Raw genomic sequence first — 57671 nt, 5'->3', positions numbered from 1 at the left:
AAAACGAGTGATTGGTAGCGTTTCGGCGGCAATTATTGCTGCAATGAAAGGCGCTAGGGTTATTCGTGTTCATGATTTTGAAGAAACGATTCAAGCATTCAAAGTAATGCATACTTTGCTGTAAATAAATTTTAGGTAGTTGCAATGTCGCAAACAAAAAAATATTTCGGAACCGATGGTATTCGCAATGAGGTGGGTAAGGGACTAATTTGTCCCGATCAAATCTTAAAACTTGGCTGGGCTACAGGCAAGGTGATGCGAGATTACGGTGAGAAGACTGTAATGATTGGCAAAGATACTCGTATTTCGGGCTATATGTTTGAGTCGGCGTTGGAAGCGGGATTTATTGCTGCGGGTATTGATGTTCTTTTGTTGGGACCAATGCCTACACCTGCAGTAGCTTACCTGACTAGAACCTTTCATGCTGATGCAGGTATTGTTATCAGCGCCTCTCATAACCCACATCATGATAATGGCATCAAGTTTTTTTCCGCTAAAGGTCAAAAAATTTCCGATCAAGTTGAGTTGGAAGTAGAGGCAGCATTTGACCAAGCTTTGGAAACGGTTGATTCACTTCATTTGGGAAGAGCAAGACGTATTGATGACGCCGCCGGTAGATATACCGAGTTCTGTAAGAGTACTTACGAATCGAGCAAAAAGCTCGATGGCATCAAAGTGGTCTTGGACTGTGCAAACGGTGCTACCTATCATATCGCGCCGGCTGTTTTCAAAGAGCTGGGTGCGGATGTTGTAACGATTGGTGTTGACCCAGATGGGATTAATATTAACTTGAAGTGTGGGGCCACAGATTTGGATGCCCTTAAGCAGAAGGTGATTGCAGAATCTGCAAATGTTGGGATTGCTTTTGATGGTGACGGCGATAGAGTAATGATGATTGATCATACCGGTGAGGTCGTAGACGGAGATCAGATTCTCTATATCTTGGCAGCTAATTCAGAAAAGCCTGTTTCTGGTGTGGTTGGAACCCTGATGAGTAATTTAGGGTTGGAGGTTGCACTAAAAGAATTGGGCATAGACTTTATTCGCACAAAAGTTGGCGACCGCTATGTTATGGAAGCGCTGAAAGAAAACGGCTGGGATTATGGTGCGGAATCTTCCGGTCATGTGTTGTGTTTGGATAAGACTTCAACCGGTGATGGTATTGTTGCTGCACTGCAAATTATGTCAATTATGACAAGAACAGGAAAGTCGCTTCAAGAGTTAGCATCTGGAATGCAGAAGATGCCTCAACTACTGAAAAACGTACGTGTACCAGATAAAGTGGATGTTTCTTCAAACGCGATATTGCAATCAGCTATTAGTGATTCTGAAGCAAGAATGGCAGGGAAAGGAAGAGTTTTGATTAGAGCATCAGGCACAGAGCCTCTTATCCGCGTGATGGTTGAGGGACAGGACATGATAATGATTGAGTCCGAAGTAAATGCGCTGTTACAGGTGGTTGAAAGCGAATTTTCATAAGATTGTCAAGATTGTAATTCAAAAAAGAAATCGCTAACATAGGCGGAATTTTGTGTCGGAGACTAAGAAATGAGACAAATGTTTGTCGCAGGTAATTGGAAAATGCATGGCAATAAGGCTGATATTAAGAGCCTTATAACGGGGCTTAATGCAATGTCTGACCGTGCAGGAAACGCTAAAGTAGCCATATGTCCACCAGCATTGTATGTGGATTATGTAAATCGTTCTTTGTCAGCATCAAATATCGAGTTGGGTGTCCAGAATATCGCGGAAGAACCTGTTCAGGGAGCGTATACTGGAGAGATTTCTGCGGACATGGTCAAAGATCTTGGATGTCAGTACGTTATTTTAGGACATTCGGAAAGACGTGCTATTTATAAAGAAACGGACGCAGAGATTGCTAATAAAGTCGATACTGCGATTCGATCAGGTTTGACGCCAATATTGTGTGTCGGAGAAACTTTGGAAGAACGTGAAGCAGGTCAGTTGGAAGAGGTTATCTCCACACAGATTAATGCAGTCGTAGCCAAAGTTGGTATTAATGCTTTTAAAAACGTAGTGATTGCTTATGAGCCAGTTTGGGCAATCGGTACTGGTAAAACGGCAACTGCGGAGCAAGCACAAGAAGTTCACGCATTTATTCGCAATCTATTGGCGGGCTATGATGAAGGTGTCGCAAGTGGCATCATTATTCAGTACGGTGGTAGTGTGAAACCGGATAATGCAAAGGAATTGTTCAGTCAGCCTGATATTGATGGCGGTTTGATTGGTGGTGCTTCATTGGTTGCTGAAGATTTTATGGCCATTTGTGAGGCTGCAGGAGAGTAATCATGTTTTCATTTGTACTAACCATTCATTTGGTAGTGGCATTTATTTTAATCGTGCTTGTGCTATTACAGCACGGTAAAGGTGCTGACGCTGGTGCGAATTTCGGAGGTGGGTCTTCCCAGTCTGTATTCGGTGGTGGCGGTTCAAGTAGTTTTTTGTTGAAAGTAACTGCAGTTGTGGCGGCGATTTTCTTTATGACAAGTTTGACGCTAGCCTATTTGGGCGCCAAACAGGTAAAAGGATATCAAAGTGTTGTTCAAAAGCCTGTAGTGACAACAGAGAAAAAGAATAATAACGATACAAAAGCTCCGGTGGTACCAGAGTAAAAACATAGCCGATGTGGTGGAATTGGTAGACACGCTATCTTGAGGGGGTAGTGGCGCAAGCTGTGCCGGTTCAAATCCGGCCATCGGCACCATTTTTTTGAATGACCATAAGCTTAGTTTACTAAGTTAGAAGGGTTTAATATGCTTGAAAATTATTTACCTATCATAGTGTTTGTTGTGCTAGGCATATTATTTGGTGTAGGGCCGATCCTGATGGGATATCTGCTTGGACCAAACCGTCCTGATGCCGAGAAGCTTTCTCCATATGAGTGTGGATTTGAAGCCTTTGAAGATTCTCGTATGAAATTTGATGTTCGCTTCTATCTTGTTGCGATCCTTTTCATTATTTTTGATTTGGAAATCGCATTTCTGTTCCCTTGGGCAATTGTGTTGCAAGAAGTGGGTACATTTGGATTGTTGGCGATGGCAGGGTTTTTATCACTACTGGTAGTCGGCTTTGTTTATGAGTGGAAAAAGGGAGCGCTTGAATGGGAATAGAAGGCGTTTTGAAGGAAGGGGTAGTTACCACTTCCGCAGATAAGCTGATTAACTGGGCAAGAACGGGTTCTTTGTGGCCGATGACTTTTGGGCTGGCTTGTTGTGCAGTTGAAATGATGCATGCAGGTGCATCACGTTATGACTTGGATCGCTTTGGAATTATTTTCAGACCTAGTCCGCGTCAATCGGATGTGATGATTGTTGCTGGAACTCTGGTAAATAAGATGGCGCCAGCTTTGCGTAAAGTTTATGACCAAATGGCAGAGCCTCGTTGGGTAATCTCTATGGGTTCATGTGCTAACGGCGGCGGTTATTACCACTATTCTTATTCAGTTGTTCGCGGCTGTGACAGGATTGTTCCTGTAGATGTCTACGTTCCTGGATGCCCTCCAACAGCAGAAGCTTTGTTATATGGGATTATCCAGCTTCAAGCGAAAATTAAACGAACAAATACCATTGCTCGTTAATTTCTCCCGAGTTTAAAGAGTGAAATTTCTATGAAACAGTCGGTACTGGATTTACAAACTCAGGTCAGCAAATTGCTGGCAGGAGCTGTTGTTGACTCAAAAGTTCAATTTAATGAATTGACGATAGAGTTGACGCCAGAAAAAGCGTTAGATGCTTTTTTGACTTTAAGAGACCAATTCGGCTTTGACGAGTTGATTGATGTCACAGCAGTTGACTATCTACACTATGGTGAAGCTAACTGGGAAACGATGGCTGCACCAAATAAAGGTTTTAGCCGTGGTGTGTTTGACTTTGATGAAGAAGACTCTTCAGACGAAGGACAGTTTATGTCTAGACGTTTTGCTGTTGTTTATCACTTCTTGTCTGTTGAACACAATTATCGAATTCGAGTGAAGGTGTTCCCAGAAGATACTCAAATGCCGATCGTTGATTCTATCGTTCAAGTTTGGAACTCAGCTAACTGGTTTGAAAGAGAAGTCTTTGATATGTTTGGGATCGTTTTTAAAGGTCATCCAGATTTAAGAAGAATTTTGACTGACTATGGTTTTGTGGGACATCCTTTGAGAAAAGACTTCCCTCTTACGGGTTATGTTGAAATGCGCTATGACTCTGAAAAAGGGCGTGTTGTTTATGAACCAGTCGAAATTGAAAACCGTGTTAATGTTCCACGCGTAATTCGCGAAGATAAGACGGCTTAGAGGAAATTAGGAAAGCATTATGTCTGAAATTCGAAACTATACGCTTAACTTCGGTCCACAGCATCCATCTGCGCACGGTGTACTGCGCTTGGTCCTTGAGCTGGATGGTGAAACGATTGTGCGTTCTGATCCTCATATCGGTTTACTACACCGAGGCACTGAGAAGTTAGCGGAATATAAACCTTACAATCAGTCGATTGGATATATGGATCGTTTGGATTACGTTTCTATGATGTCCAATGAGCATGCGTATGTGATGGCGATTGAAAAAATGATCGGCGTTGAAGTGCCTGAGCGCGCTCAGTATATTCGTGTGATGTTCGATGAAATTACTCGTATATTGAACCACCTTATGTGGCTAGGTGCACATGCACTGGATATTGGTGCGATGACCGTTTTCCTTTATGCCTTCCGTGAGCGTGAAGATTTAATGGATTGTTATGAAGCGGTCTCAGGTGCGCGTATGCACGCAACCTATTATCGTCCTGGCGGTGTATATCGCGATTTGCCAGATACCATGGCTAAATATGAAGCTTCAAAATGGCACTCTGGTAAAAAACTGGATAAGTTGAATGAAACTCGAGAAGGCTCGTTGCTGGATTTTATTGAGGCTTTTACACAACGTTTCCCTGGTTATGTTGATGAGTATGAAACACTATTGACTGATAACCGTATCTGGAAACAAAGAACGGTAGATATCGGTATTGTTTCACCAGAAAGAGCGTTGCAACTAGGGTTTACAGGCCCTATGCTACGCGGTTCTGGTATTGCTTGGGATTTGCGTAAGAAACAGCCATATGAAGTCTATGACAAAATGGATTTTGACATCCCAGTCGGTGCTACTGGAGATTGTTATGATCGCTATTTGGTTCGCGTTGCAGAAATGCGCGAATCTAACAAAATTATTAAGCAATGTGTTGACTGGTTGAAGAAAAATCCTGGCTCGGTTATGACTAGCGACCATAAAGTTGCACCACCTTCTCGTGAAGAAGCCAAGTCCAATATGGAAGCATTGATTCACCACTTTAAGTTGTTTACCGAAGGTTATGCGGTACCAGCTGGTGAAAGTTATACCGCTGTAGAACACCCAAAAGGTGAATTCGGTATTTACATGGTGTCCGATGGTGCGAACAAACCTTACCGACTAAAAGTTAAGGCACCTGGGTTTGCTCACTTGGCTTCGCTTGATGAAATGGCAAAAGGCCACATGATTGCCGATGTCGTTTCTATTATCGGAACGCAAGATATCGTATTTGGGGAGATTGACCGATGAGCGCAACAGCGAATGTTATTCAAGGTGAAGTGAAAGAGCGTATTGATCGCTGGGTTTCACATTACCCGGAAGATCAAAAACAGTCTGCGGTTATGCCTGCGCTGAGAATCGTTCAAGAAGTTAGTGGTGGTAGTTTGACTACTGAACTAATGGATCAAGTTGCAGACTATCTTGAAATGACGCCAATTGCCGTTTATGAAGTCGCAACTTTTTACTCTATGTATGAACATAAGCCTGTTGGTAAACACAAGATTTGTTTGTGTACCAACATTTCGTGCATGTTGCGCGGCAGTGATGAGATTCTAGAACACCTAGAGAAAAAGTTAGGTGTCGGTGTGGGTGAAGTGACGCCTGATGGAAAATTCTCAATTAAAAAAGTTGAGTGTTTAGGTGCCTGTGGAGGCGCTCCAATGATGATGCTCGGGAAAGAATATTATGAAAATCTTACCGAAGAATCACTTGATGAAATTTTAGACGGATTGGAGTAAGTGATGATTCCACAGAATGAAAATTGTTACCGTTTAAATCATTTAGAAAACTCATGGGATATCGATACTTACGTTGCCAATGGTGGTTACGAGGTATGGAAAAAAGTCTTAGCAGGTGAAATTACACCTCAAGAGATTATTGATGAAGTGAAAACTTCCGGTATTCGTGGGCGTGGTGGTGCTGGTTTCCCAACTGGTTTGAAGTGGAGTTTCATGAACCGCAATGCACCGGGTCCAAAGTACATCTTATGTAACTCAGATGAAGGTGAACCAGGCACTTTTAAAGACCGCGATATTATGCGTTACAACCCACACCAATTGGTTGAAGGGATGATGATTGCTGGTTATGTGATTGGCGCTTGTGCTGGGTATAACTATATTCGTGGTGAGTTCTGGGAGCCATACAAGCGTTTCGACAATGCTGTAAACCAAGCAAGAGAAGCAGGATTGCTTGGTAAGAATATTCTTGGCTCAGGTTTTGATTTCGATCTTTACACGCACTTGGGGGCAGGCGCTTATATTTGTGGTGAAGAAACGGCTCTGATTGAGTCTGTTGAAGGTAAGAAAGGTCAGCCACGCTTTAAACCGCCGTTCCCTGCAAGCTACGGTTTGTATGGTAAGCCAACCACTATCAACAATACTGAGACACTGGCTTCAATCCCAATGATCTTAGCGAAAGGTGGTGACTGGTTTGCAGATATCGGTGCACCTAATGCAGGTGGAACTAAGTGTTATTCAGTTTCTGGGCATATCAGTAACCCAGGAAACTTTGAAGTTCGAATGGGAACGCCATTTAAGGACTTGTTAGAGTTGGCTGGTGGTGTTTGGAAAGGACGCAAACTGAAAGCAGTGATTCCTGGTGGTTCTTCAACCGCTGTGCTTCCTGCTGAGAAGGCGCTCGAAATGAATATGGATTATGACTCTATTGCGAAAGCGGGTTCCTTTCTAGGAGCTGGTTCTGTGATCATTATGGATGATCAAACAGATATGGTTCGCGCATTAGAGCGTTTGACATGGTTCTACTATGAAGAATCATGCGGACAATGTACGCCATGTCGTGAAGGTACTGGATGGATGTATCGAGTCGTTCACCGTATCAGACAAGGTAAAGGTAGACCAGAGGACATCGAATTATTAAAAGATGTTTCAGGAAAAATTATGGGACGCGTAATTTGTGGTTTGGGTGATGCTGCGGCGATACCAGTCGGTAGCTTCTTAGATCATTACGAACACGAGTTCCGTCATTACATTGAGCACGGTTGCAGCATCTTTGATAGAGCTTAAGCCAACCAGTGACAGGACTCCTTATACAGGTTCCAAATTTAGGTTTTAATTATGGTTAAAATTGAGATAAACGGACAAGTTGTTGAAGCTCGTGAAGGTGACATGCTTATTGATGTTGCTGACGATGCTCAAATTTCTATTCCGCGTTTTTGTTACCACAAGAAGCTATCCATCGCGGCAAACTGCCGTATGTGTTTGGTTGAAGTTGAAGGTGCGCCTAAAGCTTTGCCAGCTTGTGCAACCCCTGTAACGGATGGGATGAAGGTCTTTACTAAATCCTCTAAAGCAGTTGCGGCACAAAAATCAGTCATGGAATTCTTGTTGATCAACCACCCACTGGATTGTCCAATCTGTGACCAAGGTGGCGAGTGTGAGCTGCAAGATGTGGCAATGGAGTATGGTGATGATGTTTCCAAATATACGGAAGCCAAGCGTATTCTAGGTGATAAAAATATTGGTTCGCTTATCCATACCGATATGACGCGTTGTATTCACTGTACCCGTTGTGTCCGTTTCGGCCAAGAGATTGGCGGGATTATGGAGCTAGGTGCTACTGGTCGTAGTGAATGGATGGAAATCGGTACGTATATCGAGAAGTCGGTTTCTTCTGAAATGTCCGGGAACATGATTGATTTGTGTCCAGTAGGTGCATTGACCTCTAAGCCGTTCCGTTATTCAGCTAGACCATGGGAGTTGAAATCTCATAAGTCTATTGCGCCTCACGACAGTATCGGCTCTAACATCATTATCCATTCTAAAAACAATAAAGTACTTCGTGTTGTTCCAGATGAAAACGAAGCCATCAACGAAGTTTGGATTTCTGACCGTGATCGCTTCTCTTATGAAGGGATTAACAGTGAAGATCGTCTAACGGCTCCAATGATTAAGAAGAATGGTCAATGGAAAAAAGTTGACTGGGAAACGGCATTGGAATTTGTTGTTGATTCTCTAAAATCACGTTTGGCTGAACCAAATGATATCGGTGTATTGGCTTCACCGTCTTCTACATTAGAAGAATTGCACTTGTTGCAAAAATTGGCGAGAGGATTAGGTGTTCGCAATCTAGACCACAGATTGAGACAAGTAGATTTCTCAATGGATAAAATCTGCCAGGTTGGGTCTAAGCTAAATCATTCTCTGGATGAAGTAGAGTCTTTGAAATCGGTGCTTCTGGTTGGTAGCTTCTTAAGAAAAGAATTGCCAATGCTGAATCACCGTGTTCGTAAAGCACAGTTGTCTGGTGCTAGGGTATTTGCGGTGAATCCTCAAGACTTTAAGTTCAACTATGATGTTGAAACTTTGGCTAACGAAGACCTTCTAGCCGAGTTGAAAGCTGTTGCAAAAGCTGCGACGTCAATGGCTGGAAATGTTCCGAATTACCTATCTTCAGTTGAAGTAACTGATGCACATAAAGACATTGCAACACATTTGCACAACAACCCATCAGCAATCATGTTGGGACAAATTGCGCAAATGGATGCACGTTATTCACAAATCGTTAAGTTGTGTGACGACATCGCTAAAGTGACTCAAGCAACCTTCAGTATTTTGCCAATGGCAGGAAACGAAGTAGGGGCACAGCTAACTGGTTTTGTGCCAAAAGAAGGTGGTTTGAATACCGTAGAAATGTTGTCAAACAATTTGAAGACTTTCATCAACTTGGGTATTGAACCTGAACATGATGTTCAAGATGGGAACATGGCACTTCAAGCGATGCAGTCTGCGGACTTTGTTGTGTCATTGACTGCCTTCGATACGGAAGCGCAACGTAGTTATGCAGACGTCATGTTGCCAATCGCAACATTCGCTGAAACTGCAGGGACTTTTGTTAATGCTACGGGTGTGAAGCAGTCATTCAAAATGGCAGTTGAACCTCAAGGCGAAGCAAAGCCTGCTTGGAAAATCTTCCGCGTGTTGGGCAACATGTTCGAGTTGGAAGGCTTTGAGCAAACCCATTCTAATCAAGTGTTGGCTGAAGTTTTGGATTCAGAAATTCCGAGTGCTGATTATGCTGCATTGTCGTTGGCCAATGATGAAGCAAGCTTAATTCCTACACCACTTGTTTCAATTTATTCGGTAGATGCACTGGTGCGCCGTTCAGCATCTTTGCAAGCAACCCCTGATGCGTCAGCATCTAATTAAGGAGATTTGTCATTATGTTTGATTCATTACAAGCTTGGCTATCTTCTTTCATGTATGACTGGCTGGCTGTGCTGATTACGTTATTAATCCAGGCAGTGGTTGTTATCATGCCGGTCATGATTACGGTTGCATGGTTGACTTACGCTGAGCGTAAAGTCATCGGCTATATGCAAGTTCGTATGGGGCCTAACCGAGTCGGTCCAGGTGGTTGGTTGCAACCGATTGCAGATGCGGTTAAAGCCTTGACCAAAGAAGTGGTTATCCCTAGCCAATCTAACAAGTACCTGTTTATTATCGCGCCAGTATTGGCAATCGCGCCTGCAGTAGCGGCTTGGGCGGTTATCCCGTTTGATGCGAATGGTGTCGTGGTTGCTAACATCAACGCAGGCGTGCTTTATGTATTGGCTGTGGCTTCGATTGGTGTTTACGGTATCGTTATTTCTGGTTGGGCATCCAACTCTAAGTATGCATTCCTTGGTGCACTTCGTGCATCTGCACAGAAGATTTCCTATGAAATCGCGATGGGCTTCGCGTTGGTAACGGTATTGATGGTTGCTGACAGCATGAACCTGACCGACATCGTTAATGGGCAGAAGGGGGGTATTTGGCATTGGTACTGGATTCCATTGCTACCAATGTTCTTCGTTTACTTCATTTCCGGTTTAGCAGAAACCAACCGTGCGCCGTTTGACGTTGCGGAAGGGGAGTCTGAAATTGTTGCCGGTTTCCATGTTGAATATTCTGGTATGGCATTCGCCGTATTCTTCCTAGCAGAATATTCGATGATGATTCTGATCTCCTTTATGACAGCGATTATGTTCCTTGGTGGTTGGTTATCGCCGTTTGACGGTATTCCTGGGGTGGAAGCAGTTTTTGGTTGGATTCCTGGATTTATCTGGTTGTTTGCTAAGGTTGCCTTCTTATTATTCTTGTTCTTGTGGTTCCGTGCGACTTTCCCACGTTATCGCTACGACCAAATCATGCGTCTGGGCTGGAAAGTTTTGATTCCAGTGACAATCGTATGGGTGTTCGTTGTGATGATCATGGAATATGTCAAACTTGGCCCTTGGTTCAATTAATAGAGGTTCATCATGATTGCATTTTTAAAACATCAAGTTAAAACCTTTGGATTGATTGAACTATTCAAAGGCTTGGCAGTAACAGGTAAATACCTTTTCAAAAAGAAGATTACCGTTCGTTACCCAGAAGAAAAAACACCACTTTCTCCTCGTTTCAGAGGCCACCATGCGCTTCGACGTTATGAGAATGGTGAAGAGCGTTGCATTGCGTGTAAATTGTGTGAAGCAGTATGTCCAGCAAATGCCATTACCATTGAATCAGAAGAGAGAGAAGATGGTTCTCGTCGTACAACGCAATACGACATCGATATGTTCAAGTGTATTTACTGTGGTTTCTGCGAAGAAGCCTGCCCAGTAGATGCGATTGTAGAAACGCGTGTTTTTGAATATGAGTTCCACGAGAGAGGACCTCATATTATGACAAAAGAAAAGCTGTTGGCTTTTGGTGATAAGCACGAAGCGCAAATTGCTGCTGATAGAGCAGCAGACGCTAAGTACCGTTAATGTAGACCAAGAGAGACATTAGATGACATTTTTACAATTTATTTTTTACGTGTTGGCCGGTATAGCGGCGATTTCAGGGTTGATGATGATTAGTGTCAAAAACCCTGTTAAAGCAGCGTTATGGCTGGTATTGGCATTCATCTCAACAGCAGGTGTTTGGTTGACGGCGCAAGCAGAGTTTCTAGGTTTGGTCCTGATTCTCGTTTATGTCGGTGCGGTGATGGTTTTGTTCCTATTTGTGGTAATGATGTTAGATATCAACGTAGCCCAAATTAAAGAAGGGTTTACGCGTTACCTGCCTTTAGGTGTATTGGTATCTATCGCCATTTTTGCTTTGATGTATTTGGTTTTAGGGCCTGACAGATTTGGTTTGTCGCATTACCCTTCACCACAAGAGTTTGGCGCGAATTACAGCAACACAAAAGCTATCGCGGTGCCTTTGTATACAACGCATGCTTATGCATTCATTCTTGCGGCTGTTTTGCTTTTGGTCGGTATTATTGCGGCAATTACATTAACGCTTCGCCGTCGTCCTACAACAGAAGTCTTGTATCAAGATATTGATAAGCAGGTTAAAGTGCGTGCTGAAGATCGTTTCCGTATGGTCAAAATGGATGCGGTTGTTGAAGCAGACGTGAAAAAAGAAGAAGGAAAAGACGAATGATAGCGCTTTCAGATTACTTAATTTTTGGAGCTGTCTTGTTCATGATTAGCATGGCAGGTATTTTCCTTAACCGCAAAAACATCATTATTCTTTTGATGTCGATTGAGTTGCTGTTGTTAGCTGTAAACACCAACTTGGTTGCCTTTTCTCATTATTTAAATGATGTCACTGGACAAATTTTTGTATTTTTCATTATGACGGTAGCAGCAGCAGAAGCGGCCATTGGCCTTGCCATTATCGTGCTAGTTTTCCGTAATCGTAAGAGCATCAACGTTGATGATCTTGGTTCAATGAAGGGATAATTTTAAAGATGGCATTAAAATTCATTTTAACTCTTATTCTTTTGTCACCGCTGTTTGGTGGCTTGATGGCCGGTTTGTTCGGTCGTCGAATCGGCCGACGTGGGGCGCATACCATTACGATTTTCGGTGTAGCAGTCTCGACGATTCTATCGTTTTATGTGTTCTATCTATTTGTTTGGCAAGGGCATGCTCCATATAACGATTCACTCTATACGTGGCTGGTTTCAGACGGTATTCGCTTTGAAATCGGCTATATGATTGATAGCCTATCGGCAACCATGATGCTGGTTGTTACGTTTGTATCTCTGATGGTTCACGTGTATACAATTGGTTATATGGATCACGATGAAGACTATGATCATCATAATCCTTACTATCAGCGTTTCTTCAGTTACATTTCACTATTTACCTTCTCAATGTTGTCATTGGTTATGGCAAACAACTTCTTGCAGTTGTTCTTCGGTTGGGAAGCAGTAGGTTTGGTTTCTTACCTTTTGATCGGTTTCTATATGAAGCGCGAGTCTGCGATTCAAGCAAACCTGAAGGCATTTCTTGTGAACCGTGTTGGTGACTTCGGTTTTATTTTAGGTATTGCTGTCGTTGTTATGTATTTCAATACCTTGGATTACACTGAATTCTTCAACGGCCTTGCTGCGCACAAAGATACAACTATGAGCCTATTCCCTGGTACAGAATGGTCAATGATTACTGTCATGACGATTTTGTTGTTCATCGGCGCCATGGGTAAATCTGCACAGATGCCTTTGCATGTGTGGCTGCCAGAGTCGATGGAAGGCCCAACCCCTATTTCCGCTTTGATTCACGCGGCAACGATGGTAACAGCCGGTATTTTCATGGTGGCACGTTTGTCTCCAGCTTATGAGCTGTCTGAAGTGGCGTTGAGCTTTGTATTGATTGTGGGTGCCACAACAGCCTTTATGATGGGGCTATTGGGTATGGTTCAAAATGACATTAAACGTGTCGTTGCCTATTCAACACTTTCTCAGTTGGGGTATATGACGGCAGCATTGGGTGTGTCTGCGTATGCGGCAGGGATGTTCCATGTATTGACGCATGCCTTCTTTAAAGCCTTGTTGTTCTTGGCTGCGGGTTCCGTCATTATCGCGATGCACCATATTCAAGATATCCGTCAGATGGGTGGTCTGCGCAAGTATATGCCAATCACTTATGTATCGCTTTTGATAGGTAACTTGGCGCTAATTGGTTTCCCTGGTTTTTCAGGCTTCTTCTCGAAAGACAGTATTTTGATGGCAGTGGGTGGTTCTCATCTGTTCGGTGCCGGCTATGCGCAAGTGCTGCTTTATATCGGTGTGTTCGTAACGGCGTTCTACAGTTTCAGAATGTTCTTTATCGTCTTCCACGGAGAAGAGTCGGAGTATGTCAAGACCCATCAAATCAAGGAGTCTCCTTGGGTGGTGACGCTACCATTGATTATGTTGGCTATCCCTTCAGTGTTGATCGGGTTCCCGTTGATTGGTGGTGTACTGTCTGGTAGCTATTTTGCAGATGCAATCCATGTATTGCCGCAGCATGATGTACTAGGTGAAATCTATGCACATCATTACAACGGCCCATTTGACATGATTGTTCATGCATTGACGACGCTACCTGTGATCCTAGCCTTGTCTGGTGTTGTTTTAGCTTGGTTCTTATACCTAAGAGCGCCTGGGTTGACTGACAAGCTGAAAGTAACCTGTTTCCGTAGTGCCTATGTTTTACGACATGCGTATGGGTTTGACCGCTTCAATGAAATCGTATTCGTTGGCGGCGCACGTAAATTAGGTGAGTTCTTCTGGAAAGGAATTGATGTTAAGACAATTGATACCGGTATTGTTACCAATACATTTACGTCAATTGCTGGGATGGCAGCTTCATTAAGAACTGCACAAACTGGATATATGTACCATTACGCGTTTGTAATGATTTTTGGCCTACTAGGCATGCTCGTTTGGGTATTGTGGTAAGAATAAGAAGATAAGGGAATTTTTTAGATGATATTTGGTTTTCCTATTTTAAGTACCCTGATTTGGTTACCTATTATTGGCGGGTTGATTGTTTTGTTTGTTGGTCGAGATAGAGACCAACTTGCAAAATGGATTGCATTAATCGTTTCGGTACTGACTTTTCTTGCTTCACTACCACTTTGGATGGAATTTGATAAAACAACTGCTGCGATGCAGTTCGTTGAAAGATCAAGCTGGATTCCGCAATTCAACATCCAGTACTACCTGGGGGTTGATGGTCTTTCGATGCCATTGGTATTGTTGACAACGTTTACTCAAATCTTGGTCATTGCTTCTGCATGGGAAGTGATTAAAGAGCGTGTAGAGCAATACATGGGTGCTTTCATGATCATGCAAGGTCTGATGATCGGTGTTTTCGTTGCGCTTGACGGTATCTTGTTCTATGTGTTCTGGGAAGCATTGTTGATCCCAATGTTTATCGTTATCGGTAAGTGGGGTGGACCAAATCGTGTTTACGCGACTATCAAGTTCTTCCTGTATACCTTCTTCGGTTCAGTATTCATGCTGGTTGGCTTTTTATACATGTATTTCCAGTCAGGGAGCTTCTCTATTCTGGATTTCCAAGCCATGCACCTAGGCATGACAGCACAGATTTTGATCTTCTTGGCATTCTTGATTGCATTCGCCGTTAAAGTACCAATGTTCCCAGTGCATACTTGGTTGCCTGATGCTCACGTACAGGCACCTACTGCTGGTTCTGTTGTACTGGCTGCCATTATGTTGAAAATGGGTGGCTATGGCTTCGTTCGTTTCAGCCTACCGATTACGCCAGATGCATCTATGGAGCTTGACTGGTTAGTGATTGCACTTTCATTGATTGCTATTTTCTATATCGGTTTGGTAGCGATGGTTCAATCAGACATGAAGAAACTGGTTGCTTACTCCTCAATCTCACACATGGGCTTCGTTACGCTAGGGATGTTCCTTGTATTCGATATCCTGCAAAACACTCAGTCCACGCAAGGTTCTATGATCGGTATGGAAGGGGCGATGATTCAGATGATTTCGCATGGTTTCATTTCCGGCGCAATGTTCTTGATGATTGGTGTGCTGTATGACCGTATGCATACACGTGAAATCAGTGCTTATGGTGGTGTGGTCAACACCATGCCATGGTTTGGTTTCTTTGCGGTATTGTTTGCAATGGCTAATGCCGGCCTTCCAGGTACATCAGGTTTCGTGGGTGAGTTCATGGTTATCCTTTCATCCTTCAAGGCGAACCCTTGGTACGGTATTGTTGCAGCGTCCACTTTGATTATCGGAGCAGCCTATACGCTATGGATGGTGAAACGCGTTTTCTTTGGTCCGGTTTCAAACGACAATGTTGCCCAGCTAAAAGACTTAAATGCACGTGAATTTACAATCATGGCAACCTTGGCTGTTGCAGTTATTTTGCTAGGTATCTACCCTGCGCCAGTCATTGATGTGATGCATACTTCTGTCGAGAATCTTCTGATTCAAGCGACAACGTCAAAATTATAAAGATAGGTGAATGAATCATATGAATTTCGTAATCCCAAGTTTCGCACCCGCAATGCCGGAAATCGTATTACTGGTTTTGGCGTCATTGCTTCTCGTTGCTGATACGATTTGGTCAAAGCGTTATGAGTTCGCAACCTACTATGCAACTCAAGTTATTTTGGTGGTTGTCGGCTATCTCATCTTCGAGAGCTTTGCAACAGAACAAGTCATTACCTTTAGCGGTAGTTTTGTAAGAGACACTTTTGGTGATGTCTTAAAACTGTTCATTGTTTTAATCTCACTAGGTATCTTCTTGTTCTCAAAAGAATATCTGTTACAGAAGAAATTCTATAAAGGTGAGTACTTCACGCTAGGGCTTTTCGGTGTGCTAGGTATGTTCGTCATGGTTTCTGCCTACAACCTAATCACAATGTACCTAGGTTTGGAAATCATGTCTCTGGCTATCTATGCATTAGTTGCCATGCGTAAAGACAATCAGTTTGCCCTTGAAGCTGCGATGAAATATTTTGTACTAGGTGCTTTGGCAACCGGTATGTTGTTGTATGGTTTCTCAATGCTTTACGGTGCAACTGGCGAAATCCAATTCTCGAAAATGGCACAAGTTATTGCTTCAGGAAAAGCTGATGATGTTGTTCTTTCTTTCGGTGTTGTATTTGTTGTCATCGGTTTGGCCTTTAAGCTAGGCGCCGTACCGTTTCATATGTGGGTGCCTGACGTTTATCATGGTGCACCAACTGCCGTAACCCTGTTTATGGGAACCGCACCAAAGCTTGCGGCATTTGCAATGCTTTACCGTATTTTGATTGAAGGTCTTCCAGGCTTGGTTCAAGACTGGCAGACGTTGATTATCATCATCACCGTACTATCTTTGGCAGTTGGCGCAATCGTCACACTTGTTCAAGACAATTTAAAACGGCTTCTGGCATACTCTGGTATCGGGCATGTGGGATTCATGTTGTTAGGTATCGTGGCAGCGACACCAGATGGTTATTCAGCCGCGATGTTCTACATCATTGTTTATTCGATCACCGGTGTTGCCGGGTTTGGTATGATCGTCGCACTTGCGAGAACAGGCAATGCCTTTGATAAGGTCTCAGACTTCAAAGGTATGAACAAGCGCAATCCTTGGTTAGCGCTTATGATGTTGTTTGTTATGTTCTCTATGGCAGGTATCCCACCATTCATTGGCTTCTATGCAAAAGTAACGGTTATTCAAGAAGCCGTTCGTTCAGGTTTTGTATGGTTAGCGGTTTATGCTGTTGTAACAGCCGTTATCAGCGCATTCTATTATTTGAAAGTCGTCAAAACTATGTACTTTGATGAGCCGGATGACAATAGTAAGGCAGAGCCTGTCAGTAGACAGTTGAACTGGGCAGTGAGTTTCGTATCAGTCGCATTACTGATACTTGGTTTGATGCCATCATCGTTGATCACACTTTGCTATAACAGCTTATAAGATTTCAAAAGCCCTAACTAATCCTTAGGGCTTTTTGTTAAAAGGGTAGAAATATGACATTAGATGCTGCTGTTTGGATATTGCTTTCTACAGCTATCGTATTAGCAAACGTCCCTTGGATTTTGCAAAACAAGTTATTTGTGTTTATCACAGTGCCAACGAAAAGTATTTGGATTAATTTGGCCGAATGGTTCTTATATTTTCTGATTATGGGTGGCTTTAGTTACTTGTTACAGAACAAGGTAATGGGACACGTCAAAGAGCAAGGTTGGGAGTTCTATGTCGTTACCTTGTTCATGTTTGCGATTTTCGCATTCCCAGGGTTTATCTACAGATATAACCTAAAGCAGTTCATACATTCTGCTAAAAAGAGTGCCTGATTTTAAGCGTTCAGGACTCTTTTCGAATAAATCCCAAATTCGACTTGCAATAATTCTGTAACACCCTATAATACGCACATCATTAACGCGGGGTGGAGCAGCTTGGTAGCTCGTCGGGCTCATAACCCGAAGGTCGTTGGTTCAAATCCAGCCCCCGCTACCAAAATTCAAAAACCAGACTTTTGTCTGGTTTTTTTATGTCTGAAATTTCTATACATTAATCAAATTAGTTTGATAAGCCGACTAACACTACTCCAATCCCTCGACCGTTTCGGAAGACTTGTAGAAGTTCCAGGTCAATGCTGCGCCAAAGGTTTCTGCGCGTGTAGTTTCAACCAAAGGGCTGTGTCTGAAAACGGCTTCGGACAAGTCCGTCAATTTATAAAATGCTCCCAGCCAAAAGTTGCCAAAGTGCCAGTTCACGCTGGCGCCATAGCTGTAACCGCCAAATCCACCTTCGGTTCTATAGTCAGGTCGCCAGCTAGTCGCTTCATAAGCCTTAACTTCATAGAAATAATTATTGTTTTTTGCCGTTGCAAAATTGGCATTGGTATAAAGCGTGATTTTGATGCGTTGATCAGAAGAAAAGCTTTTGCGGAAGTAGTAGTAAAGTCCGGGTGTGGTTTTGACGCCTTCATCATGCAGTGAACGGAAATTGGTAGCGATTGCCCAGTAAACTGGCATTTCAAGCTTCAGCTCATTAAGGTGGCGATGAATCAGGCGGTACTTTAGCACGGGACCAAACCCAACCGTGGTATCTAGGTCATCCATACCTTGTCGCATTTTATTGTCTTTGCTTGAAACCGGAACACTTCCCGTCAGACTTAGGTCCAGCTCCCATTCTCCAAAAACATAGAGCGGTTTTTTTGCTTCGCGCTGGTCAATCTCAAAATCTTTGCCGCGATAAGTGACATAAGGAAAAGGAATGATTAAGTTGTTCTGTTCTTTAGAACCGGGGTAGTCAGGGTAAGAAATGATCCCAGGCCCCAAACCTAGTTCCCATTTGGGTAAGGTTTGCTGTGCAAAGGCATTGAAAGGCAATGTTGTTGCACAAACCATTGCTATTCCCAATTGTATTTGCCATTTTTTAAGTAGCACTGAAAAAGCTTTCATAACCCTCTACTATAAGAAAGTTGTCTGTTGAGGCAGACTGATTTCATTATTCTAAATAATCATTTTGCTGAAGTGTAACTCTTTACCCAACCTGGCAGATTTTCAGCATTTGCAGATGCATGTTTGTCGCTAATTGATATATACTTCATAAGAGGTTTTATGTAAGAACAGGCAGGCATGCAAAACTACTCCATAAATGAAGCTTTATCCAGAGAGCAGATTGATGAGAAATTAGCTCAAGCTGGCTGGCACGTTCAAGACAAACATAGAATGAATCTTTATGCAGGTCTTGGGGTTGCCATTCGTGAAATGGATACAAATACAGGTCCTGCAGACTACATGCTCTTTATTGATGGCAAGGCCTGCGGGATTATAGAGGCTAAGCGAGAAGGTACTTCGCTTGGTAGTGTCGCCGAGCAATCCGGCCGCTATAGCACATCCAATACCAGCTATATAAAACGTTGGTCTGAAGACGGTCAACCGCTGCCGTTTTTGTATGAAGCCACCAATGTTGAAATCCGCTTTCGCGATGAAAGAGATCCTATTCCTCGTTCCCGTTTTGTCTTTCATTTTCACAAACCTGAAACCCTGCATGAATGGCTACAAGAAGAACAAACCTTCCGAGCCAGGCTCCAAAACCTACCAGAACTTGACCCAGCCGGGTTGCGAGACTGCCAGATTGATGCCATCAACGGCATAGAAAATAGCCTTAAGCAAGCCAAGCCCCGCGCTTTATTGCAAATGGCAACCGGAGCCGGTAAAACCTTTACCGCCGTGACCCAAGTGTATCGCCTCGCCAAGTTTGCCAAAGCCAAACGCATTTTGTTTTTGGTCGATAGAGGTAACCTTGGTCGTCAAGCCAAAGCCGAGTTCGAAAACTACACCGTGCCGAATGACGGCCGTAAGTTCACCAGTCTCTATAACGTTAAGCAGCTCGGTGCCGCAGGCGTGGGGGATGACATCAAAGTCACTATTTCAACCATTCAACGCTTGTATTCACAGTTGTCCGGCAAAGAGATGGATGACGAAACCGAAGAACACTCCACTTACGAGATTGAAAGCGCGCCCAATCAAAAAGTTAGAGAGGTCTCCTATAATCCTGCCATTCCCATTGAGCAGTTTGACCTCATTATCATTGACGAATGCCACCGTTCTATTTACAACCTTTGGCGACAAGTGATTGATTACTTCGATGCCTTTCTCATCGGCCTAACCGCCACGCCTACCAAAAAGACCATTGGGTTCTTTGGGCAAAACCTTGTGTCGGAATACACCCATGAAGACGCCATTATCGACAAGGTCAATGTCGGTTATGACATCTACCGCATCAAAACCAAAAAGTCAGAAGAGGGTGACACCATAGAGGCCGGCACCACCGTGCAAGTGCGTGACAAACTCACCAAAGCCAAACGACTGCAAAAGCTTGATGAAGACGAAACCTACCAAGCCACCCAAATAGACCGCAGTGTGATTGCCCCCAACCAAATCAGAACCATTATTCAAGGCTTTAAAGACCGCTGCCTTCCGGAGTGTTTTCCTGAAAGACACTGGCAAGGCCAAGGCACAGATAAACACATGGAATGGGTGCCCAAAACTTTGATTTTCGCCAAAGATGACGATCATGCAGACCGTATTATGGATGCCGTGAGAGAAGTCTTTAACCAAGGCAATGACTTCTGCAAAAAAGTCACCTACAAAGTCGGCAAAAAAACCGCTGATGAAACCATTGGCGAGTTTCGCACCAGCCCCATATTTCGCATTGCCATTACGGTTGATATGATTGCCACCGGCACAGACATCAAACCGCTTGAATGCGTTATCTTTATGCGAGATGTCAAAAGCCAAGCCTACTATGAGCAAATGAAAGGCCGTGGTACGAGAGTGATTGATGCCGACGCCCTGCAAAAAGTCACACCGGACGCCGTTGCCAAAACACGCTTTGTATTGGTCGATGCCGTCGGCGTCACCGAAACAGACAAAACCGAATCCAAGTCTTTAGAAAGCAAACCCTCGGTTTCTACTTTTAAACTCATGGAACAAGTCGCTCGCGGAGATCGCCACTTAGATACGCTGCGTAGTTTGGGCAATCGCCTCATGCGGTTGGACATAAAACTCAGTGACAAACAACGCCAAAGAGTCAGCCAAGTCGCAGGTAAACCACTGGCCTTGCTGGCAGGCGAGTTGATTCACGCCACGAATGAAGACACCCTTATTCAAAACGCCGTGATTGCCACCGGCAAAATAGAAGATGATCTGTCTGATAAAGACATTCAATGCACATTTGAACCCACCGCAGACTCGCTGGTAAAACCCTTCCACAACCCAGACTTACGAGAGTTGCTAGAAGAGCTACGCAAAGACACCGAACAAATCATAGACGACAGTGCGGACGAGCTCATTGAAGGCACAGGTTACGATAGTGAAAAAGCCGAACAGCTTATTCAAAACTGGCAACAGTTTATACAAGACCACAAAAACGAATTGGACGCCATTACCCTTATTTACCAAAAGCCCTACCAGCAGCGTCATCTAAGCTATGACTTGATAGAACAACTCGCCGATGAAATCAAACAGCCGCCGTATCATATCGCTCCGTTAGAAGTCTGGAAGGCGTATGAACAGCTTGAAAAAGCGAAAGTCAAAGGCGTACCCGCTAAAGAATTGCTGACTAACTTGGTTAGTTTGATTCGCTTTGCCACGCAAAATGTCAATGAGTTAGAACCCTTTGAAAACACCGTCAACAAAAACTACCAAGTTTGGCTAAACCAAATGCAACAAACCGGCACCGCCTTTAATGCCGAGCAACTTGACTGGCTCAATAAAATCAAAGACCAAATTGCCCAAAACGCAGAGATGACCTTAGATGACTTTGAATACACGCCCTTTAATCAAGACGGTGGTCTTATCAAAGCAAGGCAACTTTTCGGGCAAGACCTAAATAAAATTATTCAAGAACTTAACGGCTACTTAATCGCCTAAAATCTGCCAGGCTGGGGTAGAAGGAAAACAAAATAAAAATGACAGAACAACAAATGCAATTGCCAGAAGGGTGGCGATGGAAACACTATGGAGATATAGCAGAACTCATTAGAGGAGTAAGCTATAAGAAAACGGATGCTTCCTCAAAGTCTTTTTCAGGTTTAATGCCAATCTTACGTGCAAATAATATTGGTCAGAATCTAATTTTTGATGATTTGGTTTATGTTCCAAAAAAGCTTGTTAAGAGTTCCCAACAGATTTTAGAAAATGACATCATTGTAGCTATGTCTAGTGGAAGCAAGCATTTAGTGGGGAAGGCAGCTCAAGCTAATGCTGATCTTTCAATGGGGTTTGGGGCATTTTGTGCAAATTTACGAGTTAATAAATCTGAGCAAATTGATGCTAGATATGTCTTTTATTTTTATTCCTCAAAGGAAAACATAAATCGTATTTCTAGCTCTTCAAGTGGTTCAAATATCAACAATTTAAAGCGAGAGCATATTCTTAACGCTCCAATACCTATAGCCCCAATTCAACAACAAAAACAAATCGTAGCGAAAATTGAAGAGCTGTTTTCGCATATTGATGCTGGCGTTGAAAGTCTAAAAGTCGCCAAAGAAAAACTCAAGCAATACCGCCAATCCGTGCTTAAAGCCGCTGTCACCGGCGAACTCACCAAAGACTGGCGACAAGCCAACCAACACAAAATAGAACCCGCAGACCAACTCCTACAACGCATCCTCACCGAACGCCGCCAACGCTGGGAGCAACAACAACTCGACCAATTCGTCGCCAAAGGCCAAATACCTAAAAATGATAAGTGGAAAGAGAAGTATAAAGCACCTTGTAGTCCCAATCTGGATGGTTTGAATAAGTTACCAAAGGAGTGGCAATGGGCCACTTTTGAGCAGGTAGGGGAAAGAGTTACCGTTGGTCACGTGGGCTCAATGAAAAACGAGTATGTAGAAAAAGGAATACCTTTTTTAAGATCACAAAATGTTAGAGAAAATAGGTTTGATCCGAAAGGTTTAATGTACATATCTGAGGAGTTTCATTCTAGACTTCAAAAGTCTGTATTAGAACCAGGTGATTTAGTGACAGTTCGTTCTGGAAGTGTTGGAGTTACTTGTGTAATTCCAGATTCTCTTCAAGTTGCTAATTGCTCGGATTTAATTATTGTTAAGCAACCAAAAGGCGTTGTTCAACAATTTGCGTCGTTCTATATGAATACGATTACTCAAACCAAAGTGGCTGCACAAAAAGTGGGGGTAGCACTTACTCATTTCAATACAAAATCTATGGCAGAAATGGCTTTGCCTTTACCACCAATGGAAGAACAAAAAGAAATCGTCCGAATTGTTGAAGAAAAACTCACCGCCGCTGATCGACTAATGACAGAAATCGACACCAAACTCACCCAAGCCCAACAACAAAAACAAACCATCCTCACCTCGGCGTTTAAAGGAGAGTTAGTGAATGCTACCCAATACTTCTGCTGCAAAATTTGAAATTCATTACTTCCTTGAAAATAACCAACATTATTTTGATGCGCTCAGTCGGCTTGAGTGTGAAGCAGAGTTTTTAGCGATTTTAAAAGAGGTCGCAAAGCACTTAGATATAGAAGTTTTAATTGATGCGGAAGCTTTATCAGAAGGTGGGTTGCGTAATCGTTGGGTGATTACTACCAGTAATCAAGTTATAGCGGTTACGGGAATAATGACACTAATTTTATTAGGTATACAAACTTATAACTCCTTCCCATCTGAACAAGATAAAAAAATTAAAGAACTTAAAATCAAGGAATTGGAAGCCAAGCTCAAATCAATGGGCGTTGACGATGAAAAGACCTCGGAAACTGTAACAAAAGTCCTTGAACTTGATAAAAGTAATAAAGTCAGAAAACGCAGATCAAACTTTTACAAATCAATACAACAAGTGCCAAAAGTAAGTCATATAGGTTTTTTAAACCTAGATCTTGAAAATAAGCCTATTCAAGATGAAGCAATTATCCATAGAGAGCAATTCAATAACTTTATCCTTCACACAGATAATTTGCCAGATGAAACATTTGAAGATGCCCGCATTGAGATAGTTGCGCCTGTTTTAAAGGAAGGTAATGCCAAATGGAGAGGAATTTTCAAGGGAGAAATGATCTCTTTTAATATGAAAGACCTCAAGTTCAAAAGAGATGTGCTTGCGGGTAAATATTCATTTCAACATGGAACGGTAATTGAAGCAGTTTTGGTGAACTATAAAGAATTGGATGAAGTTGGAGAAGAGAAGGTCGTAGATCGTTCTGTGATTATGGTCATTAAGAAAGTAGATGGTGCTTCTACAGTTGAAACAAATCAAGGCCGAAGTTATAAGCACATGAAAAAAACGAAGTTAGCTCAGCAAGAACTTCCTTTAAAGGATTGAACTCTGACTTAAAAAACATACGCTAAAGCGTATGGATTGATTTTTATACGATTAAGCGTATAATTTGGTTTCAATACGGGTTAGCGTATAAAGGTTTTGACTATGAGAGTAAATTCAGCAAAAGAGTTATCGGTTTATCTTCAAGATAAACGCGTGTCCAATAACTTATCACAAACCACGGTTGCAGATTTGGCGAGTATGCGTCAAGCAACAGTGTCTGCATTTGAGTCTAAGCCTGACTCTGCAAAATTAGAAACACTTTTTAAGTTGTTATCCGCCTTGGATTTAGAGTTGGAGGTTCGACCAAAAGGCAGTGCTTTTGATCAAAATACCTCATCAAAACTTGATTGGTAATGAAAATGGCAAAGCAGGCTTCTAATCACCTATTTATTTCCATGAATGGCTTATTGGTAGGCGAGTTGTGGAAATTGAAAAATGGTGCTTTGCAGTTTCGTTATGCGGATGAGTGGTTGGATTCACCCTATGCGCGTTCTTTGTCTTTTTCTTTGCCCTTGTCTAAAAAGGTCTATGAAGGTGATGTGATTTATAACTTTCTGGACAACTTGTTGCCGGATAATGATGCTATTCGTGCAAAGATGCAAGCACGTTTCCATACCACAACAACTCAGCCATTTGATTTGTTAGCCGCAGTGGGAAGTGACTGTGTGGGGGCGATACAACTTTCAAGCGAACGCTTGGCAAATGATGAAAACCTTCATGCGAAGCCACTTAGTGATGCTGAAATAGCGGAAATCCTTAAGGGCTATGCTTCTAATCCACTGGGTATGCAGGATGAGGATGAAGATTTTCGTATTTCCATTGCTGGTGCTCAGGAAAAAACGGCGCTATTAAAAATGGAAGGCGAGTGGTTTTTACCAAAAGGCACCACACCCACAACGCATATATTGAAACTCCCAATAGGGAAGCTGGCTTATAACAACCTAGATTTGTCTCAAAGCTGTGAAAACGAGTGGTTATGTATGCAGATTGCCAAAGCATATGGTTTACCCGTCGCTGAAGCTGATGTAGTGATGTTTGAAGACCAAAAAGTACTGGCGGTTGAGCGTTTTGATCGTAAATGGGTAAATGCTTCTAAACTGGTGAGATTGCCTCAGGAAGATATGTGTCAGGCCATGGGCGTTGCACCAGCGATTAAATACGAAGCTGATGGTGGCCCGGGCATTAAAGACATGATGGATATGCTGAGAGGTTCACAAAATGCTCAGGCTGATAGAGAAGTGGTGTTTAAGTCTCAGGTTTTGTTTTGGATGCTGGCGGCACCGGATGGACATGGTAAGAATTTTAGTTTGTTTATAGAGCAGAATAACGGTTTTCATTTAACGCCTTTGTATGACATTTTATCGGCTTATCCATTAATTGGTGGAACGGGGTTGCAAAAGCAGAAGATTAAAATGGCTATGGCAGTGCAAGGCAAAAAGCGGCATTACAATTGGCACTCTATTTTACCGAGGCATTTTTTAACCACCGCAAAGGCGGTTGGTTACTCTGAAAAGTTGGCACTAAGCCACTTAAAAGAGATGTTTTCCAAAACGCCTCAAGTAATAGAAGAAGTGAAGAAGAAACTGCCGGAAGATTTCCCTAAAGAAATTGCTAAGCCCATTTTTGAAGGGTTGGCAAAGCAGGCTGAAGCAGGCAAGCGTTATTTAGCTGCCATTGAGAAAGAATAAAAGGAATACAAAAAATATGTCAAATCAAGCAGCCTCAGAAGTTGTCAATAAAGTTTGGAACTATGCCCATGTGTTACGTGATGATGGCGTGGGCTATGGCGATTATGTTGAGCAGATTACCTATTTAATTTTTCTAAAAATGGCAGCTGAACGCGCTCAAGCAAATATGGATGATACTGGCGTGCCAGCAGAATATGACTGGGCACATTTGGTGAAGTTGGATGGAGATGATTTAGAAAACCAGTATCGCCACACTTTGGAAAACCTGGGTAAGATGAGCGGAATGTTGGGCACCATCTTCCGTAAGGCGCAAAATAAAATCCAAGATCCTGCGAAGCTGGAGCGTTTGATTAAGATGATTGATAAAGAGTCTTGGTCAACCTTACCGGCGGATGTAAAAGGTGAAATTTACGAAGGTTTATTGGAGCGTAATGCTCAGGATGTAAAAGGCGGTGCAGGGCAATACTTTACGCCTCGTGCGCTGATTCAGGCCATGGTTGAAGTAATGCAACCTAAACCAACGGATGTAGTGGCTGACCCGGCTTGTGGAACAGGCGGATTTTTACTGGCGGCACATGATTACATGGCACCGCAAGCGGCTTCTAAACCTGAGAAAAAGTTTTTAAGGAATGATGCCTTTAGAGGCAATGATATTGTAGACTCGGTGGTGCGTTTGTGTGCGATGAATTTATACCTGCATGGCATAGGGGGTGCTGATTGCCCAATTTTAAATCAAGATGCTTTGGCAAAATCGGTGGGTGAGGACAAGGTTGATATAGTGCTGGCGAACCCGCCATTTGGTAAGAAAAGTTCTATTACGGTGGTGAACGAAAAGTCGGGTAAAGCGGAAGCAGAAAAACTGACTTACGAGCGTGAAGATTTTTGGGCAACTACCTCTAACAAACAACTCAACTTTGTGCAGCACATTGCCAATATGTTGAAGGTAAATGGTAAAGCTGCTGTGGTATTGCCGGACAATGTGTTATTTGAAGGTGGCGCGGGTGAAACCATTCGTAAGACCTTGCTAGAACGTACCAATGTCCATACTTTGTTGCGCTTGCCGACAGGGATTTTTTACGCCAATGGCGTGAAGGCAAATGTAATCTTTTTTGATGCGAAGCCTGCGAGTAAAACAGCATGGACAACGAAGCTTTGGGTGTATGATTTTAGAACCAATGTGCATAAAACCTTGAAGCAAAATCCACTAAAGAAATCTGACTTTGATGAGTTTATTGCATTGTACAAAGCAGGTGACATTAGCAAGCGTCAAGTGACCTGGTGCGAAGAGAACCCGGATGGTCGTTGGCGCAGTTATGATTATGCTGAACTGATTGCTAGAGACAAAACCAACTTGGATATTTTTTGGTTAAAAGACAAATCACTTGAAGACTCTGAAAACTTACCTCCTCCTGAAGTACTGGCTGCTGAAATTGTTGATCAACTTGAAGCTGCTCTGGATGAGTTCAGACAAGTAGAGACACTTTTAGAAACCTGAACACCCCAACCTGGCAGATTTTGGCCAACATATTGTCAGCGTTGCCCATAAAGTGTCCGTAATTCCTCTTTCACGGTTTCTAATATTTCTCTTTGTTCAGCACTTAAATTTTTGCCAGCACGGTTGATATAGAAAGTGAGCATAGACATGGCAGAGTGGTAAGGGCTGGATTTTCGTCTCGTGCTTGTGTCAGCTGAGTTTTTGAGTGAGCGGGCAATGGCTTTTGGATCTTGCCAAGTGAATACGCCGGGTTCGAGATCAAGTGCGTTGCTATGCTCAGTAACATCTTGAGATCACTGCTTTGTACTGTCTTCATTTTGCTGTTTGCTTGTCATATGATTATTTCTTATGTTTGCCCAACCTGGCAGATTTTATTGTTTCAGAAAGGCTTCTACATGAGCGACAGCTGAGGCGGCAAGTGCGTCAAGATGATAGCCACCTTCAAGGGTGGAAACAATTTTGCCTTCACACATCTCATCCGCAATTTTTACCAACTGTTGTGTCCAGCGATAAAAGTCGTCTTCTGTCAGATTCAGGCTGGCGAGCGGGTCAAGTCGATGGGCATCGAAGCCGGCGGACACCAATATCAATTCAGGTTTGAAGTTTCTGACGAATGCAAAGCCTTCTTGCCAAGCCTCCATGAAAACATCACCATCACTATGCGCTTTCAGCGGTAACTTTAGGATATTGTCTGAATCAGAAAAGGGCGATGCAAAAGGAAAGATATTTTCCTGATAGCTGGAGACAAAACCGATGCGCGCTTCGCTCTCCACGAAATCCTCGGTGCCGTTGCCATGATGAACGTCAAAATCGACAATGGCGATGCGTTGTAGTTGGTATTTTTCAAGCGCATAAGCCGCACCGATGGCGATATGATTGATGAGGCAAAACCCCATTGGTCGTTTGATTTCGGCATGGTGTCCTGGTGGGCGGATATTGCAAAACGCGGTTTTGGCTTGGTTGTTCATCACACCGTCAATGGCGGCGAGCATCGCACCAGTTGCCATTAGTGCGGCATCAAGGCTGTAGGGATTCATGCCCGTGTCTTCATCTATTTTTACGAAGCCAGTTTGGGGAAGATTGTCTTTGAGTGTTTGCCAGGTTCTTGGGTGATGAACTCGAAGCACATCTTCCTCTGTAGCAGGAGAAAAGGGATGGATAATGGCATGTTGCATCAGTCCGGCATCTTTGAGTGCTTGCTCAATACGGATAATGCGTTCACCGCTTTCGGGATGCCCCCAGCTGTTGCTGTGCTTTTCGCAAATAGGGGCGCTGAAATAAAGAAACATGCTAAGCCTCGCATCGCAGACATGCTATCAATGCATCTATCTTAGCAGAATAGAAGTCGTTACTGATAGCATGGCGAGGAGCGGTTACTGTAGCAGTGGAGCAGTAGCCGGTACATCCAAATTGTGAGCAATGGCAAGATCAAGTGCTTTTAACGCTTCATCAAGCTGATCGGATACGTCAACAAAGTTATCCAACAGACCATCTTTTTGTTTGAGGATGGCGGCATCATTGTTATCGGCTTTCATCAGCTCAAGGACATCAAGTACCAGCTTGTGTTGGCGTATGTGCAACTCGTTCATCGCTTTGTACTCAGACATATGTTCTATGCTTGGGTGCGCTTGTAGCAGGTGCGAGATGGCTTTACCGACGCCACAGGCGTGATGGTCGCCAACATGATCCAAGTCGATAGGCACATTAACCCCATTGAGGTAAGCCTGGGTATTGGCTTTCCATATACGCATGGACTGGCGCACGTCTGATAATCGAATGCCTGAAATATCCGGTGTAGTTTGGATAAAGGATTTCGCTCTGCTTTCATCAATGGTGAATTTGTCTGTTTCACGTCTGAGTAGAACGGCTTGGTCTTTCAAAGATTCGGAAGCAGCGGAAGTTTCTTCTACCAGTGCAGCATTACTCTGTAAGTTGTCGTCCAAGGAGTTAATGGATTCCGCAATGCGAGAAACGGCAACCTGTTGCTGCTCAATCGAAGACACCACTTCGGATAATGAGTTGCCGATGTGGGAAACGCTTTGGTTAACCTCATCGAATGCCTGATTGGTTTCTTGAACCTTGCTGACCCCTTGGTGTACTTTCGTGATGGACTCTTCAATCAACTTGCGAATCTCTGCCGACGCGCCAGCAGATTTCTGTGCGAGACTTCTGACTTCTCCCGCGACCACGGCAAAACCACGGCCATGCTCTCCGGCACGGGCAGCTTCTACTGCGGCGTTTAGAGCAAGCAGGTTAGTCTGGAAGGAGATGCCATCAATCATACCGATGATGTTGGCGATTTTTTCTGAGGTGGTTTGCATTTCATCAATGGCAATAACCGTTGCTTCCAGCGCGGATTTCGCAGCCAGGTTTTTCTCAACGGTCTTGCTGGCAAGTTGGTTGATTTGCATCAGTTCTTGCGTGTTTTCCGTTTGGCGGCTGTGTACCGATTGCATGGTGGTGTTGATTTGTTCCAGGGTTGCCGCGGCTCTTTGTGTTCTATCTGAAAGATCCATTGCGGTACTTGCGGATTCACTCGCGGCAGTACTTACCATTTCCGCGGACTGTTTGATGTAGTAAACAATGGCACTTAAGTTGTCCAAAGATACGTGGGTGGAGCCTTTCATTGCTGCCAAAGAACCTTGTAGACTCTTTTCGATACGACCTTGCAAATCGCCGGTGGCGAGCTTGGTCATGACAAATACCATGTTTTCGATAATCTGGTTCAGCTCACTCAGCAAAGCATTGATGTTATTGGAGGTATCCAAGAAGAAACCGGATAGATTATTGGTGTCGATTTTCAACGCAGTATGACCCATAGAAGCCATCTCAAGCGTGAACTTGAGGTTTTCTTCTATCTTGCGTTGCTGCGTTAGATCATCCCACTGCACCACAGAGCCGATCACGTGCTGTTGCGCATCAAACACCGGTTTGATCTTAAGGTTAATCAATAGGTCAGCAAAGGGTTCTTCTACATCAATTTCCTGTTTGTTTTCTTGAAGATTGTTGAACTTATCGGTATGGAAAATCTCTGCCAAAGGCTGACCGATGAGTGAGGTGATGTCGAATTTCGGGTAGGCCTGTTTCAAGCTGCTTTCGTGTTTGATGAAAAACTGCTTCAACTCGTCGTTGAAATACATAATCCGGCCTTTGTTGCTGACCATCATGATGTTGGCAGAGGCACTGTCCAATGCAGACTTGAGCCGAGTACTACGGTTGATTTGCGCTTTGGTATCTTCCACCATTGCGCCCAGTTGTACCTGCATCATTTTCACGGCAGAGACCAAACGGCTTAGCGAGTGGTCACCGTAGAAATCCACTTGGCCGTTAAAGTCTGCCTGGCGCATCTTGTCGATCAGGACTTTTGCTTTGCCTAAGCGTTGGAAGGCGTATTTTCGTCCAGCAAGCGCGTAGAGGAAAAGAAAGGCACTGATTGCCGGGATACCCCAACCTGGCAGATTTGTGATATGAAATTGCTGTAGAGTTGCTAGAACGCCAATTACCGCAATACTTGAAACCATCAGATTGATCGGGTGGATTTTGTGAAACAGGCATAGGTTCTGCGCAGGTGTCAGCAGAATGCCGTTGCGAATAGCACTGTGGCGTATCTTTTTATAGAGCGTTGCGGCGTCTTCTGCTGAGCTAACCAGAGTTTGATTGGTTAGGGGTTTAAGTACGGCGAGCGCTGCGATGACTTTATTGTTTTCCAGTACCGGCGCCATATTGGCTTCCGCCCAAAGATACTTGCCGTGGTTGCATTTGATTTTCAGGATTTGAACCCAAGGTTTCCCGGATTTCAGCGTTTGCCATAAATCCTTTGTCAGCTTGGCTGGCGTGTCTTCATGAAGCAATTGGGAGAAGTTTTCTCCTGCAAGTTCGGTTCTGGTGAATTCGCTGGCTTCAACGAATGCATCGTTTATTTCCAGAAAGGAACCGGAAAAGTCCATTTTTATAACAAGTGTGCCGAGATGTTTGAAATCTTTTTCTTGTTCGTGTTTATCCATAACGCTTGAATCCTTGTTCTATCAACTCTCTTTGATGATTTATTTCACAATCAGTGTGCAAATGAACGACCATAAAAAACGCCCACAAAAATCGACACTGACCATTGAAGTTTCGCTGGAACAGGGGGGCTTTTTGTGAGCGTCTTTACTCAAACATAGGCTATATAAAGAAATTTCCAAACCATAGATAGGTAACGTTATATAAATCAAACGTTTAGTAGGTTTTGGGGTAAAAAATAAGCAGTTTCTTATCTTATAAATAGCGTGCTGGTTGCACCAAAATGAAACTTAAGCCCTCGAAAACAGGCATTTTTTATGGTGTTTAAAAAGTAAACAAATGTACATAATTGTTTGTTTTTGAAACATAATTTCATGGTTGGTTTGGTTGTTTCTACTTTGAATGTAATTTAGTGGAGATGCTCATGCCGTTTTCTTTATGATGGAGGAAATGGGTGGGCTTTTTTTATTGGTGGAAAGCACACGATAAAACCTGACTGGAAATGAATAACGTGAAAAAAGATTTAAGCAGACGACGAGAAGATGCCTAAGACTAAGTTTGAAACCATCAAAGTGATGCTCGTGGATAACGACTCAGGGCGTTCTGCAATTTTGTCGCAGGCGTTGCTGGATCATGGCTATGAGGTGATTGCTCGTGTCGAGCCTGGCCCGAACCTGCTGGCGAAGGTCGCGCAGATCATGCCGGATATGATTGTGATTGATACCGAGTCCCCAGATCGGGATATTCTCGAAAGCATGTATCTACTCAACGAGCACAACCCGTTGCCAGTGGTGATGTTCGCCGATGAAGACAATGAAACCGTCATTCTAGAAGCGATTAAATCCGGGGTAAGTGGTTACATCGTCAAAGGTGTGGATATGGAGCGTGTGAAGCCGATCATGAGTGTGGCGATTGCGCGCTTCAGAGAATATCAGGCGTTGAAGGACGAGTTGAAACAGACTAAGTCTGAGTTAGAGCAGAACAAGTTGATCGACAAGGCGAAACGCCTGTTGATGCAACAAAAAGGTGTGACCGAACAAGAGGCTTATGAAGCGATACGCAAACGCTCGATGGACAGTAATCAGAAATTATATGAAGTGGCTGAAACGATTATCAGTGTGCTGGAATAGGGAATGAGGAAGAAGAATGGATAAGATAAAAATCGGATTTATACCACTGAATGATTGCGCCTCATTGATTGTTGCCAAGGAACAAGGTTTTTTTGAAGAACAAGGGTTGAACGTCGAATTACACCGGGAAGTGTCTTGGTCGAACATCCGTGACAAGCTGGTGTTTGGTGAGTATGAGGCTGCACACATGTTGGCACCCATGCTCATGTCTTCCACACTTGGGTTGGGCGGTATTAAGCGCCCGTTGGTGACGGCCTATTCTTTTGCGGTGAATGGTAATGCCATCAGCGTTTCCAACGCGCTCTATGATGAAATGAGTGAATATGAATCCCAGTTGGTGTTAAAACCGGAGAAGAGTGTTTGTGTGCTGAAAAAGGTGATCGATGCCAGAGCGAAGAAAGGACTGCCTAAACTGCGTTTTGCGGTAGTGTTCCCGTTTTCCATGCATCAATACCTATTGCGTTATTGGCTTGCGGAAGGTGGCATTGATGCCGATAAGGATGTTCACCTTACTGTTGTGCCGCCGCCAAGCATGGTGCAAGCGTTGGAAGAGAATCTGATAGACGCCTATTGTGTTGGCGAGCCTTGGAATACCCATGCCGTGAAGCGTAAAGTGGGTGTGACCTTGATTACCGGTTATGAGATTTGGAACAACGCACCGGACAAAGTGCTAGGGGTTCGTAAAGACTGGGCAGAGCAAAATGCCGACACCCATGAAAAAATTATTTTGGCGTTGTATCGTGCCAGTGAGTGGTTGGATCAGGTTGAGAATCGCGAAACGCTGAGTGATTATCTGTCGTCGCCGCAATATGTTGGCGCACCGAGAGAGTCGATCAAAAGTGCGTTTTATGGTGAAGTGTGCAACCCGAGTTGTTCTACTTGCCGCAATATTCCGGATTTCTTTTCGCCCTTTAAACACCTTGCCAACTTTCCTTGGCAGTCGCACGCCGAGTGGATACTGACCCAGATGAAACGTTGGCATCAGATTCCTGAAGAGGTCGATATCCAAGGCATGGCGGAAGAAGTTTATCTCACGGATGTCTATCGTTCGGTAGTCTCCAAGCTAGGCGTGGCGCTGCCTTCGGTGAATCGCAAGGAAGAAGGGGTACATGCCGAGCCGTGGTTGTTGGACGGCGTTGAGATTGGCGAAGACCGATTTATTTTGGTGCAGAACTGAAAGTCTTTGCCCGACAAAGGCGCAAAAAATCTGCTAGGTTGGGGGTGGTTAAGACTACTAAGTAGATGAAATGTATAGCTAAATTTCCATTGGCTTAATAGTTTCTTAATACTTTGAAATTAGTTTAGAGTGTAGACGCTCACAGAATGCCTCGGGTTTTCCGTGGCGACTCTGTGGGCGTTTTTTTTTGGATTTTGTACAACATCCATCACTCGAACTGGTTCTCTAGTCATGTTTGGGGAAAGCAAGGACGTCAACACCAGCAGACTGAGGTGTATTTCATGATTACATAGTTTTATTGAGGAGTTCTCTATGTCTTACTTAGAACCGAGTGAATTTGTGACAAAAATGGTTGATTCCGGTGAGTCAAAGATTTTCATGTCCACAAAAGATACATTGATCCGTGCGTTTATGGCGGGTGCAATTTTGGCATTGGCGGCGATGTTCGCCATTACGGTTGCCACTAAAACAGGCTCACCATTAATCGGTGCGCTGCTATTCCCGGTAGGGTTCATCATGCTTTATCTGATGAAGTTCGACCTGTTGACCGGGGTGTTTATGTTAGTGCCGCTTGCGGTTATCGACAAACGTCCGGGGGCAGATATGACGCAACTGTTGCGCAACTGGGGATTGGTTTTCCTTGGTAACTTAGGGGGCGCGTTGACGGTGGCATTTATCATGTCGTTTGTTCTGACTTTTGGTTATTCCGTTGACCCAGGTGTCATTGGACAAAAAGTTGGACATATCGGTGAAGCCAGAACCTTGGGTTACAAAGAGCACGGGCTTGAAGGTTGGTTGACTATCTTCATGCGCGGCATGCTATGTAACTGGATGGTTTCCATGGGAGTGGTTGCCGCGATGATTTCTACATCTGCGACCAGTAAGATCATTGCGATGTGGATGCCAATCATGCTGTTCTTCTTCATGGGCTTTGAGCACTCAATCGTAAACATGTTCTTGTTCCCATTCTCAATGATTATGGGCGGTGGTTTCACGGTAACTGACTACTTGCTATGGAATGAATTGCCAACTGCACTAGGTAACTTGGTAGGTGGTTTCTTGTTCGTTGGTCTACCTTTGTACTACACACACGTTAAAACAAGCCCTGAGCGTAAGCTAGGCTAAGCGTTTTAGCGCGACTGGATGGCCGCTCCCATATAGGGGCGGTCTTACTTTTTGTATGACAAAGCAACTAAACGTTTCTATCGGACAATATTCTGACAAAGGTCGGAAGGCACTTAATCAGGATTTTTATGGAAGTTTGATTCCTGAAGAACCCTTATTAAGTTCCAAAGGTATTGCCATTGCCTTGGCAGATGGCATCAGCAGCAGTCAAGTGAGTCAGATTGCGAGCGAGACTGCTGTTAAAGGTTTTTTAACAGATTACTTCAGCACGTCTGAAGCTTGGAGTGTGAAAACCTCTGCGCAAAGTGTCTTGCTGGCGGTCAACTCCTGGCTGTTTGCACAAACACGCCGTAGCCAATATCGCTACAACAAAGACAAAGGTTATGTCTGTACTTTCAGTAGCCTGGTGCTCAAATCAACGACCGCCCATCTCTTTCATGCAGGTGATAGCCGCATCTATCGCATTGCAGCCTCCCAGAATAGTCTTGAACAATTGACCGAAGACCATCGCACCTGGTTATCAAAAGAAGAAAGTTTTCTTAGTCGAGCATTGGGTGTGAAGGACCAGTTGGAAATTGATTATCAAACTCACCGTTTGGATATGGGAGATGTTTTTGTGCTGGCGACAGACGGCATTTACGAGTTTGTGGATGACACAAAGATGGTCGAGTTGATTCGGCAGTATGCCGCCGACTTGGACATAGCCGCAAAAGCCATCGTAGACGAAGCATATCATCAGGGCAGTGATGATAATCTCACGGTGCAACTGCTTCGAGTAGAAAGCTTGCCGGACTATGATGAGAATGAAGTCTACCAGCAAATGACGACATTGCCATTTCCGCCAAGGTTGGAAGCAAGAATGCAGTTTGACGGCTATGAAATCCTGCGCGATATTCATAACAGCAGCCGTAGTCATGTTTACCTGGCGCGAGATCTGGAAACTCAGCAGCAGGTCGTGTTGAAAGTCCCATCCATTGATTTGCGTGAAGATGCCGCTTACTTGCAACGCTTTTTGTTAGAAGAGTGGATTGCGAGGCGCATTGATCATGCGAATGTCTTAAAGCCCAGTGCGCAGAACCGTAAACGGCATTACCTCTATATCACCACCGAGTACATCGAAGGTCAAACCCTTGCTCAGTGGGTGTTGGACAACCCTAAGCCGGATGTCGAAATGGTGCGCAAAATCATCGAGCAAATCGCCAAGGGGTTGCGGGCATTTCACCGCTTGGAAATGTTGCATCAAGATATTCGCCCCAATAACGTCATGATTGACCAGAGCGGTACGGTGAAAATCATCGACTTTGGTTCGACACGCGTTGCCGGTCTAACGGAAATTGCCAATCCTCTGAATCAGCCGGATTTGTTGGGTACCGCTCAATATACTGCACCGGAATATTTTGTGGGTGAAGCCGGGTCAACAAGGTCCGATCAATTTTCGTTGGCGGTTATTGCCTATCAACTGCTTTCAGGGCGTTTGCCTTATGGTACGCAGGTTGCCAAGATTCGTACTCGAGCCGACCAACGAAAATTGAACTATCGTTCTGTGTTGGAAGAAGATCGTGATACCCCTGTTTGGATAGATGAGGCTTTACGAAAAGCGTTACAACCAGAGCCTATGAAAAGATACCGTGAAATCTCGGAATTCATCTTTGATTTGCGACACCCCAACCTGGTATTTTTAAACAAAACACGAGCACCTTTAATGGAACGTAATCCTGTTCTTTTCTGGAAAAGTGTGTCGCTAGTGTTCTTCTTAACCACGGTCTATTTGTTGATTAAGTAGCATCAACATCGCTTATTTCTCCTAATAGACATGATTTATTTTGGTGCACGTTTAGGTGCAATTGCTGTGATATGGGTAGAGTAAAGGCAGTGAATAGAACGCTGAAATATTGTTAAGTTGTTGTAAATATTGTAAATATTTTAGTTTGGCTTGAAGCTTTCTAATTAAGAATCAAAATTAATTTAGAGTATAGACGCTCACAGAATCTCGTCATGGAACATTGGCGGATTTTGTGGGCGTTTTTTTTTGGTTTTTTTTTCATGGTTTGAATGCTCTGAATTAATGAAAAACAGACGAGCATAAGGCAGCGAAGTCTTATAGGCGAATCAGGCAAGATATGTGGAACAACCATAAAGGAAATGGAAATGACAAAAATGAACATGACATCGAAAATGTTAAGTCGCAGAAATTTTTTGAAGAGAACAACACTTGCCATGGCAACGGCAATGTCTTTGTCCGGGGTTGCCTACTCACCGCTTTCTTATGCTGCGGATAAGTTGGGCGCACCGGAAAAAGAAGATTTGAAATTCGGATTCATCAAACTAACAGATATGGCACCTTTGGCAATCGCTTATGAAAAAGGCTACTTTGAAGATGAAGGGCTTTATGTCAACTTGGAAGCGCAAGCCAACTGGAAAGTATTGTTGGATCGCGTTATTGACGGCGAGTTGGATGGTGCGCACATGTTGGCGGGTCAGCCAATTGCCGCGACAATCGGCTACGGAACCAAGGCGCACATCATTACACCCATCTCAATGGATTTGAACGGAAACGCAATTACTGTTTCCAACAAAACCTGGGCAGAGATGAAAAAGTACGTGCCAATGAAAGACGGCAAGCCGGTTCACCCAATCAGCGCCAGCGCATTGAAGCCAGTGGTGAAGTCCTATAAGGATGCGGGTAAACCTTTCAAGATGGGGATGGTATTCCCGGTCTCGACGCATAACTATGAGTTGCGCTATTGGTTGGCAGCTGGTGGTTTAAACCCAGGGTTGTATGCGCCACAAAAAGGGGATACTTCTGGAACCATCGGGGCGGATGTTTTGCTATCGGTTACGCCGCCACCTCAAATGCCAGCGACGATGGAAGCCGGTACTATCGAAGGTTACTGTGTGGGTGAACCTTGGAACCAACAGGCCGTGTTCAAAGGGATTGGGGTTCCTGTGATTTCTGATAACTCCATCGAAACCAACAATCCGGAAAAAGTCTTTGGTTTGAGAGAAGACTTTTATGAGAAATACCCAAACACCACCATTCGTATTGTTAAAGCGATGATTCGCGCGGCTTATTGGTTGGATGAGCAGAACAACAAGAATCGTCCTGCGGCGGTGAAAATCCTGTCTCAACCTAACTATGTGGGGGCGGATTACAAGGTTATCGCCAACTCTATGACCGGTACTTTTGAGTATGAAAAAGGGGATAAGCGTTCAGAGCCGGATTTCAATGTGTTCTTCCGTTATAACGCAACCTATCCTTATTACTCAGATGCCATCTGGTACATGACGCAAATGCGTCGTTGGGGTCAAATTCCGACCTATAAGCCAGATAGCTGGTATCAGGACATGGCGAAAAAAGTCTATCGCCCTGACATCTACAAGAAAGCGGTTGAGTCTTTGATTGCTGACGGTGAAATGAAGAAGTCTGACTTTGAACCAGCGGTTTTCACAACCGATGGTTACCGAGGTGTGCGTGACGACTTTATGGATCACATCCCATACGATGCGAAAAAACCGAATGCCTATATCGATAGCTTGAAAATCGGTTTGAAAGACAAGCAACAACCGTAATCGTAATAACTTAATAACACTAACTTTAACAACAACTTTGACATTGACTGGGAGCGTTGCGAAGACGCCATTCGCTTCCTTATAGATTGGGTGTCCGATTAATTGCTACTACTGTCGGCTAACCTCTCGTAACGCGAAGAATCAGTCAATGTCCTTTTTATTCAAAGGTGAATGCTTATGAATCCACTTAAATGGTCTTTTGTTGAGCCTGTTTACAAGCTCATTATCGGAGAGGACCGAAAAGGTCAAATCAACGCGATGGTTCGTAGCATCGGGTTGCCGCTTGCCGGGATATTAGTTTTCCTTCTACTATGGCAGGGGGCCTCTTCTCACATTCACACTTCTTTAGGACAGTTCCCTGGGCCTGTTCAAACCTATCAGCAATTTGTCGCGTTGGAAGACGAGGCAAAAGCGGAAGGCCAAAAAGAAAAAGCGTTCTATCAGCGACAAGAGGAACGTAATGCGAAACGTCTGGAAAAGAATCCAGATGCTAAGGTGCGTGTCCGTGATTATGTCGGACCACCAACATTTTTTGATCAAATCGGTCGTAGTTTGATTACGGTGATGAGCGGTTTCATCTTGGCATCGTTGATTGCGATTCCGATTGGTATTGTGATTGGGTTAAGTTCAAACGCTTACTCTGCAATGAACCCTTTAATACAGATATTTAAACCCGTTTCACCTTTAGCTTGGCTGCCTTTGGTGACCATGGTCGTTTCCGCAGTTTATACCTCTGATGATCCGATGTTCGATAAGGCTTTCTTAAACTCGATGTTCACCGTGTTGTTGTGTTGTCTATGGCCAACCATTATCAACACCGCTGCTGGTGTGGCGACTGTAACGCAAGATTTGAAAAACGTCAGTCAGGTGTTGCAACTGAGCTGGTGGACGCACGTTCGCAAAATCGTGTTGCCATGCTCGATTCCAATGATGTTCACAGGACTACGTATTTCATTAGGGATTGCTTGGATGGTATTGATCGCTGCAGAAATGCTGGCGCAGAACCCAGGGCTTGGCAAGTTTGTATGGGATGAGTTCCAAAACGGGAGCACCAACTCTTTAGGGCGCATCATGGTGGCGGTGATTGTCATCGGTATTGTTGGATTTATTCTCGACAGAGGCATGTTGATGATTCAACGTGCAGTGTCTTGGGATAAATCGGTTGCGTTGCGTTAAGCGTCCATAGAGTTTAAAGGAGAAAAATATGTCAGAAGTTCACTTAGAACTCACCAATGTCGGCATCGAGTTTCCCACACCGAAAGGGCCGTTTAGAGCTTTGCAGGATGTGAATCTGAAAATTGAACAAGGCGAATTTATTTCCCTTATCGGCCACTCGGGCTGCGGTAAATCAACGGTGCTGAATATCGTGGCCGGTTTGTATGAAGCGACTGAAGGTGGCGTGCTGTTGGATGGTAAAGAAGTCAACTCTCCAGGCCCGGAAAGAGCGGTGGTATTCCAAAACCATTCGTTATTACCTTGGTTAACGGCGTATGAAAACGTTGAGTTGGCGGTGGATCAGGTCTTTAAAAGAACCAAGTCTGCGGCGGAAAAGAAAGAATGGATCGAACACAACCTAAAACTGGTTCACATGGATCACGCCATGCACAAACGCCCGGATGAGATTTCCGGAGGGATGAAACAACGTGTAGGTATTGCGCGTGCCTTGGCGATGCAGCCGAAAATCATGTTGATGGACGAACCGTTCGGCGCTTTGGATGCCTTAACCCGTGCACATCTACAGGACTCGTTGATGGAGATCCAAAAGGATTTGAACAACACCGTCATCATGATTACCCATGATGTTGATGAAGCCGTGTTGTTGTCAGATCGTATTGTGATGATGACCAATGGTCCAGCAGCGACTATCGGCGAGATTTTACATGTTGAGTTGGAACATCCTCGTGACCGCTTGGCGCTGGCGGATGACCCACAATATAACCATTATCGTTCGGAAGTGTTGCGCTTCTTGTACGAGAAGCAACGCAAGGTCGAACACTAAGGTTCACCTAATTGAATGAAACCGGGGGTTGAAATGACGCAGAAGTTAATTTTAATCGGCGCAGGTATGGCGGGAACGCGTTTTCTGGAGCATTTGCTCAAGTTAGAGCAAGAAGCATCTAGAGAGGGTTTTAAAACGCCTGCCTATGACATTGAAGTGTTCAATGAAGAACCTGTCGGCGGCTATAACCGCATTATGCTGTCACCGGTATTAGCGGGTGAAAAAACCGTATCAGACATCATGACGCATGATGAAGTTTGGTTTGAAGCCCATGGTATTCATATCCATATCGGCAAACAAATTTCGGCGATAGATGTTCGTGCAAAAAGGCTGACCACGTTTTGTGGTGAAACCTATTTTTACGACAAGTTGGTGGTTGCTACTGGGTCAAAACCATTTATGTTGCCGGTTCCTGGAGCTGAGTTGCCGGGCGTGGTCAGTTTTCGTGATATCCGTGATGTGGAAGCCATGATTTCCGTTGCACAGACACAGCAGCATGCCGTGGTGATCGGTGGCGGTTTGTTGGGCTTGGAAGCCGCCTACGGGCTGCTCAAGCGTGGCATGAAGGTCACGGTTGTGCATCGTAGTCAGGTGTTGATGAATATGCAGATGGATGAAGAAGCCGGTGAGCTTCTCAGAACGAAACTCGAAATGGGGAATGATGAGATTCCCGCAATGAATTTCAAGATGGGCGCCAATACGACAGCGATTTTGGGTAATGGCAAAGTCGAAGCGGTTCAGTTTGATGATGGAACGCAAATCCCGGCGGATTTGGTGGTGATGGCGGTCGGCATTCGACCAAACATCGAACTGGCAAGAAAAGCCGGTTTGGATGTGAGCAAAGGCATTTTGGTGAATGACCAATTACAAACGTCCAATGGCAATGTTTATGCCCTTGGGGAGTGTAATGAACACCGCGGTGAGACTTATGGGTTGGTGGCACCACTTTACGAGCAGGCAGAAGTGCTGGCGCAAGTGTTGATGGATTGCCAAGCGGATTACCAAGGGTCGTTGACATCAACCATGTTGAAGGTGACAGGGATTAACCTGTTTTCCGCAGGAGATTTCAAAGGGAGTGCCGATCAAGCCGGGAAGAACAGCGAGAACGAGAAGGAGATTATCGTTTTCCGTGATAAGGCACAGCAAATCTATCGGAAGCTTGTATTACAGAACAACAAGCTGGTGGGCGCATTGTTATTCGGTGATGTCACGGATGCCAACTGGCTATTCGACAAACTTAAAGCCCAAGTGGATATTAGCAATTTAAGAGATACCCTGATTTTCGGTCAGGGTTATGAGTAAGGGGTGTGGAGATGAGCGCTGTAGAGATTAATGCAAATAAAACCAAAGTAATTGTGGTCGGAAACGGCATGGTAGGTCACAGTTTCATAGAGAAACTGGTGAAGAGCGAAGCCTATCAAAACTATGACGTGACGGTGTTTGGCGAAGAGAGTCGATTGGCGTATGACCGTGTTTATTTGTCTTCCTATTTTTCTGGTAAAACAGCAGAAGACCTTTGCTTGGTGCCTGCCGGTTTCTATGAAGAACATGGTGTGAACATTATCTTGGGCGACAAGATTGTTGGCATTGATAGAGAAGCTAAAACGGTGACTTCTGAAAAAGGTCAAACCTTGTCTTATGACCGTTTGGTATTGGCAACTGGGTCTTATCCTTTTGTTCCGCCGATTGATGGCAATGACCGCGACGGTTGTTTGGTCTACCGTACCATCGAAGATTTGGATGCGATTCAATCCATGGCGTCAAAGAGCAAAACCGGTGTTGTCGTTGGTGGCGGGTTGCTTGGGTTGGAAGCGGCCAAAGCGCTTAAAGATTTAGGGTTGGAAACCCATGTGGTCGAGTTCGCACCTCGTTTGATGCCAGTACAGTTGGATGAAGGTGGCGCGGCGTTATTGAAACGCAAAATCGAGAACCTAGGGGTAAAAGTTCATGCCAGTAAAGCGACTCAGCAGATTGTGGATGGTGAAGAGGCTTTGAACCGCATGGAGTTCGCCGATGGTGAATCTTTGGAAACGGATATTGTGTTGTTCTCGGCAGGGATTCGTCCACGCGATGAATTGGCGAAACAATGTGGTTTGGAAATGGGCACTCGCGGCGGGATTGTCATCAACGACCTTTGCCAGACGTCTGATCCGTTGATTTATGCCATTGGTGAATGTGCGCTACACGAAGGCATGATTTACGGTTTGGTCGCACCGGGCTATGCCATGGCGCAAGTGGTGGTTGATCAATTGAATCTCAAACAAAACGCCTTTACCGGGGCGGACATGAGCACCAAATTGAAGTTGATGGGTGTGGATGTCGCCTCTATTGGCGACCCGCATGGTAATGACGAAAACGCCTTGTCTTATCTTTACGAAAATGGACCTGAAGAAATCTACAAGAAAATCGTCGTCACACCGGATGGCAAAAAACTATTGGGTGCAGTGTTGGTGGGGGATGCTGAAGACTTCGGTAACCTGCTGCAATTGATGTTAAACGACATGGAGTTACCCGAGCATCCAGATGCATTGATACTGCCGAACCGTGATGGCAGTGCCTCTGAACTGTTTGGTCCCGATGCTTTGCCGGAAACCGCACAGCTTTGTTCTTGCTATGCCGTAAGCAAAGGTGATGTGATTCAAGCCGTCGATGCCGGTTGTCAGACGTTGGCGGATATCAAATCCTCAACCCAAGCCTGTACAGGCTGTGGCGGTTGTACCCAGTTGGTCACCAATGTCTTGAATGCCGAATTGACCAAACGCGGTGTTGAGGTGAATACCGACATTTGCGAGCACTTTGCCTATACCCGACAAGAGTTGTATCACTTGTGCCAGGTAGAGGAAATCCACAGTTTTGATACGTTGCTGACAAAGCATGGTAAAGGCCATGGTTGTCCGGTTTGTAAGCAAGCGGCGGGTAGTATCTTTGCATCCTTATGGAATAGCTATGCGCTGGAGTCCGACAAGATTCCGTTGCAAGACACCAATGACAACTATCTGGGGAATATGCAGAAAGATGGCACTTACTCGGTGATTCCACGTGTACCGGGCGGGGAAATCACGCCAGACAAATTGATTGTGTTGGGTGAAGTCGCTAAGAAATACAAGCTTTACACCAAGGTCAACGGCGGTCAGCGCATTGTGTTGTTCGGAGCGCAGATGAATGATTTGCCGGATATCTGGAAAACCTTGATAGATGCTGGTTTCGAGTCTGGTCAAGCGTACGCCAAAGCTTTGCGTACCGTGAAGTCTTGCGTCGGTTCGACTTGGTGTCGTTTTGGGGTAGATGACTCCGTCACCATGGCGATTGATATGGAAAATCGTTACAAAGGGTTACGTTCACCGCACAAAATTAAGATGGGCGTTTCAGGTTGTACGCGTGAGTGTGCCGAAGCTCAGGCGAAGGATGTTGGTGTTATCGCTACTGAAAATGGTTGGAACCTGTATGTGTGTGGAAATGGCGGCATGAAACCTCGTCATGCTGATTTGTTCGCAACGGATCTGAGCAAAGAAGAAGTCTTTAAGTATGTCGACCGTTTGTTGATGTTCTACGTCAAAACCGCGGACAGACTGCAACGTACTTCAGTCTGGATGGAAAATCTGGAAGGCGGCTTGGACTATCTGCGTAAAGTGGTGATCGAAGATTCATTGGGCATTGGCGATGCCATGGAAGCGCAAATGGCAGGCATCAGAGACACCTATGAGTGTGACTGGAAACGTGCCATTGAGTCGGATGAATATCGCAAGCGATTCCGTTCTTTCGCCAACAGTGAAGAAAAAGCGGAGCAGTTGTTTGTCCTTGAGCGCGGTCAAATCCGCCCAGCAAACGAATCGGACAAGTTGGAAGGTATCGCCGTCCAAGTCCAAGAACTGGTTTAAGGCCCACTACCCAACCTGGCAGATTTTGGTGAGAAAGCTTCAAAAGCTACCAGGTTGGGGGGGGGAACAGCAAAGTATAGGAATAAGAAATGAGCGAGTTTTTACAAGTATGTTCGGTAAACGACTTGGTGAAGGATGCCGGTGTTGCGGCATTGGTGAACAATAAGCAAGTCGCATTGTTCTATATCGACGGGCAGGTTTATGCCACGGATAACTATGATCCTTTGGGGCAAGCCAATGTCATGTCTCGCGGTATGACTGGTGACCGTCAAGGCGAGTTGACAGTGGCATCTCCCTTGCACAAAGAACATTACAGCTTGATAAGCGGTCAATGTCTGGACAAAGAAGGGATTGCTATTTCAGTCTATCCGGTGCGAGTAGTTGGCGAAACGGTAGAGGTTGCCGTCAGTTGATTGTTATCAAAATGAGCGCTGAGTTGGTGCAAAAGTTGTATTTTGGGGATTTTTGCGACTTAAAAAGGCAACGCTATTTAGCATGAAAAATACGCTAAATTATTGAAAATAAAGTGTTTGTCTGTAACTGGAATACATCCAGCTAATCATTAAACATAGTTAATAGTTGAGTTATGAGGCTCACTTGGTCGAAAGGCCAGGTGGGCCTTTTTGCGTTTTAGGGCTTCTGAAAATATTGAAAGAGGCGCTGAACGGATGCAAAAGGAAAATTTAAACAATGCAATCCGCGGAACAAAAGCCAAACACCATCAAAACTACTTGCCCTTATTGCGGCGTTGGTTGCGGCATTGATGTCACGCCGACATCGACACTGGGCAAGGTGAAAGTCGTTGGCGACAAGTTACACCCAGCTAACTTTGGGCGTTTGTGTGTCAAAGGTTCGGCGACGGGTGAAACGCTGGATTTTGAAGGCAGAATGCTGGCGCCGCAAATCAATGGCGAAGTAGTGGATTGGGAAACCGCTTTGACGGAAGTGGCCTCACGATTCCAAAAGACGATTGCCGAGCATGGTCCTGACAGCGTGGCATTTTATGTTTCAGGGCAGTTGCTGACCGAGGATTACTACGTTGCCAATAAATTAATTAAAGGCTTTATCGGTACCTCAAACATCGACACCAACTCCCGCTTGTGCATGGCGTCTGCCGTAGTGGGCTATAAGCGCGCGTTTGGTTCGGATACCGTGCCATGTAGTTATGTAGATTTGGAGCAGGCGGATGTGATTACGCTGGTCGGCTCCAATGCCGCTTGGGCACATCCGGTTGTCTATCAACGCATTGCTGCGGCGAAAAAAAACAACCCAAATATGAAAGTGGTGGTGGTTGACCCACGTCGCACCGCGACTTGTGAAATTGCCGATATTCACTTGGCACTTCGTCCGGGGATGGATGCCGCTTTGTTCAACGGTCTGTTGAATTATCTTGTGACCAACGACGCAGTGGATACCGACTATATCAAGCTCTTCACCGAAGGTTTTGAGGATGCGTTGGCGGCAGCCAGCGGACAAAATGGAATCGCTGAGGTTGCGGAGCAGTGCGATGTCAGTGAACAGGATTTGGCGCAATGGTTTGCTTGGTTTGCAGAGAGTCGCAAGGTGGTGACGCTCTATTCTCAAGGCGTGAATCAATCCAGCAGTGGCGTGGATAAATCCAATGCCATCATCAACTGTCATTTGGCGGGCGGCAAAATCGGTTATGAAGGGGCAGGGCCTTTTTCCATTACCGGGCAACCGAATGCGATGGGTGGGCGTGAAGTCGGTGGCCTGGCAAACCAGATGGCAGCGCATATGGATTTCACTCAGGCTGCAAACGTCGACCGTGTTGCTCGGTTTTGGCAGGCGTCGAACATGGCGAAGCGAGAAGGCCTCAAAGCGGTGGATATGTTCCAAGCCGTGGCGGACGGCAAGATTAAAGCGATTTGGATTATGAACACCAATCCAGCCGTTTCCATGCCGAATGCCGATGCGGTTAAGGCCGCACTACAGGCTTGCGAAACTGTAGTGGTTTCGGACTGTATGCAAAGCACCGATACCACTGAGGTTGCTGATATTTTGCTACCGGCACTGACTTGGGGGGAAACGTCGGGTTCCGTCACCAACTCAGACCGTACCATCTCTATTCAACGTCAATTCATGCAAGGTCCAGACTTAGCAAGAGCCGATTGGTGGTTGATTTGCGAAGTGGCAAAACGTATGGGCTTCGCCTCTGCGTTCGATTATGCCTCTCCGGCAGATATCTTTGACGAGCATGCACGTTTATCCGCTTTTGAAAATGGGAGTGGTGCAGGACAATCTTTGCGCGATTTCGATCTGTCTGCTTTGGTGGGTTTGAGCGAAGAAGATTACCTTGATTTGAAACCTATCCAATGGCCTGTGGTGACCAAAGATGCACAAGGAAACCCTCAAGGCACCCAGAGAATGTTTGAGAACGGTTTATTCTTTACCCCAAATCGTAAAGCGCGCTTTATTCCCATTACGCCAATGCCGCCAAAGAGTCTGCCAACCAAAGATAAGCCTTTTGTCTTCAATACCGGGCGTATTCGAGATCAATGGCACACCATGACGCGCACTGCCAAAACTGGAAAATTGATGGCTCACCGTGATGAACCTTATTTGTCATTAAACCCTAAAGATGCAGACGCGCTTGGCTTGCAAAAGGACGGATTGGTAAGAGCTTCTAATGAGCTTGGCGTGTTTATCGGTCGTGTAGAAATCAGCGATGCTCAGAGACCAAAAGAAGTGTTTGCGCCAATGCATTGGACCAATCAATACACCAGTCATGGCAAGGTTGATATTTTGGTGGCACCGAACGTTGACCCAATGTCGGGTCAACCTGAATCCAAGCATTCGGTGGTAAAAGTCGAAGCATTCAACACTCGTTGGCAGGCTGTGGTATTAAGCCGAGTTGCTATGAATATGACAGAAATTACCGCGCAATTGATGCATGCAACGCAATCGTCTGACGAACTTTATTGGGTAAAGATCAAAGGGCAAGGATTCTATCGTTACGAGTTGGCGGGCAACTTTGATTTACAGAGTAATTTGCAGGCTTTTCAAACCTTGTTGATGCAGTCTGAACTTGGCCATGACAAACAAATAGATGAATTGGATTGGATGGAATATGAAGATGAGAACCGCAAGCAAATCCGTTTGGCGTGTTTGTCAGATAACCGATTGCAAGCGGTCATGTTTATTGCGCCGGTGAGCGAGGGAACATCACCATCAGGTAAGCCTTGGCCGCTACTTAGTCGTGATTGGTTGGGCATGTTGTTCGAACAGGATGAACTGGCATCAATGGAAAGAAGAAGTTTATTGGCTGGTAAAGCCAGTGGTGCGAAGGATGCCGGCAAGATTATCTGTTCTTGTTTCAGTGTCGGCTTCAATACGATTGTCGAAGCCATACAAAACGATCATCTGACGTCGGTGGAAGCCATCGGTCAGGCATTAAAAGCGGGAACCAACTGTGGCAGTTGTGTGCCTGAACTACAAGAAATTCTACAAGAAACTTTAATGGAAGTGACCGAGTTGGTTTAACCTGTTGTTGGAGGTGTGATATGGATTACTTACCGATTTTCATGAATATTAAACAGCAAGCCTGCTTGATTGTTGGCGGCGGCGTGGTAGCTGCGCGTAAAGCGGATTTGTTCATTCAATCTGGTGCACAGGTGATGGTGATTGCGCCAGCGCTAAAGTCGGAGATGCAGTCTTTTTTGAACCAAAACAAAGTGACTTGGCATCAGGGCGTATTTAGCCCGAAGGTGATGGCTGATGTGTTTGGTGAGCAGTTGCCGAAACTGGTGATTTCTGCAACCGACAATCAAGCGGTGAATATCGCTGTTTATGAATATTGTCAGGCGGCGGGTATCCCGGTGAATGTGGCGGATCAAACTGAATATTGTGATTTCATTCTACCGGCGATTGTCGATAGAGCGCCGATGACTATTGCGATTTCAACTGGTGGTCGCTCACCAGTGTTGGCGAGAGTCATGAAAGCCAAACTGGAAACAATGATTCCTCACGGATTTGGTCGATTGACAGATTTAGTCGGACGTTATCGCGACAAGGTCAAAGCTGCAATATCTTCTATTGATGGTCGTAAGGCATTTTGGGAAAGCTTGTTGGATGGTTTGTTTATCGACAAAGCCGTGCATGGATTAGACGGTGAGGCAGAGGCTTTGCTGGAGAAAAAACTTGAACAGGCAGACAACTTTGAAGAGGCAGCAGTAGGCGAGGTTTATGTGATTGGGGCAGGACCGGGTGATCCGGAATTGATGACTTTCAAGGCACAACGACTGTTGCAACAAGCGGATGTGGTGCTGTATGACCGCTTGGTTTCTCCAGAGATTGTTGATATGGCGCGTCGCGAAGCCGAGCGTGTTTATGTTGGTAAAAAATCAAAACATCACGCCGTACCGCAAGAAGATATTTGCCGTATGTTGGTCGAGTATGCCAAGCAAGGTAAAAAAGTGGCACGTTTGAAGGGAGGAGACCCTTATATTTTCGGACGCGGTGGTGAAGAAGTTGAAATCTTGGCGAAAGCCGGTGTTGCTTATCAAGTGGTACCCGGCATTACCGCGGCGGCTGGTTGTGCAGCTTATGCAGACTTCCCTTTGACGCATCGTGAATTTTCTCAGTCGGTAGCGTTGGTGACAGGGCATCAGCAAGAAGGTGGCAATGCTATAGATTATGGTCGATTGGCGCATTCTGGCGACACGATGGTTTTCTATATGGGAATCAAGAATGCACCAAAAATCCAAGCAGGTTTGATTGCGCATGGTATGAATCCAGGCACGCCAGCAGCGATTATCGAACGTGGTACACGTGCTGACCAGAAGGTGACGGTGAGTTCTCTTGGTAAGTTGACAGAAACCATTGCCAAGCAAGCGATTAAACCACCGGCATTGTTGGTGGTCGGTGAAGTCGTCAAGGTGCGCGAACGCATCCAGAACGCCAAGCGTTTTGTACAGCAGGCGGAACAAAGCCCGCCACTTCATAGGGTTGCGGTTTAAAGATGACATTAAGCGATCATCCATTCAGTCATTATCTTCGCATTTTAGGCAAAGGCCCGAAAAGTCGTCGTCCTTTGACTGAAGAGGAAGCAGCGGACGCATTGGCAATGATATTGGCAGGCGAGGTGACCGATAAACAACTGGGCGCGTTTCTGTTGCTGATGCGCGCCAACGGCGAAACACCATCAGAGTTGATAGGGTTCGTCAAAGGCTTGAGAAGTGCCTTAGGGTTAGAAGGTCCGGCATCAAATGTGGATTTGGATTGGTCATCTTATGCAGGGAAGTGGCGTTATCCGCCTTACTATCTGTTGAGTGTGAAGTTGCTGGTGCAAAACGGCTTTCGAGTTTGTTTGCACGGTGATGACGGTCAGTTTAACAACCGGCATTATGCACAGGCGTTTTTAGAAGATTTAGGGGCTTACGAGGCAACCAGTGTGGCAGATGCCGAGCAACATATTGCTCAAGGTGAGTTGGTGTATTTACCCTTATCGGCTTATGCCCCGCAGTTGCGCGAGATTTTGCATTTGAAGTCGGAGTTGGGCGTGCGCACCGTATTTAACACGGCGGTGAAGTTGCTGAATCCGCTGAACGCGCCTTGCGCAATCCAAGGTATTTTCCATAAGGGTGTAGAGAACTTGCATCATGCTGCTGCGCAAGCGCTGGCAACACCGAAAAATTTGGTTTTCAAAGGTGAAGGCGGCGAGGCGGAAATTCGCCCTGATGCCTTGACGAATTTGTTTGTGTCTCGGCTTACCTCTCCGGGTGAAGTACCCGAGTCGATTGCTTTTAAAGGCATTATTGAACGTCAAACACGCCCGAAAACCTGGGAACCGGATGATGTGATGCGTTTATGGCGCGGGGAAGTTGAAGATGTTTATGGCGAAGGGGCAGTGATTGCCAGCGTGGCTTCGGCACTGATGTTGACGAAAGATTTATCAATTGATGAGTCGGTTTTGCAAGCCAAGCAGTTTTGGCAAAAGCGAAATGATTAAGTTGTGTTGGTGGTGTTTCCCCCAACCTGGCAGATTTTCAACAATATCAGAAGTATTTAGCGGTATTTAATGTAGGTGTTTGTATGTTGCAGAAAAATCCAAACAACTTGAGTCAGTACGAGGAAGTGAAGGCATTTGTTCACGCGCAGTTTTTGGCGTTACAGGAAACTGAAGTATTGCCTTTGCAGGATTTAGTCGGGCGTGTATTGGCTGAAGACGTGGCATCTCCTTTGAGTTTACCGAGTTGGCCGCAAAGTGCGATGGACGGTTATGCATTCTCCAGCCAAGCCAATAATGATTTTCTGCCAGTAGTCGGTTGTCTTTATGCAGGGGAATCTCCTAAGCAAATTCCTGCTAATGCTGCGGTGAGAATCATGACTGGGGCTCTGTTGCCTGAAGGCTTAGATACCGTGGTGCCGTTTGAAGAAGCAATGGTTCAGTCTGACTCTAACGCTGACACTGAGAGCGCTGAAAAGTTGCTGAAGCCTGCGCATTTGGCGTTGGGGCGGCACGTTAAACCGGTAGGGTCGGATGTGAAGCTCGGACAAGTGTTGTTGGCAAAAGGCCATAAACTCTCTACCAGAGATATTGGCTTGATTGCATCCGTCGGGATTCATCAAGTGAAAGTGGTTCGCAAAGTCAGAGTGGCTATTTTGGCATCGGGAGATGAGCTGTTGGTGCCGGGTGAAGCTTACAGTCTTGGCAAAACCTATGATGCCAACAGTTATCAGATTGCAGCTCTGTGTGCGTCCTTGCCTGTTGAAGTGGTGGCTTGTGAGCGGCTGCCTGATGATGTTGAAAGTGTTTCCAAATCTTTAAACGATTGGTCGCAACAAGTAGACGTGGTGTTGACATTGGGCGGCGCATCGGCAGGACAGAAGGACTTTATCAAAACGGTGATGGCATCCTATGACGAATCTTGGTTTTGGAAACTGTCGATGAAACCAGCGAAGCCTTTTGCGATGGCTCGTCAGGAAAAGGCAGCTTGGATTCTGGCGTTACCAGGAAACCCGTTGGCGGCGTTTATGAGCTTTCAGCTATTTGCATTTGAGGCATTGCTAAAACTGTCTGGCCAAACATCCTGGCAGCGAAAATCTGTCAATCAAATATTACTTTCCGAGATGCCGGCTAATTCGGATAAGGCAAGATGGATTCAAGTCCTGAAAACGGAGCAGGGCGTATTGCCGATGCCAAATGTATCTGCCAGCCAATTGAGCGTTTTGTCGGGGGCGAGTGGGTTTATTCGATTGTTACCGAATGTAGATTATCATCAAGACGCTTTGGTTGAGTATTGGGAATATGATTGTGCAAAGTAGGTTGCTAAGTAAGTTACCAAGGATAGGGATTATCCTGCTTTCCGGTGGCGAAGGCAGGCGCATGGGCGGTGTAGATAAAGGTTGGTGTCTTTATCAGCAAAAACCGTTTGTACGGCAGGTTTTATCAGCTTTGACTGAGCAGTATCGAGAGCTTTGCCGATCCGGGCAGTTCACTCGTGATATTTTCATTAGTGCTAACCGAAATCTGGAAGATTATTTAACGCTGGGTTGCCCGGTGGTTAGTGACAAGCGGGAAGGGTTTTGTGGGCCTTTGTCTGGTGTGGAGTCAGTAATGTTGGCAGGGCAATACAACAACCCCGACATTGAGCGTTGGATTACTTATCCGGTTGATTCACCCGAAGTGCCTACCGATTATCTGTATCAAATGGCTTCAGTCAAAGCTGGAAGTTTAGGCGTTTGGCAGGCCAATGAACGCGACCATTTTGCTAACCTGTCCTTGCCCTGTGAGCTGTTGTCTGAAGTAACGGCCTATCTGAATAGCGGGGAGCGTTCCATCAAAGGATGGTTGGCACAGTTTTCTGATAAGACAGATTATCGTCAGAGTTGTTATGCGGATGTGGCTGGTGGCAAAAGCCGGTTTTTGAACTTAAACCACCAAGTGGATTTGATTTAATCCGGGATATTGATTGGCTGACGGACTTTTGCCAGCAATAATAAACTGAACAAGCTGATTAAACTCATCAACAGCGTAAAGCTGGAAACTCGCTGCAAAGTCCCATCGTGCACTTCACTCATCACAACCCCCATCACACCACCAAAGGCGAAAATGCTTGAGCCAATGAGAGCGTTTGCCGTACCGGATATATGTGGGAAGAAATCCATGTAACTTGCCAGAATGTTTGGGGTGATTGCGCCCAACAACCCGATGACGAAGAACATTAACAGTAAGACGACAAAGACATTTGGAGTGAATAGCCATTCATAACCAATCAGTACAAAAGAGAAAAATGCCTGGGCGAGAATGATGCCGAGCACAATTTGTCTAGGCTCGTAGTGTTTCAGCAACCCAATATTGACGCGGTTGAAGAAGATAACGCCCAGTACCACCAACCCGAAATAGAATGGAAAACTTTCCGGACGTACCTTGAAAAGCTCCATATAAATAAATGGCGACTCGGAAATGTAAATAAACAAAATGCTGCTGGCAAAGCCTTGTGCCAGTAAGAAACCGATAGCGCGTTTATGGGTGAGAACCGATTTATAGTTGCTCAGCAATTGACTGAGAGCTTGTTGCCGTTTTTGCAGTTTGTGTTCAACCGTGACGGTCTCCGGTAAGGTGATTTTGACTAGGAAAAATAGCAACGCAGCGTAAAAGGCTAAAAACAAAAAGATGCTATGCCAGTGGCTGAAATGCAAGATGAGCGAACCGATACCGGGTGCAATTAAAGGGGCAATCAACATCACTAATGCAATCATGGAAAACACTCGAGCACTCTCTTTACCAGAAAATAAATCTCTAACCATCGCAGAGGCAACAACGGTGGCAAAGCCGCCGCCTAGAGCTTGCATGGCGCGAATCCAGTAAAATTGGTCGATGTGCTCAGCAAACGTCATTAAAACCGAGGCGACAAAAAATATGCTCAAACCGATGATGGCGATCGGCTTTCTACCAAACCTATCCGATAAAGGCCCCCCGATCAGTTGACCTAGCGCAAAGCCAATTAAAAACAATGGAACGGTAATGCTGACCTGATTAAGTGTTGCTTCCATTTGTGAGGAAATGGCAGGCATGGCAGGCAAATAGGTGTCGACCGAAAAAGGTGTTAAAGCGACCAAAGCACCCAATCGTGGCGCCAGGTATTTTGCTGACAGGTGTGACATTCGGATTTTCCCGGATTAGTGGCAGGCATCCCCGGCAGTTGCCGGGGAAAAAGAAGCAGTAAGTTTAGTGCAACTCGAATGTCGCGTCTAGTCTAGTCAGGTGTTTTAAGTGTATGGACGCGCTTTACTATGATGCTTTTGGTTGATCTAGCGAACCAATGCGAGCGACTTCATAGTTTCCTGTTTCCGTATCCAGTTGATAGATGTTGAAGTTGGTGTCTAAATCAAAGTCTTTCAAACGTCTGGCATAGTTGGTGGAAATACTGCCTTCTGGTGAATGTACTCGATGGAAGACATAAGGAACCCAGCCCAGAATTGCCGCGCCATCATGGATTTTTTCGCCATTGTGATAGATGGCATCGGTGGTGACTTCAAAGGTTTCCACTTGCCCGTGTTGTTGCGAGTAGAGTTCGACAACGCGTTTGCCTTGATGCACAACCAGTTTATCTTCTTGGTCGGTATGCATATACCAGTACCAAGTATCATCACCGTCAATCAACGGGCTACGACCGTCCTTGCCGTGTATGACGAGGTCAATACCGGAGAGGTCTTCCAATACGTTATTGATGCTGAAAAACTGAACCTTAGGCGTATTTCTCAGCGGAGATAAAGGCAAGATAAAGCAAAGGTTTTCAATATAGGTCTGGCGAGCGGGAGGTTCGATTTTCATAATTCTCAACTGTCTTTTTGAATGCTGTGATGGTCTCTGAACAGAGTGAACCTCGTTGTCCACACAATGCGGTTAACTGTCATAAAAGGCAGAAACAGCAGTATTCACCTTTAAGTTAAACAACTGCTAGGCAAAAATCAAGAACGGAAAGTAGATTGTCTCGAAACTATCATATTGAGATCAAAGTTTTCAGACATGAAGGGTTAATAGCTCGTCCCAATGGGTGGTATAACGCGAAGACATTAGTTGACGCTTCATTTGCCAAGCGGTTTTATTTTTAATACCTTCAGAGAGTAGATAAAGACTGTTTTTGCCGAGTTTTTGGTTGAGTTCATCTGAAAGCGAGACCATTCGTGTGACTTTTTGTTGATAGGCTTCGTCAATCTGTGGCAGGAATAAGTCTGCCTGATAAGAAAGGTTGTTGGTAATTTCAGATAGGACGATCCCCGCTTTATGGTAAGCATATCCGGCACGCCATATTTTCTGTAAGCCCACTTTGGCGGCTTTTGCCAGAAGAATCGTGTTATCGGTTGGATAGTCTAACGGTATTGTTATGGTCGGACAGTAGCTATTGCTCGGTTTGTTGAAAGGGCTGGTTCTGAAGTAAACGGTGAGCAACTGGCAAGTGGACTTTTGCTTGCGCAGCTTACGGGAGGCGATGGCGACATGTGAAATCAAGGCTTGTTCCATATCTTTTGGACTGGTGACAAGCGTTCCGAAAGAACGCGAGGAAATGATTTGTTTTTTGTCATCGGTATCGCGGCTTTTCAAACAGGATTCGCCATTGAGTTCTCTTACCGTACGCTCTAATGTGATGGAAAAGTTTTTCCGCACTCGGCTAAGCGGTAGGGTTTTTAAGTCTTCAACCGTATGAATGCCTTTAGCTTTTAGCTGGTTGGCAAGTCGGTTGCCAACGCCCCATATTTTGCCGACATCGGTTTTCTGAAAAAGATGCGTTTTGGTCGCCTCTGATAAATCAGCAAGGTTTAGAACGCCCTGATTATCATCGTACTGCTTCGCCCAATGGTTTGCGAGTTTTGCCAAAGTTTTGGTGGGTGCAATTCCTACGGCAACAGGCAGGTGTAGCCATTGAAACACAGTGTGCCTGATGTCGGTTGCCAAGTCGCTGAGGTTGACGTCTTTCAGGCCGGAAAGGTTTAAGAAACTTTCGTCAATGGAGTAGATTTCCTGCTGAGGGGCAAATTGGGCAGTTACCGCGTGCATGCGGTTTGACATGTCCGCATAAAGTTCATAATTGGAGCTGAAAACAGCAGTATGATGTTTTTCCAGTAGGCTTTTAACCTTGAAGTAAGGCTGAAACATCATGCTGTTGGCTTTGGCGGAACGAAACCCATGTACTCCCAGGCGTTGGTGGTGGGCGTGTTCGGAAAAATCGATTTTCTTGGCAAGCGCGTTGGCAGAGACAATACAGCCGTCGTTGTTTGAGAGTACAACAACCGGGCGATTCCACAAAGCAGGGTTGAATGCCATCTCACAAGAAGCATAAAAATTGTTGCCATCAATCAGAGCGAACATCGACATAGATAAGTGTTTCAAACCTCAGGTTTCATAAAAATTTAAAAGAAGAAAACTTGAAAAGTGTTACACTATTTTAAAAATAAGACTCACCAAAGAGCAAATCATTTTTTTAAAACAGGCATTTGAATCCTTAAAAGGGTCTGATATGAAAACGCGCACACTTAAAACCACTAAGTCGGTCAAACCGACATCAAAAAACAGCAATACGCATGGCGGCGCACGTGAAGGTGCGGGTAGAAAGAAGGGGAGCGGCGCTTACGGCGAACCGACTAAAGTCATGCGTGTTCCCGAATCCAAAGTCAGTTTGATAAAAGATTGGCTTGAAGAGGCTGCGGGCAGTGAGCAGCAAGCAGAAGAACTGGATGCTTTACAACGTGCCGCTCAGGGCAAGGCTAAGGTTCAGATACCTGCGGCAAGTAATGAAGTGCTTTTACCATTGTATAGCCATAAAGTGGTTGCAGGGTTTCCAAGCCCGGCAGATGACTATGTGGAAATGGTGTTGGATCTTAATGAAAAATTGGTGCGCAATAAGGCAGCGACTTTTTTATTGACGGTTCAAGGGGACTCAATGAAAAAAATCGGCATCAAGGATGGTGATATTCTGGTTGTTGATAAAAGTCTGACGCCTTCGGATGGCAAGATTGTTATCGCGGCTGTAGACGGTGAGTTGACGGTCAAACGCCTTTCAATCAAATCTACGGGAACTTGGTTGGTACCGGAAAACGATCATTATCCGCCGATATTGATTCGTGAAGAATCGGATGTGGTGATTTGGGGAGTGGTGACTTCAACCATCTCTCTTCTTTGATGAGAGATGGTTGAGAACGGGCTACTTTTTAGCCGCTTCGTTACGTTGCTGAGTAGCGGCTTCGATTTCTTTTGTCTGAATGAAATAAACAAGTTTCCGACGATCATCTTCATTCAGCCCTTGGTATTCCAAGGCCACAGTGTTGTTACCATCTGACTCAGGAATGATTTTGACGATATTACAACGAGCCAATACCGGCGGTTCTTCTGCAAGAGGCTGAATCAAAATGTCGATCTTGTCGGAGGTCGTAACCGCTTCATGGACTTTAAACGCCAATCCACCTGCACTGATGTTTACCATACGTTGAGGGATAGTACGAGACAGTTGTTTTTGATCAATTGTTTGTAAAATGAAATTGATCTTGCTGTTCATGGCCGTCAACGCTCTAGCAAGTAGACTACTTTTCTGGTTGATTTGCTCAATAATATCTGTGATTTGCTCGTCCAAACCTTGTAAGTCCTGCAAGAAATATTTTTCAATATAACTGGCATCAGGAGAGGTCGGTAAAGGGTTTTCAATGCTTTCTTCTTCAGAAATAACGTGATAGCTACAAGGTAGCATGACATCAATTCGGAAAAAAGAGCGGTTATTTTGCGTGCTCATACTACATTCTCTTAAAATTAGACTTACTAAGTTTACAAATTAATTGTCTAAATGAAAGCATTAATTACGCCAAACATTTTTATTTTTGTGAGTAGTACAAAAAATTACCTAGGCTTTGCCAAGTGGATTGGTTGGGGTAGGGGGCGTTGAAGCACTTCCAGAAGCGGTGTAGGTTTTGTTCTGTAGGTCTTGACCTTTGAAAATTTGAATCAAGGTTTCGTTTAGAGTGTTAAGTGCTTGTACGCTTAGACCGTTTGCGGTGTTTTTCTCATTACAGTTAATGATTTGCTGCGTCAGTTCTTCAAATTGCTTTTGGGCAGACTTTGGTAGGTTGGCGAAGTCGTCCAATAACATAAATTCTTTGAGAGAGATTGGCGTGTCGGAAAGTGATTCGATTAGAGAATCATATTGCACGGCAATGCTTTCGGAAGCGGTTCTCTTTTGGTCAACAATATCGGTCAGAGGAGTTATATCTGAAGACTTTAGCGTTTCAGCTTCTTTATCAAGAATGGTTTCAAAGGCGTTGAGAGAATCTAACAGTTGACTTAGCTGTAGGGAAAGTTTGTCTAAATCAACTGCTTTAAGCATCATTCCAATAGGCTCACGTTACCCGTTGTTTCCTGATGTAAGTAGTTCAGTTGCAATCAGTTTGGTTGCAACTTGATCAGGGTTGACACGGTAAGTGCCGTCTTGAATTTTTTGTTTCAATTCTTCAATGCGTGCACTGTTATCTACAGAAGAGCTTTTTGCTTTCTGTTCTAATGTTTTAATGTCTTTCATTGAAGACAACGTTACTGTATCAGCAGATGTCGACGCAGATTTCGCGTTGTTTGCTGACGCTTTTCCGGTTGTGTTGCCAGAAGAAGGATCTGTCAATCGACTCTCCAGTCCTCCGGTCGCTAATCTTTTAATATCCATGGCTTTTCCCTACCGATGTATGTGTCATTCTAAATAA

General features: G+C 44.8%; 50 protein-coding genes, 2 tRNA genes and 1 pseudogene (1 of these 53 cut by a window edge). 43 read left to right on the top strand and 10 right to left on the bottom strand.

Features of this window, described 5'->3' with window-relative positions:
* From folP to HVMH_RS07910, 21 genes are all read left to right on the top strand, one after another.
* On the top strand, positions 1-124 hold the 3' end of the coding sequence (gene folP / locus HVMH_RS08010; RefSeq protein WP_029909745.1) for a dihydropteroate synthase. It extends 701 nt beyond the left edge of the window; the window shows 124 of its 825 coding nt (coding positions 702-825); its start codon lies off the left edge, out of view; its stop codon occupies positions 122-124.
* Between the two features lie 20 nt (positions 125-144).
* Complete coding sequence (glmM, locus tag HVMH_RS08005; protein ID WP_029909742.1) at positions 145-1479, top strand: phosphoglucosamine mutase; 1335 nt, start codon at positions 145-147, stop codon at positions 1477-1479.
* Between the two features lie 69 nt (positions 1480-1548).
* Complete coding sequence (gene tpiA, locus HVMH_RS08000) at positions 1549-2307, top strand: triose-phosphate isomerase (RefSeq protein WP_029909739.1); 759 nt, start codon at positions 1549-1551, stop codon at positions 2305-2307.
* A 2-nt stretch (positions 2308-2309) separates the two neighbouring features.
* Complete coding sequence (gene secG, locus HVMH_RS07995) at positions 2310-2633, top strand: preprotein translocase subunit SecG (RefSeq protein WP_029909736.1); 324 nt, start codon at positions 2310-2312, stop codon at positions 2631-2633.
* A 7-nt stretch (positions 2634-2640) separates the two neighbouring features.
* Positions 2641-2725, top strand: a tRNA-Leu gene (locus HVMH_RS07990).
* A gap of 49 nt (positions 2726-2774) precedes the next feature.
* Positions 2775-3131, top strand: a complete 357-nt coding sequence (locus tag HVMH_RS07985) for an NADH-quinone oxidoreductase subunit A (RefSeq protein WP_029909735.1) — start codon at positions 2775-2777, stop codon at positions 3129-3131.
* A complete protein-coding gene (locus tag HVMH_RS07980; protein ID WP_024851441.1) occupies positions 3122-3598 on the top strand; it encodes a NuoB/complex I 20 kDa subunit family protein in 477 nt (158 codons plus the stop codon). The genes HVMH_RS07985 and HVMH_RS07980 overlap by 10 nt, the downstream gene beginning before the upstream one ends.
* Positions 3599-3628: 30 nt before the next feature.
* Positions 3629-4297 carry an NADH-quinone oxidoreductase subunit C gene (locus tag HVMH_RS07975; protein WP_029909731.1) on the top strand — a complete coding sequence of 223 codons (669 nt, stop codon included), beginning with the start codon at positions 3629-3631 and terminating at the stop codon, positions 4295-4297.
* 19 nt (positions 4298-4316) lie between these two features.
* Positions 4317-5570, top strand: a complete 1254-nt coding sequence (locus HVMH_RS07970; RefSeq protein ID WP_029909729.1) for an NADH-quinone oxidoreductase subunit D — start codon at positions 4317-4319, stop codon at positions 5568-5570.
* Positions 5567-6058 carry an NADH-quinone oxidoreductase subunit NuoE family protein gene (locus tag HVMH_RS07965; protein WP_029909727.1) on the top strand — a complete coding sequence of 164 codons (492 nt, stop codon included), beginning with the start codon at positions 5567-5569 and terminating at the stop codon, positions 6056-6058. The genes HVMH_RS07970 and HVMH_RS07965 overlap by 4 nt, the downstream gene beginning before the upstream one ends.
* Positions 6059-6061: 3 nt before the next feature.
* On the top strand, positions 6062-7342 hold the full coding sequence (gene nuoF, locus HVMH_RS07960; protein WP_029909724.1) for an NADH-quinone oxidoreductase subunit NuoF: 1281 nt from the start codon (positions 6062-6064) through the stop codon (positions 7340-7342).
* A gap of 51 nt (positions 7343-7393) precedes the next feature.
* Complete coding sequence (gene nuoG / locus HVMH_RS07955) at positions 7394-9484, top strand: NADH-quinone oxidoreductase subunit NuoG (protein WP_029909721.1); 2091 nt, start codon at positions 7394-7396, stop codon at positions 9482-9484.
* 14 nt (positions 9485-9498) lie between these two features.
* A complete protein-coding gene (gene nuoH / locus HVMH_RS07950) occupies positions 9499-10563 on the top strand; it encodes an NADH-quinone oxidoreductase subunit NuoH (RefSeq protein WP_029909718.1) in 1065 nt (354 codons plus the stop codon).
* Positions 10564-10575: 12 nt separating this feature from the next.
* Positions 10576-11067 (top strand): NADH-quinone oxidoreductase subunit NuoI, encoded by a 492-nt coding sequence (nuoI, locus tag HVMH_RS07945; protein ID WP_029909716.1) that lies wholly within the window; start codon positions 10576-10578, stop codon positions 11065-11067.
* A 22-nt stretch (positions 11068-11089) separates the two neighbouring features.
* Complete coding sequence (locus HVMH_RS07940; RefSeq protein ID WP_029909715.1) at positions 11090-11731, top strand: NADH-quinone oxidoreductase subunit J; 642 nt, start codon at positions 11090-11092, stop codon at positions 11729-11731.
* Positions 11728-12033, top strand: coding sequence for an NADH-quinone oxidoreductase subunit NuoK (nuoK, locus tag HVMH_RS07935; protein ID WP_029909712.1), 306 nt, complete (start codon positions 11728-11730; stop codon positions 12031-12033). The genes HVMH_RS07940 and nuoK overlap by 4 nt, the downstream gene beginning before the upstream one ends.
* 8 nt (positions 12034-12041) lie before the next feature.
* Positions 12042-14018 (top strand): NADH-quinone oxidoreductase subunit L, encoded by a 1977-nt coding sequence (nuoL, locus tag HVMH_RS07930; protein ID WP_029909710.1) that lies wholly within the window; start codon positions 12042-12044, stop codon positions 14016-14018.
* Between the two features lie 27 nt (positions 14019-14045).
* Positions 14046-15560, top strand: a complete 1515-nt coding sequence (locus tag HVMH_RS07925; protein ID WP_029909708.1) for an NADH-quinone oxidoreductase subunit M — start codon at positions 14046-14048, stop codon at positions 15558-15560.
* Between the two features lie 10 nt (positions 15561-15570).
* A complete protein-coding gene (nuoN, locus tag HVMH_RS07920; RefSeq protein WP_232087747.1) occupies positions 15571-17016 on the top strand; it encodes an NADH-quinone oxidoreductase subunit NuoN in 1446 nt (481 codons plus the stop codon).
* A gap of 53 nt (positions 17017-17069) precedes the next feature.
* The gene (locus HVMH_RS07915) at positions 17070-17396 is read left to right on the top strand and encodes a DUF2818 family protein (protein WP_029909704.1); all 327 of its coding nucleotides are present in this window, start codon (positions 17070-17072) and stop codon (positions 17394-17396) included.
* Between the two features lie 86 nt (positions 17397-17482).
* A tRNA-Met gene (locus HVMH_RS07910) sits at positions 17483-17559 on the top strand.
* 86 nt (positions 17560-17645) lie between these two features.
* On the opposite strand, the gene HVMH_RS07905 is transcribed toward HVMH_RS07910, so the two are convergent.
* The gene (locus HVMH_RS07905; RefSeq protein ID WP_029909701.1) at positions 17646-18455 is read right to left on the bottom strand and encodes a MipA/OmpV family protein; all 810 of its coding nucleotides are present in this window, start codon (positions 18453-18455) and stop codon (positions 17646-17648) included.
* 231 nt (positions 18456-18686) lie between these two features.
* On the opposite strand from HVMH_RS07905, the gene HVMH_RS07900 reads away from it, so the two are divergent.
* The 6 genes from HVMH_RS07900 (at position 18687) to HVMH_RS07875 (ending at position 27089) form a co-directional block, all read left to right on the top strand.
* The gene (locus HVMH_RS07900) at positions 18687-21488 is read left to right on the top strand and encodes a type I restriction endonuclease subunit R (protein ID WP_029909699.1); all 2802 of its coding nucleotides are present in this window, start codon (positions 18687-18689) and stop codon (positions 21486-21488) included.
* A 38-nt stretch (positions 21489-21526) separates the two neighbouring features.
* On the top strand, positions 21527-22996 hold the full coding sequence (locus HVMH_RS07895; RefSeq protein ID WP_035628849.1) for a restriction endonuclease subunit S: 1470 nt from the start codon (positions 21527-21529) through the stop codon (positions 22994-22996).
* A complete protein-coding gene (locus HVMH_RS07890; protein ID WP_029909693.1) occupies positions 22965-23906 on the top strand; it encodes a hypothetical protein in 942 nt (313 codons plus the stop codon). The genes HVMH_RS07895 and HVMH_RS07890 overlap by 32 nt, the downstream gene beginning before the upstream one ends.
* Positions 23907-24008: 102 nt before the next feature.
* On the top strand, positions 24009-24260 hold the full coding sequence (locus HVMH_RS07885) for a helix-turn-helix domain-containing protein (protein WP_029909690.1): 252 nt from the start codon (positions 24009-24011) through the stop codon (positions 24258-24260).
* 5 nt (positions 24261-24265) lie between these two features.
* Positions 24266-25594, top strand: a complete 1329-nt coding sequence (locus tag HVMH_RS07880; protein ID WP_029909687.1) for a type II toxin-antitoxin system HipA family toxin — start codon at positions 24266-24268, stop codon at positions 25592-25594.
* A 16-nt stretch (positions 25595-25610) separates the two neighbouring features.
* Entirely contained in the window at positions 25611-27089 is a 1479-nt protein-coding gene (locus tag HVMH_RS07875; protein ID WP_029909685.1) for a class I SAM-dependent DNA methyltransferase, read from the top strand.
* Positions 27090-27124: 35 nt separating this feature from the next.
* Here the strand turns inward: HVMH_RS07875 and HVMH_RS07870 are convergent.
* The 3 genes and pseudogenes from HVMH_RS07870 to HVMH_RS07860 all read right to left on the bottom strand — a co-directional run.
* Positions 27125-27370: pseudogene (locus HVMH_RS07870) on the bottom strand (DUF3175 domain-containing protein); the annotation flags it as partial.
* A gap of 90 nt (positions 27371-27460) precedes the next feature.
* On the bottom strand, positions 27461-28378 hold the full coding sequence (locus HVMH_RS07865; protein ID WP_029909682.1) for a histone deacetylase family protein: 918 nt from the start codon (positions 28376-28378) through the stop codon (positions 27461-27463).
* 84 nt (positions 28379-28462) lie between these two features.
* Positions 28463-31093 carry a methyl-accepting chemotaxis protein gene (locus HVMH_RS07860; protein ID WP_029909679.1) on the bottom strand — a complete coding sequence of 877 codons (2631 nt, stop codon included), beginning with the start codon at positions 31091-31093 and terminating at the stop codon, positions 28463-28465.
* Between the two features lie 540 nt (positions 31094-31633).
* Between HVMH_RS07860 and HVMH_RS07855 the strand changes: the two genes are divergently transcribed.
* From HVMH_RS07855 to HVMH_RS07785, 15 genes are all read left to right on the top strand, one after another.
* A complete protein-coding gene (locus tag HVMH_RS07855; protein ID WP_029909676.1) occupies positions 31634-32221 on the top strand; it encodes an ANTAR domain-containing response regulator in 588 nt (195 codons plus the stop codon).
* A 16-nt stretch (positions 32222-32237) separates the two neighbouring features.
* On the top strand, positions 32238-33398 hold the full coding sequence (locus HVMH_RS07850) for a CmpA/NrtA family ABC transporter substrate-binding protein (RefSeq protein ID WP_035628844.1): 1161 nt from the start codon (positions 32238-32240) through the stop codon (positions 33396-33398).
* 312 nt (positions 33399-33710) lie between these two features.
* Positions 33711-34523: a formate/nitrite transporter family protein gene (locus HVMH_RS07845; RefSeq protein WP_029909671.1), complete on the top strand. Its 813-nt coding sequence runs from the start codon at positions 33711-33713 to the stop codon at positions 34521-34523.
* A 55-nt stretch (positions 34524-34578) separates the two neighbouring features.
* On the top strand, positions 34579-36306 hold the full coding sequence (locus HVMH_RS07840) for a bifunctional protein-serine/threonine kinase/phosphatase (RefSeq protein WP_029909668.1): 1728 nt from the start codon (positions 34579-34581) through the stop codon (positions 36304-36306).
* Positions 36307-36680: 374 nt separating this feature from the next.
* Positions 36681-38093: a CmpA/NrtA family ABC transporter substrate-binding protein gene (locus HVMH_RS07835; RefSeq protein WP_408610135.1), complete on the top strand. Its 1413-nt coding sequence runs from the start codon at positions 36681-36683 to the stop codon at positions 38091-38093.
* A gap of 177 nt (positions 38094-38270) precedes the next feature.
* Positions 38271-39269, top strand: coding sequence for an ABC transporter permease (locus HVMH_RS07830; protein ID WP_029909662.1), 999 nt, complete (start codon positions 38271-38273; stop codon positions 39267-39269).
* 28 nt (positions 39270-39297) lie between these two features.
* Positions 39298-40092 carry an ABC transporter ATP-binding protein gene (locus HVMH_RS07825; protein WP_029909657.1) on the top strand — a complete coding sequence of 265 codons (795 nt, stop codon included), beginning with the start codon at positions 39298-39300 and terminating at the stop codon, positions 40090-40092.
* Positions 40093-40125: 33 nt separating this feature from the next.
* On the top strand, positions 40126-41394 hold the full coding sequence (locus tag HVMH_RS07820; protein ID WP_029909655.1) for an NAD(P)/FAD-dependent oxidoreductase: 1269 nt from the start codon (positions 40126-40128) through the stop codon (positions 41392-41394).
* A gap of 11 nt (positions 41395-41405) precedes the next feature.
* Positions 41406-43970: a nitrite reductase large subunit NirB gene (gene nirB / locus HVMH_RS07815; RefSeq protein ID WP_029909652.1), complete on the top strand. Its 2565-nt coding sequence runs from the start codon at positions 41406-41408 to the stop codon at positions 43968-43970.
* A gap of 89 nt (positions 43971-44059) precedes the next feature.
* Positions 44060-44383 carry a nitrite reductase small subunit NirD gene (gene nirD / locus HVMH_RS07810; RefSeq protein ID WP_029909650.1) on the top strand — a complete coding sequence of 108 codons (324 nt, stop codon included), beginning with the start codon at positions 44060-44062 and terminating at the stop codon, positions 44381-44383.
* 277 nt (positions 44384-44660) lie between these two features.
* Positions 44661-47471: a nitrate reductase gene (locus tag HVMH_RS07805; RefSeq protein WP_029909647.1), complete on the top strand. Its 2811-nt coding sequence runs from the start codon at positions 44661-44663 to the stop codon at positions 47469-47471.
* A 20-nt stretch (positions 47472-47491) separates the two neighbouring features.
* Positions 47492-48946: a siroheme synthase CysG gene (gene cysG, locus HVMH_RS07800; protein ID WP_081822700.1), complete on the top strand. Its 1455-nt coding sequence runs from the start codon at positions 47492-47494 to the stop codon at positions 48944-48946.
* Between the two features lie 2 nt (positions 48947-48948).
* A complete protein-coding gene (locus HVMH_RS07795) occupies positions 48949-49938 on the top strand; it encodes a glycosyl transferase family protein (protein WP_029909640.1) in 990 nt (329 codons plus the stop codon).
* Positions 49939-50021: 83 nt separating this feature from the next.
* Complete coding sequence (locus HVMH_RS07790) at positions 50022-51254, top strand: molybdopterin molybdotransferase MoeA (RefSeq protein ID WP_051623001.1); 1233 nt, start codon at positions 50022-50024, stop codon at positions 51252-51254.
* Positions 51244-51888, top strand: coding sequence for an NTP transferase domain-containing protein (locus HVMH_RS07785; RefSeq protein WP_162174178.1), 645 nt, complete (start codon positions 51244-51246; stop codon positions 51886-51888). Before HVMH_RS07790 ends, HVMH_RS07785 begins: the two co-directional genes overlap by 11 nt.
* Here the strand turns inward: HVMH_RS07785 and HVMH_RS07780 are convergent.
* The 3 genes from HVMH_RS07780 to HVMH_RS07770 all read right to left on the bottom strand — a co-directional run bounded on the left by HVMH_RS07780 (position 51885) and on the right by HVMH_RS07770 (position 55308).
* Positions 51885-53096, bottom strand: coding sequence for a multidrug effflux MFS transporter (locus HVMH_RS07780; RefSeq protein WP_029909631.1), 1212 nt, complete (start codon positions 53094-53096; stop codon positions 51885-51887). The genes HVMH_RS07785 and HVMH_RS07780 overlap by 4 nt on opposite strands.
* A 127-nt stretch (positions 53097-53223) precedes the next feature.
* A complete protein-coding gene (locus HVMH_RS07775) occupies positions 53224-53766 on the bottom strand; it encodes a hypothetical protein (RefSeq protein ID WP_029909628.1) in 543 nt (180 codons plus the stop codon).
* Positions 53767-53955: 189 nt separating this feature from the next.
* A complete protein-coding gene (locus HVMH_RS07770; RefSeq protein ID WP_029909624.1) occupies positions 53956-55308 on the bottom strand; it encodes a Y-family DNA polymerase in 1353 nt (450 codons plus the stop codon).
* Between the two features lie 142 nt (positions 55309-55450).
* On the opposite strand from HVMH_RS07770, the gene HVMH_RS07765 reads away from it, so the two are divergent.
* The gene (locus tag HVMH_RS07765) at positions 55451-56113 is read left to right on the top strand and encodes a LexA family protein (RefSeq protein ID WP_051623000.1); all 663 of its coding nucleotides are present in this window, start codon (positions 55451-55453) and stop codon (positions 56111-56113) included.
* A 21-nt stretch (positions 56114-56134) separates the two neighbouring features.
* Here HVMH_RS07765 and HVMH_RS07760 read toward each other — a convergent pair whose 3' ends face one another.
* The 3 genes from HVMH_RS07760 to flgM all read right to left on the bottom strand — a co-directional run bounded on the left by HVMH_RS07760 (position 56135) and on the right by flgM (position 57634).
* Positions 56135-56716, bottom strand: a complete 582-nt coding sequence (locus HVMH_RS07760) for a PilZ domain-containing protein (RefSeq protein WP_029909618.1) — start codon at positions 56714-56716, stop codon at positions 56135-56137.
* 108 nt (positions 56717-56824) lie between these two features.
* A complete protein-coding gene (locus tag HVMH_RS07755; RefSeq protein WP_029909615.1) occupies positions 56825-57307 on the bottom strand; it encodes a flagella synthesis protein FlgN in 483 nt (160 codons plus the stop codon).
* A 15-nt stretch (positions 57308-57322) separates the two neighbouring features.
* A complete protein-coding gene (gene flgM / locus HVMH_RS07750; RefSeq protein ID WP_029909611.1) occupies positions 57323-57634 on the bottom strand; it encodes a flagellar biosynthesis anti-sigma factor FlgM in 312 nt (103 codons plus the stop codon).
* Between the last annotated feature and the right edge of the window lie 37 nt (positions 57635-57671).

The organism is Hydrogenovibrio marinus, from assembly GCF_013340845.1.
GTDB lineage: Bacteria > Pseudomonadota > Gammaproteobacteria > Thiomicrospirales > Thiomicrospiraceae > Hydrogenovibrio > Hydrogenovibrio marinus.
Note: the sequence above shows the minus strand (reverse complement) of the source record. Positions and strands in the feature narration are given on the sequence as shown.

Bases quoted from the DNA above. Each gene is read 5' to 3' on its own strand.
- glmM (WP_029909742.1), top strand. From the start codon at position 145: ATGTCGCAAACAAAAAAATATTTCGGAACCGATGGTATTCGCAATGAG.
- tpiA (WP_029909739.1), top strand. From the start codon at position 1,549: ATGAGACAAATGTTTGTCGCAGGTAATTGGAAAATGCATGGCAATAAG.
- secG (WP_029909736.1), top strand. From the start codon at position 2,310: ATGTTTTCATTTGTACTAACCATTCATTTGGTAGTGGCATTTATTTTA.
- HVMH_RS07985 (WP_029909735.1), top strand. From the start codon at position 2,775: ATGCTTGAAAATTATTTACCTATCATAGTGTTTGTTGTGCTAGGCATA.
- HVMH_RS07980 (WP_024851441.1), top strand. From the start codon at position 3,122: ATGGGAATAGAAGGCGTTTTGAAGGAAGGGGTAGTTACCACTTCCGCA.
- HVMH_RS07975 (WP_029909731.1), top strand. From the start codon at position 3,629: ATGAAACAGTCGGTACTGGATTTACAAACTCAGGTCAGCAAATTGCTG.
- HVMH_RS07970 (WP_029909729.1), top strand. From the start codon at position 4,317: ATGTCTGAAATTCGAAACTATACGCTTAACTTCGGTCCACAGCATCCA.
- HVMH_RS07965 (WP_029909727.1), top strand. From the start codon at position 5,567: ATGAGCGCAACAGCGAATGTTATTCAAGGTGAAGTGAAAGAGCGTATT.
- nuoF (WP_029909724.1), top strand. From the start codon at position 6,062: ATGATTCCACAGAATGAAAATTGTTACCGTTTAAATCATTTAGAAAAC.
- nuoG (WP_029909721.1), top strand. From the start codon at position 7,394: ATGGTTAAAATTGAGATAAACGGACAAGTTGTTGAAGCTCGTGAAGGT.
- nuoH (WP_029909718.1), top strand. From the start codon at position 9,499: ATGTTTGATTCATTACAAGCTTGGCTATCTTCTTTCATGTATGACTGG.
- nuoI (WP_029909716.1), top strand. From the start codon at position 10,576: ATGATTGCATTTTTAAAACATCAAGTTAAAACCTTTGGATTGATTGAA.
- HVMH_RS07940 (WP_029909715.1), top strand. From the start codon at position 11,090: ATGACATTTTTACAATTTATTTTTTACGTGTTGGCCGGTATAGCGGCG.
- nuoK (WP_029909712.1), top strand. From the start codon at position 11,728: ATGATAGCGCTTTCAGATTACTTAATTTTTGGAGCTGTCTTGTTCATG.
- nuoL (WP_029909710.1), top strand. From the start codon at position 12,042: ATGGCATTAAAATTCATTTTAACTCTTATTCTTTTGTCACCGCTGTTT.
- HVMH_RS07925 (WP_029909708.1), top strand. From the start codon at position 14,046: ATGATATTTGGTTTTCCTATTTTAAGTACCCTGATTTGGTTACCTATT.
- nuoN (WP_232087747.1), top strand. From the start codon at position 15,571: ATGAATCATATGAATTTCGTAATCCCAAGTTTCGCACCCGCAATGCCG.
- HVMH_RS07915 (WP_029909704.1), top strand. From the start codon at position 17,070: ATGACATTAGATGCTGCTGTTTGGATATTGCTTTCTACAGCTATCGTA.
- HVMH_RS07905 (WP_029909701.1), bottom strand. From the start codon at position 18,455: ATGGTTTGTGCAACAACATTGCCTTTCAATGCCTTTGCACAGCAAACC.
- HVMH_RS07900 (WP_029909699.1), top strand. From the start codon at position 18,687: ATGCAAAACTACTCCATAAATGAAGCTTTATCCAGAGAGCAGATTGAT.
- HVMH_RS07895 (WP_035628849.1), top strand. From the start codon at position 21,527: ATGACAGAACAACAAATGCAATTGCCAGAAGGGTGGCGATGGAAACAC.
- HVMH_RS07890 (WP_029909693.1), top strand. From the start codon at position 22,965: ATGCTACCCAATACTTCTGCTGCAAAATTTGAAATTCATTACTTCCTT.
- HVMH_RS07885 (WP_029909690.1), top strand. From the start codon at position 24,009: ATGAGAGTAAATTCAGCAAAAGAGTTATCGGTTTATCTTCAAGATAAA.
- HVMH_RS07880 (WP_029909687.1), top strand. From the start codon at position 24,266: ATGGCAAAGCAGGCTTCTAATCACCTATTTATTTCCATGAATGGCTTA.
- HVMH_RS07875 (WP_029909685.1), top strand. From the start codon at position 25,611: ATGTCAAATCAAGCAGCCTCAGAAGTTGTCAATAAAGTTTGGAACTAT.
- HVMH_RS07865 (WP_029909682.1), bottom strand. From the start codon at position 28,378: ATGTTTCTTTATTTCAGCGCCCCTATTTGCGAAAAGCACAGCAACAGC.
- HVMH_RS07860 (WP_029909679.1), bottom strand. From the start codon at position 31,093: ATGGATAAACACGAACAAGAAAAAGATTTCAAACATCTCGGCACACTT.
- HVMH_RS07855 (WP_029909676.1), top strand. From the start codon at position 31,634: ATGCCTAAGACTAAGTTTGAAACCATCAAAGTGATGCTCGTGGATAAC.
- HVMH_RS07850 (WP_035628844.1), top strand. From the start codon at position 32,238: ATGGATAAGATAAAAATCGGATTTATACCACTGAATGATTGCGCCTCA.
- HVMH_RS07845 (WP_029909671.1), top strand. From the start codon at position 33,711: ATGTCTTACTTAGAACCGAGTGAATTTGTGACAAAAATGGTTGATTCC.
- HVMH_RS07840 (WP_029909668.1), top strand. From the start codon at position 34,579: ATGACAAAGCAACTAAACGTTTCTATCGGACAATATTCTGACAAAGGT.
- HVMH_RS07835 (WP_408610135.1), top strand. From the start codon at position 36,681: ATGAACATGACATCGAAAATGTTAAGTCGCAGAAATTTTTTGAAGAGA.
- HVMH_RS07830 (WP_029909662.1), top strand. From the start codon at position 38,271: ATGAATCCACTTAAATGGTCTTTTGTTGAGCCTGTTTACAAGCTCATT.
- HVMH_RS07825 (WP_029909657.1), top strand. From the start codon at position 39,298: ATGTCAGAAGTTCACTTAGAACTCACCAATGTCGGCATCGAGTTTCCC.
- HVMH_RS07820 (WP_029909655.1), top strand. From the start codon at position 40,126: ATGACGCAGAAGTTAATTTTAATCGGCGCAGGTATGGCGGGAACGCGT.
- nirB (WP_029909652.1), top strand. From the start codon at position 41,406: ATGAGCGCTGTAGAGATTAATGCAAATAAAACCAAAGTAATTGTGGTC.
- nirD (WP_029909650.1), top strand. From the start codon at position 44,060: ATGAGCGAGTTTTTACAAGTATGTTCGGTAAACGACTTGGTGAAGGAT.
- HVMH_RS07805 (WP_029909647.1), top strand. From the start codon at position 44,661: ATGCAATCCGCGGAACAAAAGCCAAACACCATCAAAACTACTTGCCCT.
- cysG (WP_081822700.1), top strand. From the start codon at position 47,492: ATGGATTACTTACCGATTTTCATGAATATTAAACAGCAAGCCTGCTTG.
- HVMH_RS07795 (WP_029909640.1), top strand. From the start codon at position 48,949: ATGACATTAAGCGATCATCCATTCAGTCATTATCTTCGCATTTTAGGC.
- HVMH_RS07790 (WP_051623001.1), top strand. From the start codon at position 50,022: ATGTTGCAGAAAAATCCAAACAACTTGAGTCAGTACGAGGAAGTGAAG.
- HVMH_RS07780 (WP_029909631.1), bottom strand. From the start codon at position 53,096: ATGTCACACCTGTCAGCAAAATACCTGGCGCCACGATTGGGTGCTTTG.
- HVMH_RS07775 (WP_029909628.1), bottom strand. From the start codon at position 53,766: ATGAAAATCGAACCTCCCGCTCGCCAGACCTATATTGAAAACCTTTGC.
- HVMH_RS07770 (WP_029909624.1), bottom strand. From the start codon at position 55,308: ATGTCGATGTTCGCTCTGATTGATGGCAACAATTTTTATGCTTCTTGT.
- HVMH_RS07765 (WP_051623000.1), top strand. From the start codon at position 55,451: ATGAAAACGCGCACACTTAAAACCACTAAGTCGGTCAAACCGACATCA.
- HVMH_RS07760 (WP_029909618.1), bottom strand. From the start codon at position 56,716: ATGAGCACGCAAAATAACCGCTCTTTTTTCCGAATTGATGTCATGCTA.
- HVMH_RS07755 (WP_029909615.1), bottom strand. From the start codon at position 57,307: ATGATGCTTAAAGCAGTTGATTTAGACAAACTTTCCCTACAGCTAAGT.
- flgM (WP_029909611.1), bottom strand. From the start codon at position 57,634: ATGGATATTAAAAGATTAGCGACCGGAGGACTGGAGAGTCGATTGACA.